The sequence below is a fragment of the Flavobacterium frigidimaris genome (assembly GCF_002217275.1).
Classification (GTDB): Bacteria; Bacteroidota; Bacteroidia; order Flavobacteriales; family Flavobacteriaceae; genus Flavobacterium; species Flavobacterium aquidurense.
Genome location: NZ_MUGV01000040.1, coordinates 1 through 44,413 on the forward strand (window position 1 = coordinate 1; position 44,413 = coordinate 44,413).

At 34.4% G+C, this 44,413-nt stretch carries 33 protein-coding genes; 19 read left to right on the plus strand and 14 right to left on the minus strand.

All coding sequences use genetic code 11. The features are described from left to right. Positions 1–39: 39 nt before the first annotated feature. The 6 genes from B0A65_RS20395 to B0A65_RS20420 all read right to left on the minus strand — a co-directional run bounded on the left by B0A65_RS20395 (position 40) and on the right by B0A65_RS20420 (position 10,990). Entirely contained in the window at positions 40–531 is a 492-nt protein-coding gene (locus B0A65_RS20395) for a YybH family protein (RefSeq protein ID WP_074663279.1), read from the minus strand. Positions 532–684: 153 nt separating this feature from the next. Then, a complete protein-coding gene (locus tag B0A65_RS20400) occupies positions 685–1,905 on the minus strand; it encodes a sensor histidine kinase (RefSeq protein WP_074663282.1) in 1,221 nt (406 codons plus the stop codon). A 27-nt stretch (positions 1,906–1,932) separates the two neighbouring features. Continuing rightward, entirely contained in the window at positions 1,933–8,292 is a 6,360-nt protein-coding gene (locus tag B0A65_RS20405; protein WP_083370523.1) for a hybrid sensor histidine kinase/response regulator, read from the minus strand. 247 nt (positions 8,293–8,539) lie between these two features. Continuing rightward, a complete protein-coding gene (locus B0A65_RS20410) occupies positions 8,540–8,971 on the minus strand; it encodes a response regulator (RefSeq protein WP_074663286.1) in 432 nt (143 codons plus the stop codon). A gap of 4 nt (positions 8,972–8,975) precedes the next feature. Beyond that, a complete protein-coding gene (locus tag B0A65_RS20415; protein ID WP_074663289.1) occupies positions 8,976–10,418 on the minus strand; it encodes an ATP-binding protein in 1,443 nt (480 codons plus the stop codon). A 149-nt stretch (positions 10,419–10,567) separates the two neighbouring features. Then, positions 10,568–10,990 carry a response regulator gene (locus B0A65_RS20420; RefSeq protein WP_123890397.1) on the minus strand — a complete coding sequence of 141 codons (423 nt, stop codon included), beginning with the start codon at positions 10,988–10,990 and terminating at the stop codon, positions 10,568–10,570. A gap of 612 nt (positions 10,991–11,602) precedes the next feature. Between B0A65_RS20420 and B0A65_RS20425 the strand changes: the two genes are divergently transcribed. Next, positions 11,603–11,971, plus strand: coding sequence for a response regulator (locus B0A65_RS20425; protein WP_074663297.1), 369 nt, complete (start codon positions 11,603–11,605; stop codon positions 11,969–11,971). 111 nt (positions 11,972–12,082) lie between these two features. Here the strand turns inward: B0A65_RS20425 and B0A65_RS20430 are convergent, their stop codons facing one another. After that, the gene (locus B0A65_RS20430) at positions 12,083–12,319 is read right to left on the minus strand and encodes a hypothetical protein (protein ID WP_074663300.1); all 237 of its coding nucleotides are present in this window, start codon (positions 12,317–12,319) and stop codon (positions 12,083–12,085) included. A gap of 178 nt (positions 12,320–12,497) precedes the next feature. Here B0A65_RS20430 and B0A65_RS20435 point away from each other — a divergent pair, with 178 nt between their 5' ends. From B0A65_RS20435 to B0A65_RS20450, 4 genes are all read left to right on the plus strand, one after another. After that, positions 12,498–15,287, plus strand: coding sequence for a CheR family methyltransferase (locus B0A65_RS20435; protein ID WP_074663302.1), 2,790 nt, complete (start codon positions 12,498–12,500; stop codon positions 15,285–15,287). Between the two features lie 305 nt (positions 15,288–15,592). Next, positions 15,593–16,042 carry a hypothetical protein gene (locus B0A65_RS20440; protein ID WP_074663304.1) on the plus strand — a complete coding sequence of 150 codons (450 nt, stop codon included), beginning with the start codon at positions 15,593–15,595 and terminating at the stop codon, positions 16,040–16,042. 31 nt (positions 16,043–16,073) lie between these two features. After that, positions 16,074–16,370: a hypothetical protein gene (locus B0A65_RS20445; RefSeq protein ID WP_074663306.1), complete on the plus strand. Its 297-nt coding sequence runs from the start codon at positions 16,074–16,076 to the stop codon at positions 16,368–16,370. Positions 16,371–16,446: 76 nt separating this feature from the next. Continuing rightward, positions 16,447–16,932 carry a hypothetical protein gene (locus tag B0A65_RS20450; RefSeq protein WP_074663309.1) on the plus strand — a complete coding sequence of 162 codons (486 nt, stop codon included), beginning with the start codon at positions 16,447–16,449 and terminating at the stop codon, positions 16,930–16,932. Between the two features lie 95 nt (positions 16,933–17,027). Here the strand turns inward: B0A65_RS20450 and B0A65_RS20455 are convergent, their stop codons facing one another. Next, complete coding sequence (locus tag B0A65_RS20455) at positions 17,028–18,260, minus strand: PQQ-dependent sugar dehydrogenase (RefSeq protein ID WP_074663312.1); 1,233 nt, start codon at positions 18,258–18,260, stop codon at positions 17,028–17,030. 1,439 nt (positions 18,261–19,699) lie between these two features. Here B0A65_RS20455 and ligD point away from each other — a divergent pair. Beyond that, positions 19,700–22,261: a DNA ligase D gene (gene ligD, locus B0A65_RS20460; RefSeq protein ID WP_074663314.1), complete on the plus strand. Its 2,562-nt coding sequence runs from the start codon at positions 19,700–19,702 to the stop codon at positions 22,259–22,261. Here ligD and ku read toward each other — a convergent pair. Next, entirely contained in the window at positions 22,258–23,037 is a 780-nt protein-coding gene (gene ku, locus B0A65_RS20465; protein WP_074663317.1) for a non-homologous end joining protein Ku, read from the minus strand. The two genes, ligD and ku, sit on opposite strands and share 4 nt — an antisense overlap. Before the next feature lie 274 nt (positions 23,038–23,311). Between ku and B0A65_RS20470 the strand changes: the two genes are divergently transcribed. From B0A65_RS20470 to B0A65_RS20525, 12 genes are all read left to right on the plus strand, one after another. Further along, positions 23,312–23,872 carry a hypothetical protein gene (locus tag B0A65_RS20470; protein ID WP_123890399.1) on the plus strand — a complete coding sequence of 187 codons (561 nt, stop codon included), beginning with the start codon at positions 23,312–23,314 and terminating at the stop codon, positions 23,870–23,872. A 224-nt stretch (positions 23,873–24,096) separates the two neighbouring features. Continuing rightward, on the plus strand, positions 24,097–24,729 hold the full coding sequence (locus tag B0A65_RS20475; protein ID WP_074663322.1) for a S1C family serine protease: 633 nt from the start codon (positions 24,097–24,099) through the stop codon (positions 24,727–24,729). Between the two features lie 2 nt (positions 24,730–24,731). Further along, a complete protein-coding gene (locus B0A65_RS20480) occupies positions 24,732–25,187 on the plus strand; it encodes a hypothetical protein (protein WP_074663325.1) in 456 nt (151 codons plus the stop codon). Positions 25,188–25,353: 166 nt separating this feature from the next. Beyond that, positions 25,354–26,013: a hypothetical protein gene (locus B0A65_RS20485; RefSeq protein ID WP_074663327.1), complete on the plus strand. Its 660-nt coding sequence runs from the start codon at positions 25,354–25,356 to the stop codon at positions 26,011–26,013. 172 nt (positions 26,014–26,185) lie between these two features. Then, the gene (locus B0A65_RS20490) at positions 26,186–26,599 is read left to right on the plus strand and encodes a hypothetical protein (protein ID WP_074663330.1); all 414 of its coding nucleotides are present in this window, start codon (positions 26,186–26,188) and stop codon (positions 26,597–26,599) included. Between the two features lie 19 nt (positions 26,600–26,618). Beyond that, entirely contained in the window at positions 26,619–27,212 is a 594-nt protein-coding gene (locus tag B0A65_RS20495; protein ID WP_074663332.1) for a hypothetical protein, read from the plus strand. A 452-nt stretch (positions 27,213–27,664) separates the two neighbouring features. Continuing rightward, on the plus strand, positions 27,665–27,916 hold the full coding sequence (locus B0A65_RS20500) for a type II toxin-antitoxin system ParD family antitoxin (RefSeq protein WP_074663335.1): 252 nt from the start codon (positions 27,665–27,667) through the stop codon (positions 27,914–27,916). Continuing rightward, a complete protein-coding gene (locus tag B0A65_RS20505; protein ID WP_074663338.1) occupies positions 27,909–28,202 on the plus strand; it encodes a type II toxin-antitoxin system RelE/ParE family toxin in 294 nt (97 codons plus the stop codon). Before B0A65_RS20500 ends, B0A65_RS20505 begins: the two co-directional genes overlap by 8 nt. Positions 28,203–28,671: 469 nt before the next feature. Beyond that, positions 28,672–29,079 (plus strand): hypothetical protein, encoded by a 408-nt coding sequence (locus B0A65_RS20510; RefSeq protein ID WP_074663340.1) that lies wholly within the window; start codon positions 28,672–28,674, stop codon positions 29,077–29,079. A 203-nt stretch (positions 29,080–29,282) separates the two neighbouring features. Further along, positions 29,283–29,723, plus strand: coding sequence for a hypothetical protein (locus B0A65_RS20515; RefSeq protein WP_123890401.1), 441 nt, complete (start codon positions 29,283–29,285; stop codon positions 29,721–29,723). Between the two features lie 200 nt (positions 29,724–29,923). After that, positions 29,924–30,844: a leucine-rich repeat domain-containing protein gene (locus B0A65_RS20520; protein WP_074663344.1), complete on the plus strand. Its 921-nt coding sequence runs from the start codon at positions 29,924–29,926 to the stop codon at positions 30,842–30,844. Between the two features lie 188 nt (positions 30,845–31,032). Beyond that, positions 31,033–31,572, plus strand: a complete 540-nt coding sequence (locus B0A65_RS20525; RefSeq protein WP_074663347.1) for a GNAT family N-acetyltransferase — start codon at positions 31,033–31,035, stop codon at positions 31,570–31,572. 33 nt (positions 31,573–31,605) lie between these two features. Here the strand turns inward: B0A65_RS20525 and B0A65_RS20530 are convergent, their stop codons facing one another. Further along, the gene (locus tag B0A65_RS20530) at positions 31,606–32,499 is read right to left on the minus strand and encodes a winged helix-turn-helix domain-containing protein (protein ID WP_074663350.1); all 894 of its coding nucleotides are present in this window, start codon (positions 32,497–32,499) and stop codon (positions 31,606–31,608) included. A 184-nt stretch (positions 32,500–32,683) separates the two neighbouring features. Between B0A65_RS20530 and B0A65_RS20535 the strand changes: the two genes are divergently transcribed. Next, a complete protein-coding gene (locus tag B0A65_RS20535) occupies positions 32,684–33,250 on the plus strand; it encodes a hypothetical protein (protein ID WP_074663352.1) in 567 nt (188 codons plus the stop codon). Positions 33,251–33,741: 491 nt separating this feature from the next. On the opposite strand, the gene B0A65_RS20540 is transcribed toward B0A65_RS20535, so the two are convergent. The 4 genes from B0A65_RS20540 to B0A65_RS20555 form a co-directional block, all read right to left on the minus strand. Next, positions 33,742–34,992 carry a gliding motility-associated C-terminal domain-containing protein gene (locus B0A65_RS20540; protein ID WP_083370526.1) on the minus strand — a complete coding sequence of 417 codons (1,251 nt, stop codon included), beginning with the start codon at positions 34,990–34,992 and terminating at the stop codon, positions 33,742–33,744. Between the two features lie 89 nt (positions 34,993–35,081). Then, complete coding sequence (locus tag B0A65_RS20545; protein ID WP_074663358.1) at positions 35,082–37,487, minus strand: beta strand repeat-containing protein; 2,406 nt, start codon at positions 37,485–37,487, stop codon at positions 35,082–35,084. Between the two features lie 77 nt (positions 37,488–37,564). After that, positions 37,565–43,459, minus strand: coding sequence for a beta strand repeat-containing protein (locus B0A65_RS20550; RefSeq protein ID WP_089069658.1), 5,895 nt, complete (start codon positions 43,457–43,459; stop codon positions 37,565–37,567). A 304-nt stretch (positions 43,460–43,763) separates the two neighbouring features. Continuing rightward, the coding region (locus B0A65_RS20555; protein WP_207556470.1) for an OmpA family protein at positions 43,764–44,413 on the minus strand (650 nt) is incomplete at its 5' end.

Here is a 44,413-nt window from a genome sequence, read left to right on the forward strand (position 1 = left end):
GTTTTAGTCCATTTGTTTTTATCTTTAAATTTGATGTCTTTATTTTACTTCCATATCTGAAGCGCTCATATCTCTGACACAAACATATTTACCGTCTCTTTTTTCGAATAAACTAAGATAGTTTCCGCTATTAATAACGCTTTTACTAACGGAGTCTGTTACCGTGTAAGCGCCACTTTCAACTACCTGATTTCCATCGTTTGAAACAAAAACATCATTTGTTTTAAAAGAAATTATGTTGGAATTTGAGACCAAATCAGAAATCAAAAATTCAGAAATGGCTTCTTTACCAACTAATGGTTTTTTGTGTTGATAATAACTTATAGCGTCATCAGCATAATAACCAATTTTCTTGACCTCACCCGAATTATAAGTTGCCGCAAATTCATCTTCTTTTGCCTGAATTTCCTTTTTTATTTGCTCTTTATCCACTACTACGGCGGGTTTTTCTTCCTCCTTCTTAGTGTTACAGGCTAACATTGAAACTAACACACTTCCTAATAATAATCCTTTTAAAATTTTGTTTTTCATATCATAAAAGTTTAGAGTCTTACACCTTAAAAGTAATATAAAAATCACAATATCAGACACTTTACTTTAAAAAATATTAAACTAAAGTCCTGAAATATTTATTTGCAAAATTAATCGTATGCTAAAACAAGAAAATCCATATACCTCATCTCTTTAATACGGAATGTAAATATTAAAAGTTGCACCCTGCATCGGTTCACCAAGGGCATCAATATGACCATTGTGGTTTTCGACTATTTTCTTGACGATTGCGAGTCCAATTCCGGTTCCTTCGTAGACATCTCTGCCGTGCAACTTCTGAAAAACACCAAAGATTTTCTCGCTGTGTTGGGGTTCAAATCCAATTCCGTTATCGACAAAACTAATGTGACAATAATTTACGGCTGTCGACAAGTTTTCTATTTGCAAATCAGAACCATAAACCAAACGGCTTTTTATCGTAATTTCTAATGGTGTTTCAATTTTTGCAAATTTGATAGAGTTATGAATCAGGTTCTCCATTAACTGCACAAACTGAAAAGGAATAACTTTGGCGGTATCATGAAAATCCGTTATAATCGTAGCTCCTTTTTCACTTAAATTTTCATGCAGCGCCTCTTTTACATCTTTAATAATAGTATACAAATCGACTGTTTCATATCTTCTGTCAACCAAAGTAGCTCTGGAGAAAGTAAGAAGACTATTTATCAATTCGCGCATTCTGTTACAGGAATACAAAATTCGGTCAAATTTCGTTTTACCATCATCAGATAAATTAGCATATTCATTAGACATAATAAGATTGGCAAAAGTCTGAATTTTACGCAACGGCTCTTGCAAATCGTGGCTTGATATATACGTAAAGGCATCAAGTTCCATGTTCTTCTTTTTCAATTCATCGGCATGTTTTTCTATCGCTGCATATTGAGAAGCAAGTTCTTTATTGGCTTTTAAAATCATTTCGTTCAGCGCATGGGTTTCTTCTTCCTTCTTTCTTAGTTCCTGATTTTTTCGGAACAATTCGGTGAAAACCATCACTTTTGCCTGCAATATTTCCGGTGACAGCGGTTTAATCATATAGTCAACAGCACCAGATTGATACCCTTTGAAAATGTATTCATTGGTATTCATGTTCGCGGTTAAAAAAATAATAGGAACATGTTTTAATTTTTCGCTTTGCCGAATCAATTCGGCGGTTTCAAAACCATCCATCAATGGCATTTGAACATCCATAAGTATAATAGCAAAATCCTGATTTTTCAGCAGAATCCGCAAAGCATCTTTCCCTGATGTCGCTTCAACAAACTGATAACCACGGTCAGCCAGAATGACTTGTAAAGAAAGTAGGTTTTCCTTTTTGTCATCGACTATTAAGATTTTAATTGCGTCTCCCATTCTTGTTTTAAATTGAATATGAAATTGTTATTTAAGCCACACACGCATTAATGAAGACAATTGTTCAACGTTTACAGGTTTTGTCATATAATCTGAAGCTCCTGATTCTATACAACGCTGTCTGTCGCCTTTCATTGCTTTTGCAGTTACGGCAATAATGGTAAGATCTTTATGTCGGACATCTTTACGAATGCGTTTCATGGTTTCGTAACCATCCATTTCCGGCATCATAATATCCATCAAAACAATATTTATGTCTTTATTCTCATTTAGAATATCAATCGCTTCCTGACCACTTTCGGCACTAATTACATCCAATCCGTATCGTTCTAAAGCTGTTGTTAAGGCAAAAAGATTACGTACATCATCATCAACCAATAATACTTTTTTACCCGGCAAAACATCTTCTTTTAAGTAAAATGATTCGATAATTTCTTTCATTTCTTCAGGAAGTTCCTTATGAACACGGTGCATAAACAAAGCAGTCTGATCGATCAATTCCTCCATAGAACCCGCGCTTTTTGTAATGATACTATGCGCAAATCTATTTAGTTTTAGCCTTTGTTTTTTTGTAACATCGCCAGCCGAATGTATAATTATAGCCGTTTCCTGTCCGGCAATATTATTCTCCAAATCTGTAATAATATCAAGTCCGTCTGCATCTGGTAAAACCAAATCTAAGATAATGCAATCAAATGATTTTTCCTGAATTAATGCAACCGCTTCACCGGCCGTTTTAGCGCTCGATATTATAATATCCTCACCATCAACAGCATTTATTATTCGGCTTAATTCAAGCTCATTATCATCTACTACTAACAGATTTTTTATCTTTTTATTCTTAAAATCATGAATATCATTAAAAAGATAAGACAGCGAATCGTTCTTAACCGGTTTCAGGAAAAAGTTTCTTGCACCGCGTTTCAATCCTTTATTTCGCTCGTCTTCACCAGAAATAATATAAACCGGAATATGACGCAAATTGAAATCGGTTTTCAATCGATCCAGAATTTTCCATCCGCTGGTATCCGGCATATTTAAGTCCATTGTAATGGCATGCGGATGAAACTGATTGATAAAATCAATAACATCATTTCCTTTTGTGGTCACGATTGCTTTAATTCCGTTGATATGCGCCTGCTCCAGCATAATTTTAGCAAAGGTGAGATTGTCTTCCGCGATCAGTAAAATCTTATCACCCGGCTTAATATCCGTTCTGTCATCGCCTATTTCATCAACAAAAAACAAATCAATATCAGAACGGTTGAATTTTTCAGAGGGCAAAGATTTAATACGCCCTTTTACATCCGTTTCTTCTTCTACTTCAATATCTATAATTTCAGAAATATCTACATATTGCAAAGGAAGGAAGAGTGTAAATTTACTTCCGATGTTTGTCTCACTTTCCAATTCAATACTTCCTCCCAATAAATCAGAAAGTCCGCGACTAATGGATAATCCCAAACCAGTTCCACCATATTTACGGCTGGTGGAACCTTCGGCCTGTTGGAAAGCTTCAAATATGATATTTTGTTTTTCTTTGGAAATTCCAATTCCGGTGTCTGAAATTTCAAAAGCCACAACGGCTTCTGCTTTATCCAGACTGAAATTTGCCATTTTCCAGTTGTTATTGGCTTTGTATATTTTTAATTGTACTTCTCCTTTTTCTGTAAACTTGAAAGAATTTGATAACAAGTTTTTCAGAATTTGATTTAATCGTTGGGAATCGGTTTCAATAAGCTCCGGAAGTTGTTCGTCCATACTGATTTTAAAACGAAGATGTTTTGCTTCGGCAATTGGATTAAATGTAGACTCCACAAATCGGCTGATTTCGTCAAAACTAATCGGATGGTAATCCACAGAAATATAACCGGATTCGATTTTCGAAAGATCCAGAATGTCATTGATCAACTGAATTAAATCGTCTCCACATGAATTGATCGTTTTGGCAAACTGAATTTGTTTTTCTGAAAGATTTCCGTCTCGGTTCGCAATTAATTCGTTGGCCAAAATCTGCAAACTGTTCAGCGGTGTTCTTAACTCGTGCGACATATTCGCAAGGAATTCCGATTTGTATTTGGATGTTAAAGTCAGCTGATCTGCTTTTTCTTCCAATGCTTTTCTGGCGACCTCCACCTCTTGGTTTTTGAGCTCTACTTCTTCTTTTTGATTCGCCAATAAAAAGGCTTTTTCTTCCAGTTCTTCGTTGGTATTTTTCAGTACTTCCTGTTGACTTTTTAACTCGCTTGCCAAAGATTGAGATTGTACCAAAAGTTCTTCTGTTCTTGAATTCGATTCGATCGTATTCAATACAATTCCGATACTTTCTGTCAACCCTTCAAGGAAATCTAAGTGTGTCTGACTGAAAGTATCAAGCGAAGCCAATTCAATAACCGCTTTAAGTTGTCCTTCAAATAAAACCGGCAAAATAATTACATCCTGAGGCTTGGCAGAACCCAGACCCGAATTGATTCTAATATAATCTTTCGGAACATTACTCAAAATAATTCTTTCTTTCTCAATCGCCACCTGACCAATAAGACCTTCTCCCATAGCGTATTGCGTTGGTGAATTTTTTCTTTTGATATAAGCGTATGACGCAATTAAATTCAGTTTTGAGTCCTCAAAATTCTCATCTTCCTGTAAAATATAGAACAAGCCGTGTTGTGCAGTAACTACTGTAGCCAACTCAGAAAGGATCTTTTTGGTAACCGAATTCAGTTCTTTTTGCCCCTGAAGCATTTGAGTGAACTTAGCCAAATTCGATTTCAGCCAGTCTTGTTCCTGATTTCTTAGCGTTGTTGCTTTCAGGTTCGAAATCATTTGGTTAATGGTATCCTTAAGTGCCTCTACTTCACCTTTTGCTTCAACACCAATCGTTCGCGTTAAATCCCCTTGTGTTACCGCAGAAGCCACCTCAGAAATCGCACGTACCTGCGTGGTTAAATTCGCGGCCAGCTGATTTACGTTTTCGGTTAAGTTTTTCCAGGTTCCGGAAGCTCCCGGCACATTGGCCTGGCCTCCCAGTTTTCCTTCTGCCCCTACTTCCCGCGCCACGGTTGTTACCTGATCTGAGAAGGTTGCCAGCGTATCAATCATTTCGTTGATCGTATCGGTTAATTGCGCTACCTCGCCTTTGGCATCAATGGATAATTTTTGTTTCAGATTTCCTTTTGCTACGGAGGTTACAACCTTTGCAATTCCACGTACCTGAGAAGTTAAATTCGAAGCCATTAAGTTAACCGAATCCGTTAAATCTTTCCAGGTTCCTGCAACCCCTTTTACTTCCGACTGTCCTCCCAGTTTTCCTTCGGTACCCACTTCACGCGCCACACGGGTTACCTCAGATGAAAAGGAATTCAGCTGTTCCACCATCGTGTTGAAAGTGTTTTTCAAATCCAGAATTTCTCCTTTTACGTCAACGGTAATTTGTTTCGAAAGGTCACCATTGGCTACGGCTTTGGTTACGTCAGCAATATTACGTACCTGTCCCGTTAAGTTGGATGCCATCTGATTCACCGAATCCGTTAAATCTTTCCAGGTTCCCGCAACTCCGGGTACGAAGGCTTGTCCGCCCAGTTTTCCTTCTGTTCCTACCTCTCTGGATACACGCGTTACCTCCGAAGCAAAACTTCGAAGCTGATCCACCATCGTATTTACTGTTTCTTTCAATTGAAGGATTTCTCCACGAACGTCCGCGGTAATTTTTTTGGACATATCTCCATTCGCCACGGCAATCGTTACCTCGGCAATATTACGTACCTGAGTCGTTAAGTTACCCGCCATCTGATTCACCGAATCTGTTAAATCTTTCCAGGTTCCGGCAACTCCGGGAACATTTGCTTGTCCTCCCAGTTTTCCTTCTGTACCAACCTCACGCGCCACACGAGTTACCTCAGAAGCAAATTCACGAAGCTGATCCACCATCGTGTTCAGGGTTTCTTTCAATTGCAGAATTTCTCCACGAACGTCTACGGTAATTTTTCGGGACATATCCCCGTTCGCTACCGCAATCGCCACATCGGCAATATTACGTACCTGAGCGGTAAGGTTTCCTGCCATTTGATTCACCGAATCCGTTAAATCTTTCCAGGTTCCGGCAACTCCCGGCACATTTGCCTGTCCTCCCAGTTTTCCTTCCGTTCCTACCTCTCTGGACACACGGGTTACCTCCGAAGCAAAGCCTCGAAGCTGATCCACCATCGTATTAATGGTATTTTTAAGCTCTAAGATTTCTCCTTTTACGTCAACCGTAATCTGGAGCGATAAATCACCTTTTGCTACCGCTGTCGTTACTTCGGCGATGTTACGCACCTGACCTGTTAAGTTGGATGCCATCTGGTTCACCGAATCCGTTAAATCTTTCCAGGTTCCACCAACACCTTCCACCTGTGCCTGACCTCCCAATTTTCCTTCGGTACCCACCTCACGTGCTACACGAGTTACCTCAGAGGCAAAGGAGTTAAGCTGGCCCACCATCGTATTAATGGTGTTTTTAAGCTCGAGGATCTCTCCTTTTGTATCTACGGTAATCTGGCGTGATAAATCGCCTTTAGCTACCGCTGTAGTTACCTCGGCAATGTTACGCACCTGACCTGTTAAGTTCGATGCCATCTGGTTAACAGAGTCCGTTAAATCTTTCCAGGTTCCTCCAACTCCTTTTACTTTGGCCTGACCTCCCAGTTTTCCTTCGGTACCTACCTCAAGTGCCACACGGGTTACCTCAGAAGAAAAAGAGTTCAGCTGATCCACCATCGTGTTAATGGTTTTCTTCAGCTCCAGGATTTCTCCTTCGGCGACAGCCGTAATCTTTTTAGATAAATCGCCATTGGCCACCGCCGTTGTTACCTCGGCAATATTACGCACCTGACCGGTTAAGTTCGATGCCATCTGGTTCACCGAATCGGTTAAATCTTTCCAGGTTCCTCCAACTCCTTTTACTTTTGCCTGACCTCCCAGTTTTCCTTCTGAACCTACCTCACGTGCCACACGGGTTACCTCGGCACCAAAGGAGTTCAGCTGATCCACCATGGTGTTAATCGTATTTTTAAGTTCGAGAATTTCCCCCGCAACGTTTACTGTAATTTTTTTGGATAAATCGCCTTTTGCCACGGCTGTTGTTACCTCGGCAATGTTTCTTACTTGTCCTGTCAGATTCGATGCCATTTGATTTACCGAATCGGTCAAATCTTTCCAAACGCCACCAACTCCCCGCACTTTTGCCTGACCTCCGAGTTTTCCTTCTGAACCTACCTCTACTGCCACACGCGTTACCTCAGAAGAAAAGGAATTCAGCTGATCCACCATCGTGTTGATCGTATCTTTAAGTTCAAGGATTTCTCCTTTTACGTCTACTGTAATTTTTTTCGAAAGATCTCCTTTTGCCACCGCTGTTGTTACATCGGCAATGTTACGTACTTGTCCGGTTAAGTTGGATGCCATCTGATTTACCGAATCGGTTAAATCTTTCCAGGTTCCTCCAACTCCTTTTACCTGAGCCTGTCCTCCCAGTTTTCCTTCGGTTCCTACCTCTCTCGCCACACGGGTTACCTCAGATGAAAACGAATTCAGCTGATCCACCATGGTATTGATAGTATTTTTTAATTCTAAGATTTCTCCTTTTACGTCAACGGTAATTTTTTTAGATAAATCCCCTTTTGCTACTGCCGTTGTTACATCGGCAATATTACGTACCTGACCCGTTAAGTTACTTGCCATTTTATTTACCGAGTCGGTCAAATCTTTCCAAACGCCACCTACACCTCTCACTTTTGCCTGACCTCCCAGTTTTCCTTCTGTACCTACCTCACGTGCCACACGCGTAACCTCCATCGAAAACAGATTCAGCTGTTTTACCATTCCGTTTACCTCTTTTGCAATTCTGAGAAATTCTCCCTGCAATGGGTTTCCTTCAATAGAAAGTGGCATTTCCTGAGACAAATTTCCTTTTGCCACAGAAGTAATTACGTGTGCAATTTCAATCGTTGGATGCACCAAATCTGAGATCAGTGTATTTACCGAATCAACACAGGAACTCCACGAACCTCGTGCGCCATCCAGTGCAACTCTATTGGTCAGTTTTCCTTGTTTACCAATACTTTTTCCAACCTTTTGAAACTCAAAAACCATACGTTCATTCAGATCGATAATTTCATTTAAGGTATCGCAGATTGATCTTTTAATTCCATTCTGATCTGTTGGGAAACGTTGCGTAAAATTACCATTTTTGACCTTTATCAGAATTTTTAAAAACTCTGCATCAGTCAAAATAGATTCTTCCAGATCCTCTTTTTTACTTCTGGATTGTGATGGTTTTTCTCCTGACACAATTGGAAATTCAAGAATATCCTGTTCTTCCGAAGTATTAATTTCTTTTGTTTTTTTCATATTCCCAATTCTTTATAGAATGATTTAAAAAATCTGTCCCTTTATCCTAACTTCTGGACACAAGTATAAAAACAAGCACGAATTCCACTAATTGCTACTAATTTTCGTTTCTGAAATTAATTTACAAACGAAGCTAACTATTAAATTAGTGAAATTTGTGTTTAAAATTGATTTGTACTATTTGTGTCCAGACGGTAGCCCTTTATCTTTAGTTTTCTTCTTTTTTTCAAACACCAAAACACTTTACTTATATACCGTCATCAAACAGTATTTTCCTTAAATGAAATTGCACAAAAGCATCCATAGAATCAGATCTTTTTGTGTTATCATTATAATTTAATGGTTTTATAATGTATCCTGATATTCCTAGTTTTTCTGCTTCTGAACGATCCATTTCCTCTGACGATGTTGTCATGATAAAGACTTTTAAATCTTTTAGTTTTTTATCTTCCCGCAATACTTTCAGGAATTCGATACCGTTCATTCTTGGCATGTTTATATCCAGTAAAATAACATCAGGAATTAATTCCAATTCTGAATCTCTAAGCATTTTTAACGCTTCGATTCCGTTATATGCCGTGTGAAGTACGTACTCACTTTCTAGTTTTTTTAAAGAACGCTCTACACTAATCACATCCAGTTCGTCATCCTCCACTAATAAAATTGTTGGCTTTTTCATATGCTTAATTATTTCTCCATGTAAAAATAAATTCGGCACCTTCGCCCAATTTTGATTTAACTATAATACTTTCCTGTTGATCATCGATTATTTTTTTCACTATCGCAAGACCAACTCCGGTACTTTCCTGTTCATTTTGTTCCCGAAGTGTCTGAAATATTTCAAATATTTTGTCGTGATATTCAACTGCAATTCCAATTCCGTTATCCTTTACCGAAAACTCATAAACGCCTCCAAATGTTTGACAACTAATCTGAATCACTCCATCTTCCTGCGGTGTGTATTTTACGGCATTACTAATTAAATTAGCAAATACCTGTTCGAGTTTAATTCTTTCTGTAAACAAATCAGGAAGATTTCCTATTTCAAGTTTAAAATTTCTCGGAACAATCGAATCTGCAATTTCATGCACCAAAACATTTGTATCGATATTTTCAGATGGTACTTTTATATTTAATCGCGCATAATCCAGCAAACCATTTATAAGCGCTTCCATGCGTCGCGTTTTTTGCGGAATAATTTTGAGATATTTTTTAAGTTCTGGCGATAACTCCTCATTATGATCTTCTTCTATCCAGCTTACCACATTATGAATTCCGCGAATTGGCGCTTTAAGATCATGTGAAACTACATAAGCAAATTTATTCAGCTCGGCGTTTCTGTTTTTAAGTTCATGAATGTTTTTATCCAGCTTACCGGACATTCTGTTGAGCGATGTTGCCAAGGCAGTCAATTCATCATTTCTGGTATCTTTGACCATTGTAAAATTCCCTCTGGAAATATTCTCTGCCAGACGAACCATCGAAGTAATTCTTTTATTGGTGATATACATGATAAATACCGTACTTAATAAACCTACTATAACGGTAAGTGTTAAGAATATAAAAGAAAAAGTGTGCGCATATCTTAATGAAGTAAGCAGCATTTCTGTATGATGTTTTCTTCTTTTATATTCGATTTTATCAAATCTGGTAAACTTATCTGAAATGGCATCATTTATGTTTTTCCCAACATGTCTTTTTAGAGTAGTATTAAAAAGATTTTTATAAGAGTATGGATATTCTCTTCTGCTTTTTATCAGTTCTTTTGAGTATCTAACCCAATTGTTATGAAGTGTGTTGATGGAATCTAAAATAGACCGTTGCTCGTTCTTACTGCCAATACGAAGCTGCTCCTCTTTAATTAACAGTGGTACTCTTTTTAGTCCGATAAAATAAGAATCTAAAAAGGTATAATCTTCGGTAAGTAAAAAACCACGAAAAGCACTTTGCATTTCGATAATCGATTTGTGAGTTTTATTAGAATTACGAATAATCTCTTCAGATCTGGCGAGAAATTGTGAGTTCAGTTGTACCTTTTTTGACAGCATATAATTCGTATACGAATCTGCAATGGACAATAAAATTACCAAAGTAAACGCAACTAGAATTTGAGTAGATAATTTCATTTAATTACAATTATAAAGGCCATAATCCCACTATGCAACAATTGATTATCCAATAAAATTAAGAAAAATAATAAAATCTTCCCTAAATAATTTCGCAGTGCCATTGACGAACCTTCTATGGCTACACGCAATGATAAAATCGGTGACACTTAAGCTGAAAAGCTATATTGACTTAAAATTTTTTTTAAGTCGTTAAAATTATTTGGTTTGGATATAAAATCATCGGCACCATGCGCTTTGGCTTCCATAATAATATCATCTAATTGCGAAGTAGAAAAGATAATAATCGGAATTTCTTTTAATCCTTCTTTCTTTTTAATTTCTGTCAAAAATTCGAGGCCGGACATAATAGGCATATTCAAATCCAGAAAAATAACATCCGGAGAAATTTCCTTTTGCATCAATTTTCGCAATGCTTCTACCGGATCATAAATTGCTGTATAGGTTGCAGTAGAGACCAATTCCAATGCCTCCATGAATAATTCACAATCGTCTGAATCATCATCAATTTGAAGTATGTTTTTATAAGCCATACGTTTATTGGGTACTTCTGGTGTGTAAAGTTCTTTCAATAATTCCTCTTTTTTAAATTAAAAACAAACTGCTGTTTTTACTTTGATTTTTATTCATTATAACTTACAAATATGAAAGTATTAATTTTTATGCTTTTACATAATTTTAGATTTATGTTATAAGGTTTCAATCTTATTTTATATGGAATACGATTCATTTTTCTTAAAACATGGAAATTATGTAACGAAAATCAAAAATTATATAAATTCGTCTTTACTCATCAGGGTATTTTTATCGAAATATGAGAAGTAACCTTAAAGTATATAGCTTTGAAAATTTAAATTTTAAATTTACTACAGTGCCTATTTTTTTTAAAAATTGCTACTGTGCGTTGTAGTAAACATTTTATGGATGAGATTATACAAGACATTTAAACCTAAAGAAGCCGTAATCATTGATTATGTTAAGTTTCCATCAAACATTACAAACAGAAATTAATAGAAACTTGTTTTTAAAGCAGGTTTTTTTTTTAGTGCTCTTCAAATCAAAAAAATAACGATAATCTTACAATTGAATAAAAAACAGTCTTATAAATTACTTTAGTTCCCTTAAAAGATCTAAATTTACTAGGACAATTATCTGGTAATAAGATCAAAACAAATAACCTGCACATGAAATATAAAAATATTTTGCAAATTGATGATGATTTTGATGATTGCGAATTCTTTCAGCAGGCACTGGAAGGAGTTTCAACAGCTGCTTATATGGCACTTCATAATCCGATAGAAGCCTTACAAAAACTGATTGATAAAGAAATAAATCCGGACTTGATTTTCCTTGATATCAATATGCCTTTAATGAGCGGTATTGAACTATTGGCAGAAATTAAAAAAAGAGACACCATCAAAAATATTCCAGTCATTATATTTTCTACAGCACCTATTTCAGCAAGTCTGGCAAAGATACTCGACGCAAAAGATTATGTTACGAAACCAAGTAATTTCAATGATCTAAAGAATATCTTAAGAAACCTTTTATGATTGCTCTTTTTACACAACAAAATAATTTATTAAATAAGAAAATAAATTATCAAAAAAGCCCGAATTTCACAGGCTTTTTTTTATTGCTTACCGAAATCAATTTCCATTATTTTAAGGTTTTATAGTATCAATTGCGGTTTTAGGTCTCGTACTACTTTTTTTCATTTTGGTGCTAGTATTTTTTGTCTTCACCGAATCTGTCTTATACGTAGACGATTTTGTTGTATGAGTGCTTTTTAGAATAGTATCCGTACTCGTTTTAGCTTTTTTATTTGTTTTAGGAGTTTCTTGTGCGGAAACAATTCCAACAGTAAAAAACAGGGCTGCAGTAATTAATAAATTTTTCATAATATTGATTTTTAATTGTTTATATTTTACAAAACTTGTAATCAGGTAAATTTTCGAAAGATTTTAATTCTTTCTTTACATGTTTATAAGTTAAGATTACATGATTTCCATAATGCTTTTTACCTTTTTCGATAATCAGAGACTTAATCAGCTTTGGTCTAAGTAATAACATTAAACCATGAAATTTACTAATACAAAAAAAACAGAACAGAATTTTCCAATTGTAGGTATCGGTGCCTCTGCCGGCGGATTAGATGCTATCAAAAAAGTAATAAAAGCAATACCTGCCAATTCCGGAATGGCGTATATAATCGTACAACATTTACCTCCAGACCATCCGGGCAGCTTAGCTGAAATTTTAACGCAGTATGCCCAAATACCGGTTAACGAGATTATAAATGATATTAATCTGGCTCCGGATCATATCTATATTATTCCCGATAATAATAATCTTATTACGCAAGAAGGTGTCTTAAAACTACATCAGAGAACGCGCAATGAACGCAGAACTGCAAGTATTGATATTTTCTTTGAATCTCTTGCAGAAGTGTATCAAAGTTTTACCATTGGAATTATTCTTTCAGGAACTGCTTTTGACGGAACTTTTGGATTCAAAAAAATAAAAGAAGTCGGTGGTACAACACTCGTTCAGGATCCTGAAATGGCAGAATTTAAAGGAATGCCGCAAAGTGCCATAGACGCAGATATTGTTGATTATGTATTAGCGCCAGAACTTATTGCGGCACAATTAGTAGAAATACGAAAAAAATATACTGAAAATCATGCTTATAGTGAAGAAGAACATCTTCAAAAAAATGAAGAAGAAATACTAGTGCAAATTTTAAATCTCATTTTCTTAAGAAATGAAAATGATTTTAGTCATTATAAGCAACCCACAATCAGAAGACGTATTGCGCGGCGAATGGTTTTGAGCCATAAAGAAAATTTACAAGATTATTATTATCACCTTCGGAATGACAAAGCAGAGCAAGATTCTCTTTTTAATGACTTTTTGATTCCGGTAACTTATTTTTTTAGGGATAATGAATCTTTTGAATCTCTGTCCGGAATTGCTTTTCCGCAATTGGTACAAAATACTGTCAACAATACTTTGCGTATCTGGGTAGCCGGATGTTCAACCGGCGAAGAAGCTTACTCGTTAGCTATCGTTTTACATGAATATCTAGCAGCAATAAATAGCACTATTAAAGTTCAGATTTTTGCTTCTGATATTTCTGAAAAATACATTGCAAAAGCACGCACTGCCATTTATTCTGAGCAAGATGTTCAAAAAGTTTCGCAAACCAGATTAGATCACTATTTTACCAAAAGAGACGGTCATTATCATATTACCAAAGTAATTCGTGACATGTGTATTTTTGCGGTGCATAATTTTATAAAAGATCCTCCTTTTGTGAGAATCGATTTAATTTCCTGTCGCAATGTGTTATTATATTTAGATGCTTTTTTAGACGATAAGGTTTTAAAATCTTTTCACTATTCTTTAAATGAAAAAGGAATATTGTTTCTTGGAAAATCTGAAAGCATTACAAATGGGCAAAATCTATTTGAACCAATTGAAAAATGTGAAAAAATCTATGTTCGGAAATTTGTGCAGGAAAATTATGTTTCTGAAATTTTTACCTCTGCTACCAACGATAAAAAACAAATCTCAGAAATAGAGACATCCAGGGAATTGCAAATTAAAAAACTCGAGAATGATCTGGCTCTGGCAAAGGAAGATCTTAGAAGAATGACATTAGAATTACAAACGGCAAACGAACACGTAAAATCTAACAATACTGAATTAATATTTATCAATGATGAATTAACGAACCGTCACGAACAATTAATTTCGATGCGAAACTATTCTGAATCTATTGTAAATACCATTCGTGAGCCTTTATTAATTATTGACAGAGATTTTTTTATAAAAAGTGCTAACCCGGCGTTTTATACATATTTTGAAACTACTGAAAAAGAAACGGAAGGGCATTCTTTTTTCGAAATTGGAGACTGTCAATGGGATATTCCTGAATTTAAGGAATTACTATTTAAAATGTTTAGTGAAAAAAAATCAGTTCTGGATTTTAAGGTTGATACGCTATGCAATGGTACCGGTAAAAAAATTATGATTGTGAATGCACATCAAATTCAAAATTCGCAACCTGCAGGTTTAATACTTTTAGCCATTGAGGATATTACAGACCTGGAGACCAACAATGTAGTACTGAAAAAGAAAAATCTTGAACTGGAAAAATACAACGAACAGCTAGAAGTTGTTACTACTGCAGCAAGCAATACTATTCAGGAACCACTGCGTAAAATTCAGATGTTTTGTAAACGGATTTTAGATAATGAAAAAAATCTAACCGAATCTGGAATTCATAATCTGGAGCGCATTAGAATTGCTTCCTCAAATATAAATCAGCTCATTACTGATCTTATCGATTATTCGAAAATCAATTTTAATGAAAAAGAATCCAAAAGAACCGATCTGAATGTTTTATTAAAGAAAATCATTGCCGATTTAAAAGATTATATTCTGGAGAAAGATGCAATTATTACAGTTTCTGCTTTACCGCAAGTAAAAATTGTTCCCCATCAAATGCAAAAATTATTCACCAATTTAATTCTAAATGCACTAAAGTATACGAAAGAAGATACAACGCCTCAAATTAAAATTGAAGCCGAAGAACCATCCAAAGAAGAGATTATTAAGATTGGAGCAAATCCTGAAATTAATTATGCTAAAATTAATGTAACCGACAATGGTATAGGATTTAGTATGGAATATAAAACTAAAATTTTTGAACCTTTTTACAGACTGCACAGCAATGACCAATATCAGGGAAGTGGTCTTGGTTTGACCATTTCTAAAGAGATTATTACTAATCACCATGGTTTTATTGTGGCAAAAAGTAACGCAAATAATGGTACTACTTTTTCTATTTACATCCCGATATAGAATCAATTTTTATAGTAGAAAAAGATGCTTTCGGGCATCTTTTTTTGTTTTAATACTTTCATATTAAACAAAATAAACCACTGATAATTATACAATTACAAACTAAAATCTTGTAAGTAGAAATCAGCTTACAATTCTAAATTTGGTTTACAAGATTAAATCATTAATGCAATGAATTAAATTCAGATTTCCGGAACTTCTATTACGCTTACATTTCATTTAAAAAATCAGCAAATAATTGAAAATTAAAATTTGTTTTTATTAATCCTGAATCTGTAAATCAATTATTAATTAAAACTACTATTATGAACACTTCAAATCAAATTAACGAATCGTCGATCAACGAACCTTTGGATGAAAGCACAAGTTATGTTGATCAATATGAAAATATTCCACTTGACGATGACAATCCCGAAGAAGAACCCATAGTTAACGAAGAAGATACTATTACAAATGATCAGGATAATTTGGATCAGGAATTTTTAGATGCCTTACAGGAAGATGAGGAGCAAGAAGAAATCTATGATGATCAAAATAATCTGGACAAAAGTCTAAACAATCTTGATAAAGGCGATCCTGATGCTGATGATGACAGGCATCTTGGCGTAGACGATCTCTACAAAAACAATGGTAATAATGATAATGATCTCGCTGACAACGATCTTAATGATCTTGAAGGCGATCATCTTAATAATCCGGATCTGGACAGAGAAGAGCAAAACATTCGAAATAAAGATTCATTCAAAATTGATTAATCCCTAATCCCTAACTAATAAATTTAAAATCATGGAAAATATTTTTAACACAGAAAACATGGCAAATCTTGGTGAAACAGTAGAAAAGAAAATTTCTGCTATTTCGCCAAATACACTCCTATGTGCCGGGGCAGGCTCTTTGTTTCTGGCAGCAACTTTAAAACTGGCAGGAAAAGGTCACGCCGGTTCTTTTTTTGGAAAATGGGCTATCCCATTATTAGCGATTGGATGTTATAAGAAGTATTCAGACTTTTCAAATTCTAAGACTAATAATGATAAAGAAGAGGAAAAAGGAATCCAAACAGATTATTCAATTGCGAGTACTTAATAGCAATTTGTTTCATCTATTTTCACAAACAATAGATGAAACAAATTGATTTTATCGCTCCAAAAAGTAACCTATTATGGATCTTTATTTAATTTTTCAAATAATAATCGTATCAATTGCCGCAACATCGACCATGACCTTATTTAGTTATGCAGTATCAGCAAGTTTTAGAGAAATTTACAAAGAGCCTTTATTACTTAGTTATTTGTTGCATAATCTTAAAATCAATCTTTCCAATGCTTCCAAAAACATATTGGGCTGGTTGATACATTATGGAATAGGAGTGATTTTTGTAGTGGTTTACCATTATTTTTGGGCACGAAATATACTTGAACTCAACTTTTTGCACGCACTGCTATTAGGCATAGCAAGTGGAATTGTTGGAATCATAAGCTGGATGATCTTTTTTAAATTATCCCATTATCAGCCTCGTATTGACTTTAAAGGCTTTTATATACAATTATTTGTCGCCCATATTATTTTTGCCCTTACTGCAACTGCAGTCTATGCTATTTCCTTAACGGTTACTATGTTAGTAAATACTCATTTTGCTCCACAGTAATTACAAATCCAAAAAGGAAAATCTTTTACACTAATTCACAAAAACAAAAATGGCGCTTTAAATGCGCCATTTTAAATTCTAACTTATACCTCTGTTTATTTCTTATCAATTTTATAAAGTCGGCCCTGATCTGTAATTGCATACAAAGCACCGTCATTTCCTTGGGTAATATCTCTAAAACGCTGACCTTCTCCAGCCAAAAGTCTTTCTTCACCAATAACTTTATTATTTTCAATAGCAAGACGAACAATATGCATTCCGCTTAAAGCTCCAATGAAAAGGTTGTTTTGCCATTCCGGAACACGATTTCCAGTATAGAAAGTCATTCCGCTTGGTGACACTACGGGATCCCAATAATAAACCGGTTGCTCCATGCCATCTTGTTTCTGAATTCCTGCTCCTACTTTTTCTCCACTATACTCGATTCCGTAAGTAATTGTTGGCCAGCCGTAATTGGCGCCTGGTTTTAAACGGTTAATTTCGTCACCTCCTCTTGGTCCGTGCTCGGCCAACCATATTTCATTCGTAACCGAATTAAATGCTAATCCTTGTGGGTTTCTGTGGCCAATCGAATACAATTCAGGTAAAGCACCGGCTCCGGTAAATGTTGGATTCCCAGGTGCAGCTTGTCCGTTTTTTGTTATTCGGATTACTTTTCCTAATCCCGCCGACACTGATTGCGCTAATGGTCTTGTTTGTAATACCGAACGCTCTCCTGTACTAACAATCAAATTACCGGTTTGGTCAAAAAGTATACGTCCTCCGTAATGTAAATCACTCGGATTTGCAGGATTAGCACGATAAATTACTACCGCACCTTCTATTGTTTTTTCATCTGCGGATAATTTTCCTTTGGCTACGGATGTTTGGTTTCCTCCTGTTGAAGCTTCTGAAAAAACCCAGTAAATCATTTTATTAGTAGAAAAGTCAGGATCAAGACATAATCCTAACAATCCTCCCTGACCTGCCGGATTTACAGTTGGAATTCCAGTAATTGGACTGCTTACTTCTCCGGTTACACTAACAATTCGCATTGTTCCTGCTTTTTGAGTAATCAATAATCTCCCATCCGGAAGACTTTTTACCCCCCACGGACTTGTTAATGCTGAAGTAATAATTTTAGCTTCATAACTGGTATTGGTCTGTAAACCACCAATTCGAGTTTGTCCGGAAAAAGCGGGGCTATAATTGGAATTAGCCGGATTATTTTCTACAGGATTTGTACTTGTTCCCGGATCCGGATTTGTAGCAGGATCTTTATCGTTTGAGCAGCTACAAGCCATTAGTAAGGCACTGGATAAAATGGTAATATAGTTAAAGTGTCGCATCGTAGTTATGTAGGTTAGGGATTAATATTTAATTTGATAATTCATATCAAATTTCTAAAAACTGAAACAAACTCGCTTATATAATTAATCGTAAAACTTATACAATTTATTGTAAATCAACATTAAATATAATTTAAAATCGATCTTTAACATCTTAATACTACTTTTTTTAAAGCTTATTGTTTAGATAACATGCTTCTTTAATAATAGTTCTATCTTTTAGTTTTTTATTCGAAAATGCCCTAAGATTTTAATTTTCGAGAAACCTGAATGACGTTTTCATATCAAATTGTCTATCATAGCGATGCATTATATTGTGTCCCAATGGTTGAAACCATTGATAATGTTTAAATAAATTATCGCAATAAAATTCAATTATAGCCCAAGGTTTCAACCTTGGGAGACGTTCGGAAAACGCATTGAAAAACGCATTGCAAATACATCGCAATAAATATGGGTAACGCATTATATTCCCCAAGGTTGAAACCTCGGGCTATGTTTTAAAATAGATTATCGCAATAAAATTCAAATAGCCCGAGGTTTCAACCTTGGGAGACGTTCGGAAAACGCAGCGAAAAACGCATTGCAAATACATCGCAATAAATATGGGTAATGCATTATATTGTGTCCCCAAGGTTGAAACCTCGGGCTATGTTTTAAAATAGATTATCGCAATAAAATTCAAATAGCCCGAGGTTTCAACCTTGGGAGACGTTCGGTAAACGCAGCGAAAAACGGATTGCAAATACATCGCAATAAATATGGGTAATGCATTATATTGTGTCCCCAAGGTTGAAACCTCGGGCTATGTTTTAAAATCAATTATCGCAATAAAATTCCAATAGCCCGAGGTTTCAACCTTGGGAGACGTTCGGTAAACGCAGCGAAAAACGCAGCGAAAAACGCATTGAAAAACGAATTGAAAATACATCACAATAAAAATACTGTAACGCATTATATTGTGTCCCCAAGGTTAAAACCTCGGGCTATGTTTTAAAATAGATTATCGCAATAAAATTCAAATAGCCCGAGGTTTCAACCTTGGGAGAAGTTCGGTAAACGCAGCGAAAAACGGATTGCAAATACATCACAATAAAAATACTGTAACGCATTATATTGTGTCCCAAAGGTTGAAACCTTGGGCTATGTTTTTAAAATAGATTATCGCAATAAAATTCAAATAGCCCGAGGTTTCAACCTTGGGAGACGTTCGGTAAACGCAGCGAAAAACGGATTGCAATATATCGCAGTAATTATGAGGAAAACGTAATAAAATCTGATAATTATGAAATCGTCAGACATAATGATATAAAAAAATTCCTCTTTTCAATTTTATATTTGTTGTATTAGCCATTATCACAATTGCTTAATTCATTTAAGCCGTATTTCTATATCGTTTGAGGCTATTTACTCATTTTCTAACTCATCAATTCTACGCTATGTCACTTTCCAAATACAATAAGAAAAGAGATTTTAAGCAAACACAGGAACCCAAAGGTAAAGTTGAAAAATCTGCCGATAAATTGATTTTTGTAGTGCAAAAACATGCTGCTTCGCATTTGCATTATGACTTTAGATTGGAAATGGATGGTGTCCTAAAAAGTTGGGCCGTTCCAAAAGGACCTTCAATGGATCCTGACGTTAAACGCCTTGCCATGATGGTTGAAGATCATCCATACAGCTATAAAGATTTTGAAGGCACTATTCCGGCAGGAAATTATGGTGCGGGTAATGTCATTGTTTGGGATAACGGAACGTATACTCCTTCAGAAAAAACAACATCGCCAGAGCGGACTTTATTGGCAAACTTGAAAAAAGGACGTCTGAGTTTTGTCCTTACCGGTAAAAAACTTAAAGGTGAATTTTCATTAGTAAAATTAAATGGAAAACAGGAAAATGCATGGTTACTCATCAAAAAAAATGATAAGTATGTTAATGAGACAGACATATTGCAAAAAGATAAATCGGTTATTTCCCGAAGAACTTTAAACGATCTTGGAGATAAAACTAAAGAAAAAACACCTGATTCTGAACCTGATTCTGAAGAAGAAAATCAGACAGAACAAACGGGTGAAAAAAGTAATAAACCAGCTGAATTTATTAAACCAATGTTGGCCACAATTACTGACAAGGCATTTGATGATGAAGACTGGATATTCGAAAATAAGTACGACGGCTACAGAACTATCGCGATAATCAATCCCAACGAGGATGTTGAATTATACAGCCGAAATCACATTTCTTTCAATACCAATTTTAAACCAATAGCAGAACAATTAAAAAAAATCGATCATGCTGTCGTTTTAGATGGAGAAGTTGTAGTGGAAGATGAAAAAGGCAAAGCAAGCTTTCAATTGCTTCAAAATTATCTTAAAACAGGCATAGGGAATTTAAAATATTATGTATTTGATTTGTTAAATTTAGATGGAAATCTCATCACTAAATTATCAACACTGGATCGAAAAGAACTATTAAAAATTTTATTCAATAAATATCAATTCAGCAATGTTTTCTATGCCACTCATTCTGTTGGAGACGGAATAAAGCAATTTGAAATTGCTACAAAAAATACAGAAGAAGGTATTGTCGCTAAAAAAGCAGACGGTATTTATTTATCAGACAAACGCTCACACGACTGGCTTAAAATTAAAACTGCCAATCAGGAAGAAGCGATTATCATTGGAATCACTGAACCTAAGAATTCAAGAAAGCATTTTGGTGCTATTTTAATGGCGCAATATTATGGAAAAAGACTTCAATACATCGGGAAATGTGGTACGGGTTTTACGGAACAAATATTAGAAGAATTATATACCAAATTACAGCCGTACTTTATTGTGGATTCTCCTTTAAATGAAAAAACAGGTCTACGGGATACAATTCAATGGGTGAAACCAAAATTGGTCTGCCAGATAAAATTCTCTGAATGGACAGATGATAAGCGCCTCAGACATCCGGTCTATCTTGGTTTGAGAGTAGATAAAAAACCAACTGAAGTTTTTTTACCATCGGATACCAAAAATACAACGGAATTAAAAAAAGAAGAAAAAATGGATGAAACTACTCAAAAAAACACAACGGAAAATGATTATGATTTGAAAGTGGGTAAAACAGTACTGCATTTGACTAATCAGAATAAAATCTATTTTCCGGATGACAAAATTACCAAAGGAGATGTTGTTCAGTATTACAATGAAGTGGCTGATCTTATGCTTCCTTACTTAAAAAACCGTCCGCAATCGATGAACCGTTTTCCAAACGGAATAGCCGGTACGAGTTTTTATCAAAAAGAAGTAGATGTTGAGAAAAGTCCGTCCTGGTTAAAAACAAAGAAGATCTTTTCAGAATCCAACGATGCTGATGTAAACTACCTTATTTGCAACAATAAGGAAACCTTACTTTATATGGCAAATTTAGGTTGTATCGAAATCAATCCGTGGAATTCTACTATTCAGCATATTGAAAATCCGGACTGGTTGGTTATCGATATTGATCCCGATAATCAGGATTTTACCGAAGTTGTAAAAACAGCTTTAACCGTTAAAGAAGTAATGGATGAACTGGAAACCGAATGTTTCTGCAAAACTTCCGGTGCTTCAGGGTTGCATGTTTATATTCCGCTAGGAGCGCAATACGATTACGATTCAACTAAAATATTAGCCGAATTAATAGCCAAAGAAGTGCAGTCGCGTTTACCGGATACCACAACTTTGGAAAGAAGCATCAAAAAAAGAGATCGTAAAATTTATATCGACTTTTTGCAAAACAGACATGGCCAAACTTTGGCTGCACCCTACTCTGTTCGCCCTAAACCTGGCGCAACAGTATCAACTCCTTTAGAATGGAGCGAGGTAAATGAAGATTTACATCCTTCACAATTTACTATTAAAAACGTTTTAAGTCGTTTTGAGAAAAAGGGAGATTTATGGAAACCCGTTTTAGAAAAAGGAGCCAACGTTAAAAAGATCATCAAAAAAATTGAGGATCGCGATCGGGGTTAAGATGACTTTTTCTTTTTAGTTTCTAAGCTGGCTTTCAGCATTGCCATAAGATCATCGGTTTGTTTGTGAACGACTTTAAGTTCCGTCGGTTTTTTAGGCGCTTTTCCTTTGGCTTTCTTTTTAATAATGTCGAGAAGTTTAGCGGTATATTCATCTTTAAAACTGCTGATATCAAATTTCTCTGTAAGCTGATCAATTAGTTTTTCGGCCATATCCATTTCCTTCCCGCTGGTTTGAGCAACTGGCGGAAGTTTTAGTTCAGATGCATCCCTAACTTCCTGTTCAAAACGGATTCGGTTTAAAACAATCACATTTTTATACGGTTTTAAAATGGCCAGGCTTTCTTTATTTCGCAATACAAAACTCGTTACGCCAACTTTCCCGGAAGCTGCCAACGCATCACGAAGTAAGGCATAGGCTTTCATGGCTCCTTTGTCCGGCTCCAAAAAATAAGGTTGTTCATAATAAATACTGTCAATTTCTTTTTCGGCAACAAAGCTTTGAATATCGATCGTTTTTGTTTTTACAGCATCGGCGGCCTGAAAATCTTCGTCATCCAGAATTACATATTTGTCTTCGATTTTGTAGCCTTTAATAATGTTTCCGTACGCTACTTCTTTGCCTGTAGTTTCATTAAATCTTTTAAATATAATGTTCGAAAGATCTTTTGCATCGAGCATATCCAAATCAAGACTACTCTCCTGCACTGCCGAAAATAACTTAATAGGAATATTAATTAAACCAAAACTGATTGAACCTGTCCATATTGATCTCATGATTTCTTGTTTTAAATTGATATTAAATTTAAGGCAGAGTTGTGATTTTATATTATATGATATTGGGAATGTTTTATAAAATAATGAGTTGAAACAGGTTTTTATATCTTGGTTATTGAGTAATTTTTTATCATTTGGAAAAAGAAATTGATATATTTGAAATAAATAATGTGTGATTAGAATCAGACATATCTACCTTAATTTGGGTAGCTTTGTATGATTTTGTCAGACATATATACAAGTTATGTGTAATGCCACAGCAGAAAACTTAAAAATGAGAAATATAAAATCAATTTTGACTTTTATCTTAGTTCTGACTTTTGCAAATATTTATGCAAATAAAGACAGAATTGAAAGACCACAATCTTTTAAATTTATTTTTGAAAATAATGAAGTTATAAATTTAAAGTCAACTGACTTAAAATTGAAAAAATATTGTGACGAAATAGTTAGCAGAAAAAGAAAGATTGTTGAAGCGCAATTGCGGTATAAAACAGGAGAAATAATAACGGCAAAATATGACGGTAAAAATTGGAGTTGTTTAAAAATATCCTATAAAAACAAAGAAATAAATGTTCCGAAAAATATTTTGAAAAAAATTACTCAAATTCATTTTTCAACTTTAAATCTAATATGGTCGTCAGATAATGAAGTCGCTTTTAATTCATCGTATTTCTTTATGGATTTTGAAGTTGGAACAGTAAAATATTTTAATGAATTGCCAAAGTTGCAGATGTTTTTTGAAAACCCGATGCTTTTCGGAGATAAGAAATTTTCAAAATGTACAATAGAAAAGCAAGTCGAAAAAAATGCAACGCAATCATTTGACTTTTAACATAACGAAAGGCACTACACATAACAGCCGTTTGGCGAGATTGCGAATTATGTGGTAAAATCACGTTTATCTTTCGCAAGAAATTTAGTAGTAACCGAAAATAATCGGTTCCGAAGTTCGCAACCTCGCCAAGCGTCAGAACGTTATAGGCAAGTGATACCGATAATCAACAAAATAAAAATATGTATAGAAATTTATATAAGCAACATTCACAAGGTGTTGTAATGCTAGCGAAGCAGTTAGAAAATACTGTTGAATTTTTAGGAACTGGATTCTTAGTACACGAAAAGGGTTATATTCTGACTTGTTCGCACATAATAAATCAAACTGATTCAATCGTAGCTCTATTTCCACCGAGTTTGAACACTTTTAATCCAATGACTTTATCTCGTGTAAATTCAATTCCCTTAACGTTAGTTCAAAATAATCCAATAAATGATGTAGCATTACTTAAAATAAATAATCCTGATATAAGCGTAAGGGTACCTCAAAATCTTTTTGGAGAAACAACAACACTGGAATGCGGAACGAATATAGCAACGATTGGATTCCCATTTGGTTATGAGAGCTTACATCTTCAATCAATTAATCAAGGAATAGTCAGTGCAAAAACTGTTACTGCAAACGGTGTAAAATTGGTACAATTCGACAGTATGATACATGAAGGGAATAGTGGTGGTCCTCTACTTGATGTCAAAACAGGAAAAGTTATCGGAATAGTAACTAATCGGTTTAATCCAACAAAAGGTGGCGGTGTAATGATAGGCAATCATCAACTTGGAGCAGAAACCAATATTTCTTACGCATCAATAATAGAATATGGAATTGAATTAATCGACAACGAATTAAAATCATAAATATGTTAAACTTTGACAACGCTGAGATACTTGAATTCATTAACTCGGAAATACCTACATATCAAAGAGAATTACTTAAGAAATCACTAGCTGGTAATATCGATTCAATTGATTATTATGAACAAATTGGAAGAGAATTAAGTGGAGAAACTAATAGAGACAACTTATTACTTATCACAGGTAGAACAATTAACAAATCCAGTTTTTACGAAAAAGTCAAAGATGAAGTTTATAAATTTATATGTACTGAAGTCAAGGGCTATAAAACTGAAAGAGATTTTATTGGGAAAAATTTCAAGGAACTCGTTACGATAATTTCAACTGCTATTGCTTCGACATTTTCGTTAGGAGTTGGTGTAATTGTTGGAATTATAACTAATATTCTAATTGCCATTGCTAAAGTTGGTAAAAATGCTTGGTGTGAATTACAAAAAGAAAATATAAAACTGACCGAATAAATTTCACCTGCCTATAACACACGCTACAAGCAATTTGGGGATTTGGCTTAATGGAAAAATTGGTTTGTATTTGGAAGATTTGGCAAATCCGAAAAATAACGCTGATTTAATCCCAAACTGCTTGTAGCGCTGGAACGTTATAGGCAAGCTAACAGAAAATCTGCAAATGAGAACTATCTTTATTTTATTAATTATTATCTTAACGATATTTTCATGTAAAGATTCAGAAAATAGGACGTTATCTAAAACAGAAAATCCGAAGGATTCAATTCTTTATAAAAGTTCAGACAAAAATTACAACGTGATTTACAGAAGTAACTCAAGGTTATATTTGATAAACCTAAAAAATGATACATTAATCAACGTTCATGAAGAAGGTGTTGCACCAAATTCCATAAAACTAGAAGATTTTGATGATGATGGAAACAATGATTTAAGGTATGGATTTTCAAGTAATTATTATTACGAGAAAGTTTGGCTTTACAGTAAAAAAGAGAAAAGTTTTAGAGTTATTGATAGTATTGAAAATCCAGAATTTGCTTACTCAAAAAAAATAGAAAATACCAATTTATATTACTCATTTTCTCCAAACGGTTGCGGAAAAAATAATTGGATTAGCTACTTATTCACAATTAAAAATTTTAAAATAAAACCAAAAGGATTTCTAGAATACAGACAATGCGTTGACGATGAAAAAGGAATGTATTTTTTTAAAATTCTAAACGGAAAAAAAGTTTTGGTTGAAAAAGTTAATTTAAAAGAAGCAGACGAAAAAGATTTAAATCAAAATTGGAAAAAGTTTATGAATAAAATAGCCAGCCCATAACAGGCGTTTGGCAAGATTGCGAATTTTGTAGTAAATTCACGTTTACGTTTCGCAATAAATTTTATCTAATTAAAAAATAAGTAGTTACGAAGTTCGCAACCTCGCCAAGCGCCAGAACGTTGGTGGCAAGGCTAACGCAAAAAAGACGAAATAAAAACTGAATAAATATATTATGAAAGAAGAAGTTAAAAAAATAGCGGGTATGTTAAACGCTGTTTTAAACCAACAAGGAATAAATGTAAAAAAAAATGCAATTTTACAAACTTTAGAAGATTTTGAAAATTCAACATTAAGAGAAATTAAAAGAGATTTCGACAACGATGATTATGATGATATTGAAGATTTAAAAAAAAATGTCAATGTCTATATTGATTTAAAAAATCAAATCAACGAAAACAATTTATCAAACAAAATTGAATGTAAAAATTCATTATCAAAAATTTTAAACGTTTACAATTATTACGAAAGTAAGTATATAAGAGAATTAGAATACCGAAATAGTGAACAACGAAAAAACTACATTGAAAATATTTTATCTCCAATTTTACTCATCAGCATATTCTTTGAAGAAAAAATATTAAAATAAATAATCTAAAAATTGCAGTATGTTAAGAGCAAGTATATTTCAAAAAAATATTTTAAAGAATAATGATTATAGTGAATTTGTGTTAAATATTGAAAATTCATTAATAGAAATAAATAATGATTCATTGAAAATTTATGATGAAGAAAATTTAATATTAAATTCATCATTGCTTCAAAAAGAAGTTGATTTTCATACCACAACGTTTCACGGACAATTTCAAGACGGCACATTATTTAGAGTAATACGTCCAAACGATATTCCTTTAGAAAATATCAAAAGTGAATATAATTGTGTTTCAGCCTTTTCAATGGCAAGTATAGAACCAGACGGATATGCAATACATTTCATTTTGACCGATAGAAATGATATAAGAAGTAATTCAGTAGTTGAGAAAGGTATTGAAGAACAAATACAACGTTTATTAGAAGGATGTATACTTGCTTTGCAAAATAAACTTTACAGTAATTTCGTTGATTATTCAAAAAGAATATTAGGATTAATTAATAATGTAGATGAATTACACGCATACGAATATGGCACTCAAATACTATTATTAATGACCGAAAATATTGAGTTATATTCTGAAAACGAAAAAATTAAAATAAGATTTTAAAAATCATAATTTAGTTTATTAAATCTCAAAACATCTTAAATTGGAAATTCATTATAAATTAATTGACCCTGGCTCTCCAAAGTCTTATCATGAAAAGCTGCGCAAATGTCTCTGACTTTGCGTATTTCTTTTGTTTCTTAGAAATTGTAACCCCTATAAAAGTCTCCCGACTTTTTACTGTTAGTTCTTATTATTGTCTTGGATTTTTTTTGCATTCAGGAAAAATATTCTAAGAAAATTAGTTTTAAAGTCAGAGACTTTATGAAGTCTCTGTTTTTCAATTATATTTGTTTTAAATGGCGCAAAGTAAGAGACATTTGCGCAACATAAAGAAGAACGCTTCGGAGAGCGGGTGCAAAGTCAGAGACATTTGCGCAACATAAAGAAGAACCCCAAAAAAATCTGTAATAATTTGAAAAGTTACCATTTTTTGGTAACTTAGCTAAAAAAATATGGGACGAAATACCTCTATATCGCTTGGTAATCATTTCGAAAGTTTTATCGAACACAGTGTAAATGATGGAAGATTCAATAACGCAAGTGAAGTTATCAGAGCCGGTCTTCGGCTTTTAGAAGATGAGGAAAATAAAATTATAGCTTTAAGAAAAGCGATTAATGATGGGATTGAAAGTGGACGTGCGGTAGATTTTGATGCTAAAAAACATCTTGACATTTTAAAAGCAAGAAGAAAATCAAATGGCTAAATATTATTTAACAAATAAAGCTGTTGATGACTTATCAGAAATTTGGGATTATACAATCGAAACTTGGTCTGAAATGCAAGCTGAAAAGTATTATGATTTACTTATGGCATCGTGTGATGATTTAGCAAATAATCCAGAACTTGGTAGAAACTACGATATAGTAACGAAAGGAATATTAGGTTTTAAATCAGGTGAACATATTATCTTCTACTCAATTATATCAAAGAACGAAATAGAAATCGCAAGAATTCTTCATGGAATGATGGATTTAAAAAGCAGACTATAAGGAACCTCACATAACAGCTACCTGGCTCTCCAAAGTCTTCTCATGAAAAGCTGCGCAAATGTGTCTGACTTTGCGTATTTCTTTTGCTTCTTAGAAATTGTAACCCCTATAAAAGTCTCCCGACTTTTTACTGTTAGTTATTATTATTGTCTTGGATTTTTTTTGCATTCAGGAAAAATATTCTAAGAAAATTAGTTTTAAATGGCAAAGTCAGAGACATTTGCGCAACATACAGAAGAACAATTCGGAGAGCGGGGGGAGAATAGAAACTGCTCATAACAGCTACAACGCATTTAGGCCATAGGCTTAATAGAAAGTTGGTTTTGTATTTGGGGTGATTTGCTTCGCCTGTTCGCTATTGGGTGGAAAATCCAAAGAATGGGTTTAATTTAGTCCCAAACTCACTTTACTTTATTATCTGAACGTTTGCAGTAATGAGCGCGCAGAAAAAAAACAATGAATTAACGAAATGAAAATTATTCAAAAAGAAAGTTATTACGAATATATTAAAAGGAGTCTTAAAACTCTTTTTAATAGATCTACTAATATAATTTATACTTTCTTAGCATTTCTTATAGTAGCAGTTTGTTGGTACGAAGATGGATTTGAGAATATGCTAAGAACTGTTTTTCTTTTGATAAATGCATCTATAATTATGTTGTTTCTTGGAGAAATTTTAGCAACTATAATTTCAAAAGAAATAAATAAAAACAGTTTCATTACTGAATTGATTGCAATAATTATTTTGGTTTTTATAAGTTTTGTTTTATATGATGAAAATTTCAGATTTTGGTCATTTGCTTTAGGTTTCATATTATCTATTCCAATAATTTTAAATATTGTCTTTAATAGAATCAGAATATGGCTAAATATATAAAGGAAAATTACTACTGCCAACAGCTACACAAGATTTTGTCAATAGGCTTAATGGAAAGTTGGTTTTGTATTTGGGATGATTTGCTTCGCCTGTTCGTTATCGGGTGGCAAATCCAAAGAATCGGCTTAATTTAGTCCCAAAACCGTAGTAATACTACAATGTTAGATGTAATACACCAAACAAAACAGGAAAAAATATTCGATATGAGAAAAACCATTCAAATAATAATATCATTATCTATTTTAGGATTTGCATCTTGTCAAAATAAAAATGTATTGGACGGAAAAAGCTTTATTGGATTTGAGGAAGACATATATTTTGATTCTTCAAGCCCAACTTTTCAAACAATATTAACTTTCGAAGATGATAGTGTATTAGTCGTAAAAAATTTAATTTCCATAGTTGACAAAGACACTTTGAATTTTAAAAGAAAGAATTCTAGTTATCAATATAAAGGTGCCGTTAAAAAAGAAAACAATAATCTGGAATTTGTTGCATATGCATATAATTGTAAAGGATGTCAAGTTACCTTTAGAGTGGATAAAAAAGGAAATGGCAAAAAGTTTTTAGAAAAAAAAACATATAAGGGGTTTGTCACTAAAAATGGGCTAAATTTAAATGGAGTTAATTTCAAACCAGAATAAGTACTGCAGCTAACAGCTTGGCAAGATTGGGGTTTTATGATTAATAGAAAGTTGGTTTTGTATTTGGGTACCGATAGCTATCGGGATTGGCAAATCCGAAGAGTGGAGATAATTTAATCTCAAACCCGTTGAAGTGCGGGATTTTTGGCAGGAATTCGAACGAATATTAGAAGAATTTAATAATGTAAATACAATTTTTAATGAAAAAAATATTTAGACTTATAATTTTAGTCATTTCATTTAACGCTTCAGCACAAGAGATGTCTAATAATATGGTTGTAGCAGAAGAAGATAACAGAAATGGAAATGGATATTATACCAGCTATTTAATTGCATTACAAAATCTTAATGATGTAAAAAAACTTGACATCCAAAAAGAAGATTCTGATCTATTTTTAAACAGTCAAACTTATTTTCCAAACTTAAATGACTTGGTTATTAATTTTTCGAAGAAAGTTTATAAATCCAGAGATTTTGAAAATTTTAATAATTTAGAAAACATAATGATTACTTATTCCTGGAATTTAACTAAACTTCCTGACAACTTCACTTCCCTGAAATCTTTAAAAAAAATTTTCATATATAATTGTGGGCTAGTAGACTTAAATGAAAACTTCTTTTCAAATCTAAATATAAAATCGGTTGGAATTTGCGGAAATCATATAAGCAAATTACCTTCAATTCCATTGAACAATAACATACAATATCTTAATATTGGGTATAATCCAATATCCGAACTACCAACCAGTTTCGAAAATTTAAAAGAACTAAAAACATTATCATTAAAAGGTACTGATTTTGAGATATTCCCAAGTGAAATTCTTGATCTAACTAAAATTGAAAAATTAGAATTAAGCAAAACAAGAATAGCAAACATACCCACTGAATTAATTAAACTTAAAAACTTGCGTAATTTATATTTAGTAGGGCTAAATATAAAACAAATACCTTCTTCATTAAAGGATTCTCAATTAACTAATGTTTGGATTTCTGATGAAAATTTGAGTAAAAAAGAAAAAAATAATATCATAAAATCTCTTCCAAAAAAGTGCAATATATATTGGACATCAAATTATAATCAAATGCTGGATATAGATGAAAAATGTTATTGCGAAAGATAATGAAACTATAATAACTAACGCCAACAACGTATTTGGGCAATAGGTTTATTAGAAAATTGGTTTTGTATTTGGGTACGATAGCTATCGTGATTTGGCAAATCCAAAAAACGGGCTTAATTTAGTCCCAAACCCTATGTTTCTCAAAAAGTTAGCGATCAAACTAAAACGAAACTCTAGAAAAACTAAAAATGGAACAAGCTTTATTTCCGACTTTAAATACAGAAAGACTTTTGCTTCGACAAATAAAACAAGAAGATATACAAAGTATTTACTGCGGACTTTCAAATCCTGAACTAGTAAAATACTATGGAATTAGTTTTGACTCTTTAGAATCTACTGAAGAGCAAATGATTTGGTATAGAAATTTGGAACAAAATGAAACGGGAATTTGGTGGGCTATTTGTTCTCCTGACAATACTATTTTTTACGGAGCAGGTGGATTTAATAACTTGAATAAAGAACTCAAAAAAGCAGAAATCGGATTTTGGCTTCTACCTGAATTTTGGAAAAATGGATTTATGCAAGAAGCTTTTCCTATAATTTGCAATTACGGATTTGAGAAACTCAAACTAAATAGAATTGAAGGCTTCGTGGAAAGCGAAAATAAAAACTGTAAAAAAGCTATTGAAAAAATGAATTTCAAACTCGAAGGAACAATGCGAGAGTGCGAAATTAAAAATGGTGAATATATAAATGTAGCTATTTACTCGAAACTAAAAAAGGATTAAAATCCTGAACAGCTAACAGCAGTTCATTGTATTTTATACAGCACTAATTTCAAGCTTATATCCTTTCCCGCGCACCACAACAATTTTTATATTGGGATCAAATTCCAGTTTTTTTCTAAGTTTTGATATGAACATATCCAGACTACGGCCCACAATAACACCTTCATCTTCCCATATCTCTTTTTGAATTCGGCTTTTCTCGATAATCTCGTTGGGAGACAAGGCAAAAATGAGCAATAAACGGGTTTCCGTTCCGGTTAAGTCTATTGACTTTTCGTTTACAATAAGTTTTTTGTTTATTGTGTCAAACAGCGCCGAGCCAACAGTGATCCTATCGCTATGTCCATTGTTAGATAAAGCTTTTTTCGACTTAAAAGGTTTCAAAAGGATAAATCCTAAAAATCCTAAAAAGGACAGGCTGCCCAGTAGATATCCATTCTTAACTCTATTTATACCTGTTGGTTTGAACTTAATGGTAATCTTATAACAGGCTTTGGGCTGCTTTCTTCCTGAGCAGGCTACAATATTATCTTTCTTGTTTTTGGAAATAGCATATCCATAAGCTACACTTGAATCACTACAGTTCAAAACATTAACAATATAATTGCCTGCAAGCGGCGCTTCGTCTAAAAAGCGACTGGTCGTATTCATTAAGCTGTCCGGTTGAAAAGTAAAGTCACTCTCAAAACGAATCAGGTATTCATTTTCTGCGATTTTTTTCACGGGCAGCACTCGTGATGTACTATCGCCTGACTGCAGGAGTATTTCATGTCCAATTTTACGGAGTAAAACTTCTCTTCTGGCAAAGTTAAAGTCATCACTATCCTCACTGTTAAAAGCAGCACAGATTACACAGATAAGTGAGAGAACTAATAATCCGAACACGTATTTGCGTTTTCCCGAAAGGAGAGTTCTGCTATTGAACATAGTTTTAAGTTTTATTTGCAAAGTTTACATTTTTCTGCTATTAAACATAGTGTCAAGTTTTTATTTACAAAGTTTACATTTTTATTTACAATCATAAGCTCATAATCAGCAAAATAGTAAAGTAATTTTACTTCATAAACTTTAAATGATATAAAACTTTATTACTAATTAAAACAACAAAAAGATGAAAAAAATCCTTTATGTGCTTATCTTATCGCTGGTTGTGGTAAGCGGTGCAGTATTTGCTAATCGTGAAATTAAAAATGAAACTTCTAAAAAGTCAAGCTCAAAGCCTCTTTCTCTTGCTGAAAGGAAAGCTGCATTAAAAAAATGGGAAGCGACACCTGATGGTATAATATACAAAAAATGGCAATTGTCTCCTGTCGGTAAAAAAGTGCATGCCAGCGTTACAAAAATAAGCAAGCCGGTTATAGCATATACCAATATGGACGCAGTTATAACCTCTCTTTCTCTTCCACCAGACTCAAATTTAGGTTTTGGTATAATGGTCAATATTAATGGCGATGATTATATTCTTGTTTTTGGACCAGAAAAGGTTGGTACCAATATTTTGAGTTTTAAATATGAATTTGAGCAATTACATCAACTGAAAGTTAACGACAAAATAATTATAAAAAGCCATCATGTATCGCAGGCACCAAAATATGCCTTTCCCATAATAGCGGGCGACTATGTAGAAAAAGACGGTAAAACAATTTATAAACGTGAAGTTAGTAAAGACGGTTGTTAAGTAAATAAATTATCAAAATATTTTTACACATATGCTTTGTTGGAAGTTCTAAACAGCTAAACTTTAAATTTAATTTATATAAAATCAGTGGACGATTTCCATTAGCTTAAATCTGTTTCATTTTATAAATTGAAACAAAATTGCTACTTCCTCATAAAATAAAAAGAGTCTGTCTGAAAAATACTTTCAGACAGACTCTCTATTAATTTCCAAATCTTTCAATCATACGAATAGTTCAAAAAACTAATTTTTCAAATCCACCGTAACCTGAAATATTTTGCCTTGAAAAGTAAAAGATACGTAAACACTATCTTTTTCTTACTGCATTTTGCTGATTGTGTACGAAGCATTTTAATGTGATCTTTTACTCTTGTGTTTATAGCTCAGCGTAAAGAAAAATACATACTTTGGGGAGCTGAGTGTTTATACTCCCTATTGTTAAATTAGTGTCCTTAAATTTACTTTAACTACAGTTCTCTATCACATCACTTTTATTTATCACTACCAAGGTACAAGTAACCAGATTTACTAATCGTTTCATCTCCTTTTTTATATCTTAAAATATAAAAATAGGTTCCGGCCGGAAGACCTGCATCCCTATTTACTGTAGTTCTTCCATCTGAAAATCCTCTAAACATAATATCGCTTTCATTATAAGAATTTGCATCAAAAACTTTAATTCCCCAACGATTGTAAATTTCAACTTTATTGTCTGGATATTTAGTAATTCCTTTAATAAGAAAAGTGTCATTTACTCCATCTCCATTTGGTGATATTGCATTGTGAATAATTAAATCTCCAGGCGGTTCAGGATTTGCTTTTTTAACCATTGCAATTGTAAAAAGGCCATAACCACTAACCTGAGTTGTAATTAATTTTGAATAGGTTGCACCAGTAAGAAGATCGGTAGTAACACCTTTTTCATTAATCCATTTTGATGTACTTTCATCCCAACGTGTGATTGCCAGTTCTTTTGTCGGATCTTCTACAAAAAAAGAAGCTGGGGTCGTATTTTTATCCAATGTTAAACTTAGAATAATTTTCTCACTGCCTTGATTTTGTATCAAATTCCAATATTCAACCTCATCAATTGATAAAATTGACTCTTCTCTACTCGTATAGGGATGTGTACTTCCTGCACTTTGAAAAAAATATTGAGTCGTATAAACATTGCTGATATTACTGGCTTTATCATGATAAGTTGGTCTAAAATAAAAATTATCACCAACCGGAAACTCAAAATTTAAATTCCCAATATTTTCAACCTGTCCATCTACAAAACTCAAATTGCTGGCATCTGAATGAAAAGCATTTTGATCAAAAATCATTTTACCATTAAAACTTGCTCCATCTACAATTCCGTTTTTAAATGCTGACATTTTATTTACCATAATAGAGGTCTTCAATAGAAAAGGAGTTACGTCAGACAAATTATTAAACTCAATATTTTGAAAATGCGCTGTTTCTAAACCTTCAATTGATTGCACTTTCTGACCAATAAAAAAAGTCTTTCCATCACTTGTATCGGTAAAAGTTACAAGTCCGTCATTTTTGAAATTAGAATAGACATAGAAATTTCCGTCATTTAAAAAATCACCGCTCAGTTTGTTATCAAAATCAAAAACGGTTGCAAGCTGTGTATTGGGCGCAACAGAAAGTTCTCCAACATTTACAGTTTGTGCAGAAACTTTATTTATAAAAAACAGTATTATAACACTATATTTTAAATACATTCTCATCATATCTTTCTCTTTATAATGATACTTTTCATTCTTTGAAATACCTGTATTAAAACATCATAAATGAGATGTTTTATTAAAATATCCATTCTTTACGGAATAACATATGCAGAATTAATATTTGTCTGTGCATATTGAATAGCCCACGCCATTGCATTAGCATACATTATACTATTATAAACAGTTACTGAGCCAAAGTAAGATTTTGATAGCGGAACTCCTGTTCCTGAAATTTTTGCAGGCCATATATCTGTCGCTGTATTTCCTGAATCTCCTGCACTCCAGCCTGAATCTCCTATGAATAAATACCCCAAAGTATTATGTTTGAAAGCAAATATTTTGGTGGCATCACCGTTTTGCGTTGATAATACAGTAACATTTGCCGGCAATCCCGTTACATAATAAGAGTTGTTTAGATCGCTACCTAAATTAAATCCAGCAATAGGAGAAAATGGGCCTTGTAAAATAGGGTCTGCAACATTGAGAATAGGATTTGTAAATGTACTTCCGGAACCTGAAGCTACGACTGTAGTTGAACCGCAAATTGTATTAATCACGTTTGCTATGACAGTTGCGTCGTTCTCTTCGGAATCAATTAGTACTCCTTTTTTGTTTTTAACAAAGTCATTTAAAATAGTAATTGAAGCCGCGTTAGGATGATAATTATATCCAATAACGATGACATCGATATTATTTGTATTTATTGAATTTTTTAAATCATTTCCCTGATTATACCCCCCATTAACAATTGTTAAAGCCTGTATCTGAACTGTTCCTGTAGGACTAAAATTTGTTGTGGAAGCTAATATTGCTCGTGAAGAATTTCCTGTTCCGGATGACCCTGGCTGATAAACGCCTTCTCCAAGTCCAAGTACTTTCATGGTTCGGAAAACAAATGTCACGGATTTATTACAAGCTGTTGCCCCATTCGTGCTATTCGCAGTAATTGCATAAGAAAATGTACCTCCTGATGTTGGCGTACCCGTTGCTGTCATTACTACATTTTGCGCTCCTGTTGAACCAAATGTACCTGTTGCAGAAAAACTGACTCCATTTACTGTATTTGTAGAAATAGTGTAAGCGCCAACGTAGGTTACATTTACAGGAATTGTCATAGTGTTAGCGGCTGTCATGGCAATTCCCGGGGCATAACTACCGCTAGTTGTAGTACCGGCACAATTTGTAGTGTAAGTTACCGGTTGAGCGGCTACATTTACATTTAATGTACAGGTTGCAGCTCCGCCCGGAGTTCCGGTAATTGTCAATGCATTTGTACCAACTACTGTTGGAGTTCCTGTACCGGTTAATATTACATTTTGCGCTCCTAAAGCGGATAAGTTTATTAAGCCGCTAGTGAATGAAATTCCATTAAGAGTAGTAGTAGAAATGGTGGTTGATCCAGTTGCGGTAACATTTATAGGCAATGTTATGGTATTGCCTGCAGTTAAGGCCGCATCCTGTAAATAGGTTCCATTTTGTGTTGCTCCGGCGCAATTTATTGTAAAAGTAACTGGAGCAACTGTTACTGGAATACCAGAGCAAGAAGCGCTTGCCTGGGTGGTTGCGTTTGAGGCCAGATTAAAATTATTTAAACCTGATGCAGTTGGTGTACCTGTACCTAAAAGCTCAACTGTCTGACTTGGTGTGGTGTCTGTAAAAGTTCCGGTTCCACTAAAAGAATATCCATTTACGGTGTTGGTATTCATGCTCCAAAAACCGGGAACACTCGGACTAACAGTAACTGTTAATTTATTGGATGCGCTTAATGGAATACCTACATTATAGGTTCCAATAGTGTTTATTAATCCGCAATTAATCGAAAAATCGACAGTCGCAGTTTGAACAAAGTTATTAGGTATACAAGTACTTGCTTTTCCATTTAAGTTAATTGTTACAGCATCTCCAGGATCTGGAGAAACATGACCGTTATGAGGCGTTCCGGTACCTGCCAGAAGCAATGTATAAGTACCTGCCGTAGGAAAAGTACCGCTTGTACCAAAATAATATCCATTGGTTGTCGTTGCCGAAACTGTATAGACACCTGGCTGAGTTACCGTAACGGGAATTGGTAAATAATTAGAACTATTTAATGTTGACCCTTGTTTATAAATACCAACCGCCTGGACCTGGGAACATTGGGCAAAAGAGATTTCAAATACTGCAGGAGGTAACGTACCGCAAATACTTAACCATATATTTTGCAGCTGGCTCCAATAATCAAAACAGCCGGTTGTGGTATTAAATATCAAAAGTCCGTCGGTTAAATTTGCTGGGACTATGGCGTCTCTTTGCGCAGTTGTCATTCTCGGAGTAAGCATTCCTTTATTACTACTTTCCATTTCAAGAATTGCTCCTGGCCTAGCAGGTTCGGGGCCAGTACTTATTGTTCCGTCTTTTAACTTAGTAGAATTTACCTGAGCAAACAGAGAACTCAAACTGAGTAAACTAAAGAATATGACAAAGATATTTTTTTGAGTTTTATATAATTTTACTTTCATAGTATTTATATTTTAAATCTACAATAATATAAGTTGTTCCTTATGATTTTAGAAGTTACTGACTTGTAGCAAAATTTTTATTTATTTTGTTCAGTAATTAATTTTTCCAGTTTTTCTAAACGTAAATTCATTTGTTTTGAAGCTTCTTTTAGTTCTTGTATCTCTTTGTCTTTCGCTTCAATTGCTTTATTTTGCTCTATAATATGCAAATAAATCTCCTCTGTTTTTTCCAGTAATTGAATTGATAATTCAGACATATTAAAGGCATATCCTTCTTTTGTTTTTTCTAGTTCATTAATTGGAGTTATGCCAGGAAGATGTTTGTATTTTTTAATGTAGTCCTCTATTTCTGGCAAACGTTTAAACTTATAGTCAGATTTAATTGTGGAACTACCTTTAAAATAATCCTCGAATACATAATCAGCATAATAATTATTTACAGTTGAGATTCCGCCATTAACCCTTAGCTTTTCATTTGAAATCGCAGATGGAGTTGTATATCCAATTCCAACCCATCCGTTGGTATAAATATCTTCTGTATTTGTAGTAGCGCCCACATTAGTAATTGTACTAAACCAAGGTTCTTTTACAGCCTGACTTAAATCCAAAGAATTTAATTGAAGGTTTTCATCAGTATAATCTAAATTTCCAGTTGTTGCATTTACTTCCAATTTTGTTAATGTCTGAGCTGGTCCAATTAAATCCACCATTTTAAACTCGGAAGCATTTCCATCTTCATCATTATAGATTAAGGAATGAGCGGCACCATCATAAGTTAACGAAGTAAGCGTTTCAACACCTTTTACTAAAACGGACATATTAATTGGATGAGCAACACTGGCTTCGTCAGTAAAAGTTAAAGTATGTATGTCAATCAATTGACCATATTGATCAGTACCTTGTGTAACGACGTCATTTAGAGAACTTATACTTTCTTGAATTGCTACTGGTGCTCCACCAGCCTCGTTCGTATAATTTGCAATTGTGTTTCCAGTAACAACTACAGGGGCTACAACTGTTACGGTTTCATTTGCTTTAATTGCTGGTGTGAGATCTAATGCTGTACTTGGAACTCCATTTACGGTCGTAACTAAACTTGCGCCAGAGAGTGAAGTTAAATTGCTGTTTATTATGGTCACTGCTGTTCCTGGCACTCCATTTACAGTTGTACTTAAATTATTATCGTCCGATGTATTAGAAACTGTTGTGGCCGGAATAAGAGAACTTGCCGTTACCGTTTTAAAAACGCCATTGGCATCTGCCACGACAACATTATCCGTATTAATTCCTGTTTGTAAACCTTCCACTCGTACTGGATCAATACCTGTAGCAGGTATTATATGGAAAGTATTAGTTGGAGAATCAGTTCCTATACCCACATTTGTATTTGCTCCACCGAGAACTAAACTGTTACTTGTTGCAACAAAAGCTCCTGATCCGATAGCCGTCGCATAGCTTAAGCCATCTGCACTACCTGTAAATGCACCAATTAGGGTTACATCTTCTCCTGATCCTAAAGTCAAACCAGAAGAATAACCGATAGCAGTATTACGATTTCCTTGTGTAAGATTTTGAAAAGATGAATTTCCAAAAGCAGTATTTTGACCGCCATTAGTACTTAAATTGAGTGCAAAATAACCTGCTCCTATGTTTTCAGAACCTGTTGTATTAGAAGTCATTGCTGAAAAACCTAATGATGTATTATTCTGGCCTGTTGTGTTATTACTTAGTGCCAATGTCCCAACAGCAACATTATTAATTCCGCCTGAAGAATCAGTTAATGCATTTACTCCGAAAGAAGTATTATTTACTTGTAATCTTCCTGCTATCGTAGAATTTCTTTTAAAGACCAAATCAGCATCATCTATTGTTCCTAAAAAATGAAATGACGATTGAATACCCATATTACCCTCAATACTCCAATTAAAAAAATTAAGCTCTTTTACAGTGGTTTTTTGCAGGACACCTGTAAAAGGATCGACAACAACCACGTCATTGAAAGGAGGCGCATTCATTAAGCCTTCAATAGCTAAAGTATTTGACGGATCAGTTAATATTGATGTTGGATTTGTTAATGTCCCGCCTAATTGCACATTTCCATTTGTAGCTGTTAATCCATTATCTGCAGTTATCAATACAGGGACCGCCGGACTCGTTGCAACACCATTCACTGTTGAAATAAGATTACCATCTGTTGCTGTAAGTGTATTCGTAGTTGCCGCCGAGATAGCCGGAGCCAGATCTAAGGCAGTACTCGCAACCCCATTTACTGTGGTAGTTAAACTTGAACCTGTAAGTGAAGTGGCGTTACTGTTCACTATTGGAGCTCCGGTACTTGTTTTTCCGTTTACTGTAATTGTGGAAGTATTTACTGATGATGCATTAGATACTGTAGTTGCAGTTGTAATAGCGGTTGGAGTTAGTAAACTTCCTCCATCTGTTCCAACTCCCAAAATATTCCCCGCATCGGTACTTGTTACAACTGCAGTTTGATCAACTGCATTTTCATTGGTATAGGTGATCAGACCGCTGGCAGGATCTTGTGCTAAATTGGTTAGCACTTGTCCGGCCGCAATCGCTGGCGCTAAGTCTAATGGCGTACTCGAAACTCCATTTACTGTGGTAGTTAAACTTGAACCTGTAAGTGAAGTACCGTTGCTGTTCACTATTGGAGCTCCGGTACTTGTTACTCCGTTTACTGTTATTGTGGAAGTATTTACTAATGATGCGTTAGATACTGTAGTTGCGCTCGTAATAGCGGTTGGAGTCAGTAAACTTCCTCCATCTGTTCCAACTCCCAAAATATTCCCCGCATCGGTACTTGTTACAACTGCAGTTTGATCAACTGCATTTTCATTGGTATAGGTGATCAGACCGCTGGCAGGATCTTGTGCCAAATTGGTTAGCACTTGTCCGGCCGCAATCGCTGGCGCTAAGTCTAATGGCGTACTCGAAACTCCATTTACTGTGGTAGTTAAACTTGAACCTGTAAGTGAAGTACCGTTGCTGTTCACTATTGGAGCTCCGGTACTTGTTACTCCGTTTACTGTTATTGTGGAAGTATTTACTAATGATGCGTTAGATACTGTAGTTGCGCTTGTAATAGCCGGAGCCAAATCTAAAGCGGCACTGGCAACACCATTTACTGTGGTAGTTAAACTTGAACCTGTAATCGAAGTAGCATTACTGTTCACTATTGGAGCTCCGGTACTTGTTACTCCGTTTACTGTTACGGTTGTTGTGTTTACTGATGATGCATTTGAAACGGTAGTTGCGCTCGTAATAGCGGTTGGAGTCAGTAAACTTCCTCCATCTGTTCCAACTCCCAAAATATTCCCCGCATCAGTGCTTGTTACAACTGCCGTTTGATCAACTGCATTTTCATTTGTATATGTTATTAAACCACTAGCAGGATCTTGGGCTAAATTGGTTATTGTTTGAGCAGAAGTAATAGCCGGAGCCAGATCTAAGGCAGTACTCGCAACCCCATTTACTGTGGTAGTTAAACTTGAACCTGTAAGCGAAGTAGCATTACTGTTCACTATTGGAGCTCCGGTACTTGTTACTCCGTTTACTGTAATTGTGGAAGTATTTACTGATGATGCATTTGAAACGGTAGTTGCGCTCGTAATAGCGGTTGGAGTTAGTAAACTTCCTCCATCTGTTCCAACTCCCAAAATATTCCCGGCATCAGTGCTTGTTACAACTGCAGTTTGATCAACTGCATTTTCATTGGTATATGTTATTAAACCACTAGCAGGATCTTGTGCCAAATTGGTTAACACTTGTCCGGCAGCAATCGCTGGCGCTAAGTCTAATGGCGTACTCGCAACACCATTTACTGTGGTAGTTAAACTTGAACCTGTAATCGAAGTAGCATTACTGTTCACTATTGGAGCTCCGGTACTTGTTACTCCGTTTACTGTAATTGTGGAAGTATTTACTGATGATGCGTTAGAAACGGTAGTTGCGTTGCTAATCGTCGCCGGAGTTAGTAAACTTCCTCCATCTGTTCCAACTCCCAAAATATTCCCCGCATCGGTGCTTGTTACAACTGCCGTTTGATCAACTGCATTTTCATTGGTATAGGTGATCAGACCGCTGGCAGGATCTTGTGCCAAATTGGTTAGCACTTGTCCGGCAGCAATCGCTGGCGCTAAGTCTAATGGCGTACTCGCAACTCCATTTACTGTGGTAGTTAAACTTGAACCTGTAAGTGAAGTACTGTTGCTGTTCACTATTGGAGCTCCGGTACTTGTTACTCCGTTTACTGTAATTGTAGAAGTATTTACTGATGATGCGTTAGAAACGGTAGTTGCGTTGCTAATCGTCGCCGGAGTTAGTAAACTTCCTCCATCTGTTCCAACTCCCAAAATATTCCCGGCATCAGCACTTTTTACTTGTACTATTGTAGCAATCCCAGTTTCATTGTTATAGGTTATTGCTCCTGTTGATGTATTTTGGGCTAATGTTGTAACCGTTTCGTTAGCTTTAACAATCGTACTGATATCTACTAATTGTGTATTTCCTGAATTATCAATATAACTAAACTGATTGGTAGTCGAATTAAAAGTTACATTGCCAGCGGTTTTATTAACAATATTCTGAATGATATTGGTCACAGCAGGATCATTAGCAATTGTTGTAAAGTTTGTGGTAACATCGCCCACAACATCAATGTTTACTGCCGCTCCCGATTCGTTATTATAGGTATAAGAACCTCCGCCATTATTAATTAATGTTGTAACCGTTTCGTTGGCTTTAACAATCGTACTGATATCTACTAATTGTGTATTTCCTGAATTATCAATATAACTAAACTGATTGGTAGTCGAATTAAAAGTTACATTCCCAGCGGTTTTATTAACAATATTCTGAATGATATTGGTCACAGCAGGATCATTAGCAATTGTTGTAAAGTTTGTGGTAACATCGCCCACAACATCAATGTTTACTGCCGCTCCTGATTCGTTATTATAGGTATAAGAACCTCCGCCATTATTAATTAATGTTGTAACCGTTTCGTTGGCTTTAACAATCGTACTGATATCTACTAATTGTGTATTTCCTGAATTATCAATATAACTAAACTGATTGGTAGTCGAATTAAAAGTTACATTGCCAGCGGTTTTATTAACAATATTCTGAATGATATTGGTCACAGCAGGATCATTAGCAATTGTTGTAAAGTTTGTGGTAACATCGCCCACAACATCAATGTTTACTGCCACTCCTGATTCGTTATTATAGGTATAAGAACCTCCGCCATTATTAATTAATGTTGTAACCGTTTCGTTGGCTTTAACAATCGTACTAATATCCACCAATTGAGGATTTCCGGCATTGTCTATATAGCTAAATTGATTAGTGGTTGAATTAAAAATAACGATTCCTTTTGTTTTGTCTACAATTTGCTCTATGATATTAGTAACCCCAGGATTATTTACAATCGTACTGAAATTAGTAGTAACATCCCCTACTATATCAATTTTTACTGCCGTTCCTGCTTCATTAGTATAAGTATAGGAACCGTCTGGATTTCCAACAATTGTTGTTACTGTTTCTTTAGATTTTATAATCGCTCCAATATCAATTACCTGACTAACACCTGTATTATCAACATAACTAAAAACATTATTAGTAGGGTTATAGGTAACCGTTCCCGGAATAGAATTAGTCTCAGAGGAGATAACAATTCGATTCCATTTAGTATTATACCAATAGTAGTATCCCGGCTTTAAATCTGAAACAGTTGCAGTATTGAAAACTAATAAACTGTTTATATTACCATTTTTAATGGTGACAGCATCCGTGGAACTTGTTAAATTAATTCTTGGTATTAATACACCTTTATCGCTTGCAACTACTTCTAATTGAGTTGAAGAATTCGGCATGGTAGTTCCAATACCGACTTGTGAATAAGCTGTATAACTACTTAGAATCAAAAATACGGAGAGTAATTTATTCTTCATAAGACTTAATTATTATGAGTTATCAAAAAAAACTAACTTTAATCAAAATCAATATATGAGGCGAAGAAAAGAGGAGAATACCAAATATTTAGCTATCTCAAAATTCAATAAAATTTAAACTAATGGCTTAGAGTAATAAAAGATAAATTGCAGGTTATTGAAAAACAACTGAGTTATAAAATCAATTGGGGAAAATGATTTTGGTAAAAAAAAAAAAAAACACAAAACACAAAACACTAATAATCAAATATATAACTTATTAATTAATAATAAAAAACTTATATCATAAACTTTTATATAATATCTACAATGCAGTAATAATAAATTCGCTACGTCTGTTTTCCTGATGTTCCGCTTCGGTACAAGAAACGCCATCAGCACATTTATTTACAAGCTGCGTTTCTCCATAACCTTTACCGGTTAACCTGTCTGCTTTTACACCGTTTTTAATCAGCCATTGTATGGTAGATTTTGCTCTTCTGTCAGATAGGGCTTCGTTGTATTTAAAAGTAGCACGACTATCTGTATGTGAACGAATATCAAGTTTCATGCTTGGGTTTTCATTTAAAACAACCAATATTTTTTCTAAATCAATTGCAGCTTCTTGTCGGATATTTGATTTGTCTAAGTCAAAATAAATCATTTTTATTTTAAAGCATTTTCCCAGATCATCACCAATCGTTACTTTGCAAGTGACAGGATCTAAACTAATGGGTAAGCTTGTTTTTCCGGATAGTTTGCCGATCGTTATACTAACTTCTTTGGTAGCATATTCTTCTTTTTCTGCTCTCACATTATAGCTTTTACCACAGTCAACCGGAAATTTATAAACTCCGTTAACGTCAGCAATTGTGGTGTTTTTTACCACCATATTTTCATAAAGTGAAACTTTTGCTCCCGGTAAAATAACAGCTGTTTCGGAATCGGTTATTGTACCACTTAATTCCTGAATGC

Coding starts and splice junctions, on each gene's coding strand:
- B0A65_RS20430 (WP_074663300.1), bottom strand. CDS start 12,319: ATGAAAAATTTATTAATTACTGCAGCCCTGTTTTTTACTGTTGGAATT.
- B0A65_RS20415 (WP_074663289.1), bottom strand. CDS start 10,418: ATGAAATTATCTACTCAAATTCTAGTTGCGTTTACTTTGGTAATTTTA.
- B0A65_RS20450 (WP_074663309.1), top strand. CDS start 16,447: ATGGATCTTTATTTAATTTTTCAAATAATAATCGTATCAATTGCCGCA.
- B0A65_RS20475 (WP_074663322.1), top strand. CDS start 24,097: ATGCTAGCGAAGCAGTTAGAAAATACTGTTGAATTTTTAGGAACTGGA.
- B0A65_RS20505 (WP_074663338.1), top strand. CDS start 27,909: ATGGCTAAATATTATTTAACAAATAAAGCTGTTGATGACTTATCAGAA.
- B0A65_RS20490 (WP_074663330.1), top strand. CDS start 26,186: ATGAAAGAAGAAGTTAAAAAAATAGCGGGTATGTTAAACGCTGTTTTA.
- B0A65_RS20515 (WP_123890401.1), top strand. CDS start 29,283: ATGAGAAAAACCATTCAAATAATAATATCATTATCTATTTTAGGATTT.
- B0A65_RS20445 (WP_074663306.1), top strand. CDS start 16,074: ATGGAAAATATTTTTAACACAGAAAACATGGCAAATCTTGGTGAAACA.
- B0A65_RS20410 (WP_074663286.1), bottom strand. CDS start 8,971: ATGAAAAAGCCAACAATTTTATTAGTGGAGGATGACGAACTGGATGTG.
- B0A65_RS20530 (WP_074663350.1), bottom strand. CDS start 32,499: ATGTTCAATAGCAGAACTCTCCTTTCGGGAAAACGCAAATACGTGTTC.
- ligD (WP_074663314.1), top strand. CDS start 19,700: ATGTCACTTTCCAAATACAATAAGAAAAGAGATTTTAAGCAAACACAG.
- B0A65_RS20400 (WP_074663282.1), bottom strand. CDS start 1,905: ATGGGAGACGCAATTAAAATCTTAATAGTCGATGACAAAAAGGAAAAC.
- B0A65_RS20545 (WP_074663358.1), bottom strand. CDS start 37,487: ATGAAAGTAAAATTATATAAAACTCAAAAAAATATCTTTGTCATATTC.
- B0A65_RS20535 (WP_074663352.1), top strand. CDS start 32,684: ATGAAAAAAATCCTTTATGTGCTTATCTTATCGCTGGTTGTGGTAAGC.
- B0A65_RS20405 (WP_083370523.1), bottom strand. CDS start 8,292: ATGAAAAAAACAAAAGAAATTAATACTTCGGAAGAACAGGATATTCTT.
- B0A65_RS20495 (WP_074663332.1), top strand. CDS start 26,619: ATGTTAAGAGCAAGTATATTTCAAAAAAATATTTTAAAGAATAATGAT.
- ku (WP_074663317.1), bottom strand. CDS start 23,037: ATGAGATCAATATGGACAGGTTCAATCAGTTTTGGTTTAATTAATATT.
- B0A65_RS20395 (WP_074663279.1), bottom strand. CDS start 531: ATGAAAAACAAAATTTTAAAAGGATTATTATTAGGAAGTGTGTTAGTT.
- B0A65_RS20480 (WP_074663325.1), top strand. CDS start 24,732: ATGTTAAACTTTGACAACGCTGAGATACTTGAATTCATTAACTCGGAA.
- B0A65_RS20520 (WP_074663344.1), top strand. CDS start 29,924: ATGAAAAAAATATTTAGACTTATAATTTTAGTCATTTCATTTAACGCT.
- B0A65_RS20470 (WP_123890399.1), top strand. CDS start 23,312: ATGAGAAATATAAAATCAATTTTGACTTTTATCTTAGTTCTGACTTTT.
- B0A65_RS20510 (WP_074663340.1), top strand. CDS start 28,672: ATGAAAATTATTCAAAAAGAAAGTTATTACGAATATATTAAAAGGAGT.
- B0A65_RS20500 (WP_074663335.1), top strand. CDS start 27,665: ATGGGACGAAATACCTCTATATCGCTTGGTAATCATTTCGAAAGTTTT.
- B0A65_RS20525 (WP_074663347.1), top strand. CDS start 31,033: ATGGAACAAGCTTTATTTCCGACTTTAAATACAGAAAGACTTTTGCTT.
- B0A65_RS20485 (WP_074663327.1), top strand. CDS start 25,354: ATGAGAACTATCTTTATTTTATTAATTATTATCTTAACGATATTTTCA.
- B0A65_RS20550 (WP_089069658.1), bottom strand. CDS start 43,459: ATGAAGAATAAATTACTCTCCGTATTTTTGATTCTAAGTAGTTATACA.
- B0A65_RS20540 (WP_083370526.1), bottom strand. CDS start 34,992: ATGATGAGAATGTATTTAAAATATAGTGTTATAATACTGTTTTTTATA.
- B0A65_RS20425 (WP_074663297.1), top strand. CDS start 11,603: ATGAAATATAAAAATATTTTGCAAATTGATGATGATTTTGATGATTGC.
- B0A65_RS20455 (WP_074663312.1), bottom strand. CDS start 18,260: ATGCGACACTTTAACTATATTACCATTTTATCCAGTGCCTTACTAATG.
- B0A65_RS20440 (WP_074663304.1), top strand. CDS start 15,593: ATGAACACTTCAAATCAAATTAACGAATCGTCGATCAACGAACCTTTG.
- B0A65_RS20435 (WP_074663302.1), top strand. CDS start 12,498: ATGAAATTTACTAATACAAAAAAAACAGAACAGAATTTTCCAATTGTA.